Annotated in this window: 50 protein-coding genes (2 of these 50 only partly in view); 26 read left to right on the forward strand and 24 right to left on the reverse strand. The window is 71.8% G+C overall.

Annotation, left to right across the window (positions count from 1 at the left end):
- The 5 genes from leuA to IQ210_RS03025 all read left to right on the forward strand — a co-directional run.
- Nucleotides 1–683: the end of a 2-isopropylmalate synthase gene (gene leuA, locus IQ210_RS03005; RefSeq protein WP_194076579.1), read on the forward strand. It extends 1,039 nt beyond the left edge of the window; only the last 683 of its 1,722 coding nucleotides appear in the window; the start codon falls outside the window, past its left edge; its stop codon occupies nt 681–683.
- A 264-nt stretch (nt 684–947) separates the two neighbouring features.
- On the forward strand, nt 948–1,643 hold the full coding sequence (locus IQ210_RS03010; protein ID WP_194076581.1) for a TerB family tellurite resistance protein: 696 nt from the start codon (nt 948–950) through the stop codon (nt 1,641–1,643).
- Between the two features lie 146 nt (nt 1,644–1,789).
- Nucleotides 1,790–3,877 (forward strand): MMPL family transporter, encoded by a 2,088-nt coding sequence (locus tag IQ210_RS03015; protein WP_194076585.1) that lies wholly within the window; start codon nt 1,790–1,792, stop codon nt 3,875–3,877.
- 62 nt (nt 3,878–3,939) lie between these two features.
- Nucleotides 3,940–5,181: a sensor histidine kinase gene (locus tag IQ210_RS03020; RefSeq protein ID WP_194076587.1), complete on the forward strand. Its 1,242-nt coding sequence runs from the start codon at nt 3,940–3,942 to the stop codon at nt 5,179–5,181.
- Complete coding sequence (locus IQ210_RS03025; protein WP_194076589.1) at nt 5,178–5,846, forward strand: response regulator; 669 nt, start codon at nt 5,178–5,180, stop codon at nt 5,844–5,846. The genes IQ210_RS03020 and IQ210_RS03025 overlap by 4 nt, the downstream gene beginning before the upstream one ends.
- Before the next feature lie 25 nt (nt 5,847–5,871).
- Here IQ210_RS03025 and IQ210_RS03030 read toward each other — a convergent pair whose 3' ends face one another.
- Nucleotides 5,872–6,807 carry a dihydrodipicolinate synthase family protein gene (locus IQ210_RS03030; RefSeq protein WP_194076591.1) on the reverse strand — a complete coding sequence of 312 codons (936 nt, stop codon included), beginning with the start codon at nt 6,805–6,807 and terminating at the stop codon, nt 5,872–5,874.
- Nucleotides 6,808–6,964: 157 nt separating this feature from the next.
- Between IQ210_RS03030 and IQ210_RS03035 the strand changes: the two genes are divergently transcribed.
- Nucleotides 6,965–7,408 (forward strand): protein-tyrosine phosphatase family protein, encoded by a 444-nt coding sequence (locus IQ210_RS03035; RefSeq protein WP_194076593.1) that lies wholly within the window; start codon nt 6,965–6,967, stop codon nt 7,406–7,408.
- Here the strand turns inward: IQ210_RS03035 and bla are convergent.
- Nucleotides 7,392–8,213, reverse strand: a complete 822-nt coding sequence (gene bla, locus IQ210_RS03040) for a class A beta-lactamase (protein ID WP_194076596.1) — start codon at nt 8,211–8,213, stop codon at nt 7,392–7,394. The genes IQ210_RS03035 and bla overlap by 17 nt on opposite strands.
- A gap of 192 nt (nt 8,214–8,405) precedes the next feature.
- On the opposite strand from bla, the gene IQ210_RS03045 reads away from it, so the two are divergent.
- Nucleotides 8,406–9,554 (forward strand): abortive phage infection protein, encoded by a 1,149-nt coding sequence (locus tag IQ210_RS03045; protein ID WP_228046959.1) that lies wholly within the window; start codon nt 8,406–8,408, stop codon nt 9,552–9,554.
- Here the strand turns inward: IQ210_RS03045 and IQ210_RS03050 are convergent.
- Nucleotides 9,542–11,014 (reverse strand): alpha/beta hydrolase, encoded by a 1,473-nt coding sequence (locus IQ210_RS03050; protein WP_194076600.1) that lies wholly within the window; start codon nt 11,012–11,014, stop codon nt 9,542–9,544. The two genes, IQ210_RS03045 and IQ210_RS03050, sit on opposite strands and share 13 nt — an antisense overlap.
- 204 nt (nt 11,015–11,218) lie before the next feature.
- On the opposite strand from IQ210_RS03050, the gene IQ210_RS03055 reads away from it, so the two are divergent.
- From IQ210_RS03055 to IQ210_RS03080, 6 genes are read left to right on the forward strand one after another with little or no spacing between them, the layout of a single operon-like run.
- Nucleotides 11,219–11,434: a hypothetical protein gene (locus tag IQ210_RS03055; RefSeq protein ID WP_194076602.1), complete on the forward strand. Its 216-nt coding sequence runs from the start codon at nt 11,219–11,221 to the stop codon at nt 11,432–11,434.
- Nucleotides 11,435–11,460: 26 nt separating this feature from the next.
- Nucleotides 11,461–12,084: a DUF1266 domain-containing protein gene (locus IQ210_RS03060; RefSeq protein ID WP_194076604.1), complete on the forward strand. Its 624-nt coding sequence runs from the start codon at nt 11,461–11,463 to the stop codon at nt 12,082–12,084.
- 27 nt (nt 12,085–12,111) lie between these two features.
- Nucleotides 12,112–12,858 carry a DNA repair protein RecO gene (gene recO, locus IQ210_RS03065; protein ID WP_059191671.1) on the forward strand — a complete coding sequence of 249 codons (747 nt, stop codon included), beginning with the start codon at nt 12,112–12,114 and terminating at the stop codon, nt 12,856–12,858.
- 23 nt (nt 12,859–12,881) lie between these two features.
- Nucleotides 12,882–13,721 (forward strand): isoprenyl transferase, encoded by an 840-nt coding sequence (locus IQ210_RS03070; RefSeq protein ID WP_194076606.1) that lies wholly within the window; start codon nt 12,882–12,884, stop codon nt 13,719–13,721.
- 60 nt (nt 13,722–13,781) lie between these two features.
- The gene (locus IQ210_RS03075) at nt 13,782–15,125 is read left to right on the forward strand and encodes a histidine-type phosphatase (RefSeq protein ID WP_194076609.1); all 1,344 of its coding nucleotides are present in this window, start codon (nt 13,782–13,784) and stop codon (nt 15,123–15,125) included.
- Nucleotides 15,126–15,149: 24 nt separating this feature from the next.
- The gene (locus tag IQ210_RS03080) at nt 15,150–15,683 is read left to right on the forward strand and encodes a YcxB family protein (RefSeq protein WP_194076611.1); all 534 of its coding nucleotides are present in this window, start codon (nt 15,150–15,152) and stop codon (nt 15,681–15,683) included.
- Between the two features lie 4 nt (nt 15,684–15,687).
- On the opposite strand, the gene IQ210_RS03085 is transcribed toward IQ210_RS03080, so the two are convergent.
- From IQ210_RS03085 to IQ210_RS03100, 4 genes are all read right to left on the reverse strand, one after another.
- Nucleotides 15,688–16,107 carry a Fur family transcriptional regulator gene (locus IQ210_RS03085; RefSeq protein WP_194076613.1) on the reverse strand — a complete coding sequence of 140 codons (420 nt, stop codon included), beginning with the start codon at nt 16,105–16,107 and terminating at the stop codon, nt 15,688–15,690.
- Between the two features lie 62 nt (nt 16,108–16,169).
- Nucleotides 16,170–17,072 carry a metal ABC transporter permease gene (locus IQ210_RS03090; RefSeq protein WP_194076616.1) on the reverse strand — a complete coding sequence of 301 codons (903 nt, stop codon included), beginning with the start codon at nt 17,070–17,072 and terminating at the stop codon, nt 16,170–16,172.
- A complete protein-coding gene (locus tag IQ210_RS03095; protein WP_194076618.1) occupies nt 17,072–17,845 on the reverse strand; it encodes a metal ABC transporter ATP-binding protein in 774 nt (257 codons plus the stop codon). The genes IQ210_RS03090 and IQ210_RS03095 overlap by 1 nt, the downstream gene beginning before the upstream one ends.
- A complete protein-coding gene (locus IQ210_RS03100) occupies nt 17,842–18,801 on the reverse strand; it encodes a metal ABC transporter substrate-binding protein (RefSeq protein WP_194076620.1) in 960 nt (319 codons plus the stop codon). Before IQ210_RS03100 ends, IQ210_RS03095 begins: the two co-directional genes overlap by 4 nt.
- Nucleotides 18,802–18,956: 155 nt before the next feature.
- Here IQ210_RS03100 and IQ210_RS03105 point away from each other — a divergent pair, with 155 nt between their 5' ends.
- From IQ210_RS03105 to IQ210_RS03120, 4 genes are all read left to right on the forward strand, one after another.
- The gene (locus IQ210_RS03105; protein WP_194076622.1) at nt 18,957–20,339 is read left to right on the forward strand and encodes a glycine--tRNA ligase; all 1,383 of its coding nucleotides are present in this window, start codon (nt 18,957–18,959) and stop codon (nt 20,337–20,339) included.
- An 82-nt stretch (nt 20,340–20,421) separates the two neighbouring features.
- The gene (locus tag IQ210_RS03110; protein WP_194076625.1) at nt 20,422–21,036 is read left to right on the forward strand and encodes a LysE family translocator; all 615 of its coding nucleotides are present in this window, start codon (nt 20,422–20,424) and stop codon (nt 21,034–21,036) included.
- A gap of 73 nt (nt 21,037–21,109) precedes the next feature.
- Entirely contained in the window at nt 21,110–22,123 is a 1,014-nt protein-coding gene (locus tag IQ210_RS03115) for an aldo/keto reductase (protein ID WP_194076627.1), read from the forward strand.
- 26 nt (nt 22,124–22,149) lie between these two features.
- A complete protein-coding gene (locus IQ210_RS03120) occupies nt 22,150–22,737 on the forward strand; it encodes a TetR family transcriptional regulator (protein ID WP_194076629.1) in 588 nt (195 codons plus the stop codon).
- A gap of 4 nt (nt 22,738–22,741) precedes the next feature.
- On the opposite strand, the gene IQ210_RS03125 is transcribed toward IQ210_RS03120, so the two are convergent.
- Both IQ210_RS03125 and IQ210_RS03130 read right to left on the reverse strand, forming a co-directional pair.
- The gene (locus IQ210_RS03125; protein WP_194076630.1) at nt 22,742–22,948 is read right to left on the reverse strand and encodes a hypothetical protein; all 207 of its coding nucleotides are present in this window, start codon (nt 22,946–22,948) and stop codon (nt 22,742–22,744) included.
- 89 nt (nt 22,949–23,037) lie between these two features.
- Nucleotides 23,038–24,468: an MFS transporter gene (locus IQ210_RS03130; protein ID WP_194076631.1), complete on the reverse strand. Its 1,431-nt coding sequence runs from the start codon at nt 24,466–24,468 to the stop codon at nt 23,038–23,040.
- Nucleotides 24,469–24,569: 101 nt separating this feature from the next.
- On the opposite strand from IQ210_RS03130, the gene IQ210_RS03135 reads away from it, so the two are divergent.
- Entirely contained in the window at nt 24,570–25,487 is a 918-nt protein-coding gene (locus IQ210_RS03135) for a helix-turn-helix transcriptional regulator (RefSeq protein ID WP_194076632.1), read from the forward strand.
- A gap of 110 nt (nt 25,488–25,597) precedes the next feature.
- Here IQ210_RS03135 and IQ210_RS48425 read toward each other — a convergent pair whose 3' ends face one another.
- Nucleotides 25,598–26,506, reverse strand: a complete 909-nt coding sequence (locus IQ210_RS48425) for a hypothetical protein (RefSeq protein ID WP_194076633.1) — start codon at nt 26,504–26,506, stop codon at nt 25,598–25,600.
- A 62-nt stretch (nt 26,507–26,568) separates the two neighbouring features.
- On the opposite strand from IQ210_RS48425, the gene IQ210_RS03145 reads away from it, so the two are divergent.
- Complete coding sequence (locus IQ210_RS03145) at nt 26,569–30,933, forward strand: cation-translocating P-type ATPase (protein ID WP_194076634.1); 4,365 nt, start codon at nt 26,569–26,571, stop codon at nt 30,931–30,933.
- Here IQ210_RS03145 and IQ210_RS03150 read toward each other — a convergent pair.
- The gene (locus IQ210_RS03150; protein WP_194076635.1) at nt 30,930–32,375 is read right to left on the reverse strand and encodes an MFS transporter; all 1,446 of its coding nucleotides are present in this window, start codon (nt 32,373–32,375) and stop codon (nt 30,930–30,932) included. The genes IQ210_RS03145 and IQ210_RS03150 overlap by 4 nt on opposite strands.
- 151 nt (nt 32,376–32,526) lie before the next feature.
- Between IQ210_RS03150 and dusB the strand changes: the two genes are divergently transcribed.
- Entirely contained in the window at nt 32,527–33,669 is a 1,143-nt protein-coding gene (dusB, locus tag IQ210_RS03155) for a tRNA dihydrouridine synthase DusB (protein WP_194076636.1), read from the forward strand.
- Between the two features lie 263 nt (nt 33,670–33,932).
- Here the strand turns inward: dusB and IQ210_RS03160 are convergent, their stop codons facing one another.
- The 3 genes from IQ210_RS03160 to IQ210_RS03170 form a co-directional block, all read right to left on the reverse strand.
- Complete coding sequence (locus tag IQ210_RS03160) at nt 33,933–35,627, reverse strand: alkaline phosphatase family protein (RefSeq protein ID WP_322656303.1); 1,695 nt, start codon at nt 35,625–35,627, stop codon at nt 33,933–33,935.
- A gap of 228 nt (nt 35,628–35,855) precedes the next feature.
- The gene (locus IQ210_RS03165; RefSeq protein ID WP_194076638.1) at nt 35,856–37,799 is read right to left on the reverse strand and encodes an amylo-alpha-1,6-glucosidase; all 1,944 of its coding nucleotides are present in this window, start codon (nt 37,797–37,799) and stop codon (nt 35,856–35,858) included.
- Nucleotides 37,796–39,193 (reverse strand): MGH1-like glycoside hydrolase domain-containing protein, encoded by a 1,398-nt coding sequence (locus IQ210_RS03170; RefSeq protein WP_194076640.1) that lies wholly within the window; start codon nt 39,191–39,193, stop codon nt 37,796–37,798. The genes IQ210_RS03165 and IQ210_RS03170 overlap by 4 nt, the downstream gene beginning before the upstream one ends.
- A 120-nt stretch (nt 39,194–39,313) precedes the next feature.
- Here IQ210_RS03170 and IQ210_RS03175 point away from each other — a divergent pair, with 120 nt between their 5' ends.
- Both IQ210_RS03175 and ppdK read left to right on the forward strand, forming a co-directional pair.
- On the forward strand, nt 39,314–40,510 hold the full coding sequence (locus IQ210_RS03175; protein ID WP_194076641.1) for an ROK family protein: 1,197 nt from the start codon (nt 39,314–39,316) through the stop codon (nt 40,508–40,510).
- Nucleotides 40,511–40,892: 382 nt separating this feature from the next.
- Nucleotides 40,893–43,613 carry a pyruvate, phosphate dikinase gene (ppdK, locus tag IQ210_RS03180; RefSeq protein WP_194076642.1) on the forward strand — a complete coding sequence of 907 codons (2,721 nt, stop codon included), beginning with the start codon at nt 40,893–40,895 and terminating at the stop codon, nt 43,611–43,613.
- A gap of 202 nt (nt 43,614–43,815) precedes the next feature.
- On the opposite strand, the gene IQ210_RS03185 is transcribed toward ppdK, so the two are convergent.
- The 3 genes from IQ210_RS03185 to IQ210_RS03195 form a co-directional block, all read right to left on the reverse strand.
- Nucleotides 43,816–44,238: an excalibur calcium-binding domain-containing protein gene (locus IQ210_RS03185; protein WP_194076643.1), complete on the reverse strand. Its 423-nt coding sequence runs from the start codon at nt 44,236–44,238 to the stop codon at nt 43,816–43,818.
- 174 nt (nt 44,239–44,412) lie between these two features.
- Nucleotides 44,413–44,865, reverse strand: a complete 453-nt coding sequence (locus IQ210_RS03190) for an excalibur calcium-binding domain-containing protein (protein WP_194076644.1) — start codon at nt 44,863–44,865, stop codon at nt 44,413–44,415.
- 93 nt (nt 44,866–44,958) lie between these two features.
- Entirely contained in the window at nt 44,959–46,119 is a 1,161-nt protein-coding gene (locus IQ210_RS03195; RefSeq protein WP_194076645.1) for an alkaline phosphatase PhoX, read from the reverse strand.
- Between the two features lie 186 nt (nt 46,120–46,305).
- Between IQ210_RS03195 and IQ210_RS03200 the strand changes: the two genes are divergently transcribed.
- Nucleotides 46,306–47,235, forward strand: a complete 930-nt coding sequence (locus IQ210_RS03200; protein WP_194076646.1) for an oxidoreductase — start codon at nt 46,306–46,308, stop codon at nt 47,233–47,235.
- A gap of 4 nt (nt 47,236–47,239) precedes the next feature.
- On the opposite strand, the gene IQ210_RS03205 is transcribed toward IQ210_RS03200, so the two are convergent.
- Genes IQ210_RS03205 through IQ210_RS03225 form a run of 5 tightly spaced genes read right to left on the reverse strand, consistent with a single transcriptional unit; the run spans nt 47,240 to nt 52,877 of the window.
- Entirely contained in the window at nt 47,240–48,004 is a 765-nt protein-coding gene (locus tag IQ210_RS03205; RefSeq protein ID WP_194076647.1) for an SDR family NAD(P)-dependent oxidoreductase, read from the reverse strand.
- Nucleotides 48,005–48,064: 60 nt separating this feature from the next.
- Complete coding sequence (locus IQ210_RS03210) at nt 48,065–48,646, reverse strand: TetR/AcrR family transcriptional regulator (RefSeq protein ID WP_194076648.1); 582 nt, start codon at nt 48,644–48,646, stop codon at nt 48,065–48,067.
- A 54-nt stretch (nt 48,647–48,700) separates the two neighbouring features.
- Entirely contained in the window at nt 48,701–49,051 is a 351-nt protein-coding gene (nirD, locus tag IQ210_RS03215; RefSeq protein ID WP_194076650.1) for a nitrite reductase small subunit NirD, read from the reverse strand.
- Nucleotides 49,048–51,663, reverse strand: a complete 2,616-nt coding sequence (gene nirB, locus IQ210_RS03220; RefSeq protein ID WP_194076652.1) for a nitrite reductase large subunit NirB — start codon at nt 51,661–51,663, stop codon at nt 49,048–49,050. Before nirB ends, nirD begins: the two co-directional genes overlap by 4 nt.
- Nucleotides 51,663–52,877, reverse strand: coding sequence for an NAD(P)/FAD-dependent oxidoreductase (locus tag IQ210_RS03225; protein WP_194076654.1), 1,215 nt, complete (start codon nt 52,875–52,877; stop codon nt 51,663–51,665). Before IQ210_RS03225 ends, nirB begins: the two co-directional genes overlap by 1 nt.
- A gap of 220 nt (nt 52,878–53,097) precedes the next feature.
- On the opposite strand from IQ210_RS03225, the gene IQ210_RS03230 reads away from it, so the two are divergent.
- A complete protein-coding gene (locus tag IQ210_RS03230) occupies nt 53,098–53,880 on the forward strand; it encodes a sulfite exporter TauE/SafE family protein (protein WP_194076656.1) in 783 nt (260 codons plus the stop codon).
- A 46-nt stretch (nt 53,881–53,926) separates the two neighbouring features.
- Nucleotides 53,927–54,460, forward strand: a complete 534-nt coding sequence (cpt, locus tag IQ210_RS03235; RefSeq protein ID WP_194076659.1) for a chloramphenicol phosphotransferase CPT — start codon at nt 53,927–53,929, stop codon at nt 54,458–54,460.
- Here cpt and IQ210_RS03240 read toward each other — a convergent pair.
- Together IQ210_RS03240 and IQ210_RS03245 are read right to left on the reverse strand one after the other, a co-directional pair.
- A complete protein-coding gene (locus IQ210_RS03240; protein WP_194076661.1) occupies nt 54,444–55,079 on the reverse strand; it encodes a class F sortase in 636 nt (211 codons plus the stop codon). The two genes, cpt and IQ210_RS03240, sit on opposite strands and share 17 nt — an antisense overlap.
- Before the next feature lie 108 nt (nt 55,080–55,187).
- Nucleotides 55,188–55,709, reverse strand: coding sequence for a hypothetical protein (locus IQ210_RS03245; RefSeq protein ID WP_194076664.1), 522 nt, complete (start codon nt 55,707–55,709; stop codon nt 55,188–55,190).
- A 277-nt stretch (nt 55,710–55,986) separates the two neighbouring features.
- Between IQ210_RS03245 and IQ210_RS03250 the strand changes: the two genes are divergently transcribed.
- A protein-coding gene (locus IQ210_RS03250; protein WP_194076666.1) for an NADPH-dependent FMN reductase crosses the window boundary here: on the forward strand, nt 55,987–56,409 show its 5' portion. Its footprint extends 177 nt past the window's final position; only the first 423 of its 600 coding nucleotides appear in the window; the start codon lies at nt 55,987–55,989; the stop codon falls past the right edge of the window.

The raw sequence follows: 56,409 nt of genomic DNA on the forward strand, positions 1-56,409 counted from the left end.
ACCAGGACGCCATCAAGAAGGGCTTCGACGCGATGGAGGCCGACGCGGCGGCCAAGGGTGTCACGGTGGATGACATCGAGTGGGCGGTGCCCTACCTGCCGATCGACCCGAAGGACGTGGGTCGTTCGTACGAGGCGGTCATCCGCGTCAACTCGCAGTCCGGCAAGGGCGGTATCGCGTACGTCCTGAAGAACGACCACAAGCTGGACCTGCCGCGCCGGATGCAGATCGAGTTCTCGAAGATCATCCAGGCCAAGACGGACGCCGAGGGCGGCGAGGTCACCGGGTCCGACATCTGGGCCGTCTTCCAGGACGAGTACCTGCCGAACCCCGAGAACCCGTGGGGCCGTATCCAGGTCAAGAACGGGCAGTCGACCACCGACACGGACGGCGTGGACACGCTGAAGGTGGAGGCGACGGTGGATGGTGTCGACACCGTTCTGACCGGTACCGGCAACGGTCCTATCTCGGCCTTCTTCGACGCGCTGGCCAAGGTCGACATCGATGCGCGGCTCCTGGACTACCAGGAGCACACGATGAGTGAGGGTGCGTCCGCGCAGGCCGCGTCGTACATCGAATGTGCGATCGACGGCAAGGTTCTGTGGGGGATCGGGATCGATGCGAACACGACACGTGCGTCGCTGAAGGCGGTTGTGTCGGCTGTTAACAGGGCTGCGCGCTAAGAGGGTGCCGCGCGGGGTTGGGTGCCGGGTGCGGCGCCGTTGTGGCTGGTCGCGCAGTTCCCCGCGCCCCTGAGGGCATCATCCCCACCCGCGTTTTCCAGGTCCCGTCCGCTGTTCTTCTGCGGGCGGGACCCGGTCGTTTCCGGCCATCTCGCTGTGCAGGTCACGGAAAGGTCTCGTCCTGGGTGCTGACTGGGGGTCTCCGATGTGGCTAACATCACGCCAGCGCGGCGATGTTGCCGTGCGGTTACGCGGAGGTGTGACGTGCTGCCAGGACGGGGACGAAACGACCGTGCCGCCAGGCCTGCGCGCATGCTGGGCACGCGTACCGCATGGACGCCCGTGGGCGACGGGGAGTTCTTCTGCCCGGGATGTGGCGGGGACCGCAACTACCAGCGCTTGACCGGGCGCCGCCGCTTCACCCTCCTCGGCGTCCCCGTGATGCCCCGTGGCGAGACCGGGCCGGTCGTCGAATGCGCCGCCTGTCGCCGCCACTTCGGCACCGACGTCCTCGACCACCCCACCACCGTCCGCTTCTCCGCGATGCTCCGCGACGCCGTCCACACCGTCGCCCTCGCGGTCCTCGCCGCGGGCGGCACCTGTTCGCGTACGGCGCTGGAGGCGGCCGCGGTCACCGTTCGTGCCGCCGGGTTCGACGACTGTACGGAGGACCAGCTCGGTGCGCTGGTGGAGGCGCTGGCCGCCGACACCGGGCGGGTCTTCGGCGAGCCCTGCGGGGCGGGGCTGGCGATCGAGCTGCACGAGGCGCTCGACCCGCTGGCGCCGCATCTGGCACCGGCCGGGCGGGAGTCGATCCTGCTCCAGGGGGCGCGGATCGCCCTCGCCGACGGCCCCTACACCCCCGCCGAGCGCGACGCACTGGCCACGGTCGGCGCCGCCCTCACCATCTGCGCCGACGACGTCACGCGGCTGCTGGCCGCGGCGCGGACACCGTCGTAGGTCCCTCGTTACTCCCCAGGGAGTAATCCGGGCCCTGTACCGCCCTCCGTAGTAACCCCCAACTCGCCCTTCCGCCCGACGAATCCGCCCCCGCCCGCCGGGAGTCTGGACACGACCCAGACATCCGACCGGAGGGAGGCCCGTCGATGGGGGCCGCAAGGACATCCGCACGACGACGGCGTGCCGTGCCCTGGGTGATGCTCGGGCTGTGGATCGCCGTGCTGGCGATCGCCTCGCCGTTCGCCTCGAAGCTCGCCGACGTCCAGCACGACCGGGCCGTCGACTATCTGCCCGCGAGCGCCGACTCGACGCAGGTCGCCAAGATCCAGGACCGGCTGCCCGGCGGCGAGGCCACCGAGATGGTCGTCGTCTACCACCGCGACAGCGGCCTGACCGCCGCCGACAAGGCGACCGCCGCCGCGCAGATCGACCGGATCGCGGGCGCGCACCAGCTCACCGGCCGACCGCAGGGCGTCCCGTCCAAGGACGGCACCACCCTGATGTACCCGGTGGCGAGCACCGAGCCCGGCACCGACGAGAAGGCACGCGACGAGCTCGTCAACGACGTACGGGACATCGCGCACAGCGAGGGCGGGCTGAGCGTCGACGTGGGCGGCACGGGAGCCCTCCAGACCGACGCGGCCGAGGTCTACAACTCGCTCGGCGGGCCGCTGCTCTACACCACCGCCGGGGTCGTGGCCCTGCTGCTGATCCTGATCTACCGCAGCCCGGTCCTGTGGCTGGTGCCGCTCGCCGTCGCCGGCCTCGCCGACTACCTGTCGATGGGCGTGGCGTACGGCCTCAACCAGGCGTTCGGCACCGCCGTGACGGGCGCCAGCTCCGGCATCATGACGATCCTCGTGTTCGGCGCGGGCACCGACTACGCGCTGCTGCTCGTCTCCCGGTACCGCGAGGAGCTGCGGCGCTTCGAGCGGCCGTACGACGCGATGGTCGCCGCGCTCAAGGGCTGCGGCCCGGCGGTGCTGGCCTCGTCCGGCACGGTCGCCGCAGGCCTGCTCTGCCTGCTCGCCGCCGACCTCAACTCCAGCCGCGGCATGGGCCCGCTCGGCACGGTCGGCATCCTGTGCGCGCTGGCCGCCATGCTGACCCTGCTGCCCGCGGTCCTCGTCCTGCTCGGCCGCCGCGTCTTCTGGCCCCTCGTGCCGCGCTACGGCAGCACCCCCAAGGCCCGCCGCTCCCTGTTCGCGGCGATGGGCAGCTCGGCCGAGCGGCGGCCCCTGGCCGTGCTCGCCTCCGGCGCGGTCCTGCTGGGCGCGCTGGCCCTCGGGGCGCTGAACCTGCCCGGCGCCCTCAAGCAGGAGGACTCCTTCACCACCAAGCCCGACGCGGTCGCCGCCATGGAAACCCTGGCCAAGGCCTATCCCGAGCAGGGCACCCAGCCGCTCACCGTCCTCGCCCCCACCGACAAGGCCGACACCGTGCTCGGCGAGGTCCGGGACACCCGGGGCGTCGCCGCCGCGGAGCGCGGGCGCAGCGGGGACGGCTGGACGGAGATCACGGTCGCCACGACCTCCGCCCCCCAGTCGGCGGGCGAGACGGCGACCATCGAGGCCCTGCGCGACCGCCTCGACGACTCGCTGGTCGGCGGGGCCAGTGCCCAGCAGCTCGACCTCGCGGACACCAACGCCCGCGACCGCATGATCGTCGTACCGCTCGTCCTCGTCTCCGTCCTGCTGATCCTGATCGCGCTGCTGCGGTCGGTGGTCGCGCCGCTGATCCTGGTCGGCGCCGTGGTCGCGGTGTGGGGTGCGGCGCTCGGTATCGGCGGGCTGGTCTTCGGGCCGGTGTTCGGCTTCGAGGGCACGGACCCGGGGCTCGGCCTGCTGTCCTTCGTCTTCCTGGTGGCGCTCGGCGTCGACTACGGCATCTTCCTGATGCACCGGATGCGGGAGGAGTCGCTGAAGGGCACCGAACCGGTGGCGGCGGCGCTGACCGCGCTGCGGACGACCGGTGGCGTCATCGCCTCCGCCGGCATGGTCCTCGCCGCGACCTTCGCGGTGCTCACCAACATGCCGCTGGTCAGCCTCGTCGAGCTCGGCTTCGTCATCGCGGTCGGCGTCCTGCTCGACACCTTCCTGGTCCGCACCTACCTGGTGACCAGCGCCGCCGTCGCGCTGCGCCGCAAGGTGTGGTGGCCGGGCGCCCTGTCCCGCGAGCCCGAGCCACCGACCCCGCCGAAGGAGCCGGAGCCCGTGGCGGCGGTGACGCACTGAACGGAACCGACCGGCGCCCCTCCTCTCCCGGAGGGGCGCCGTCCCGTCGGAGGATGACCCTCATGCACCTCACCACGACCCCGGTGCGGCCACGCCTCGGCGAACGCGTCACGGCGACGCTCACCCGCGACCCCAGGACCGCGCCGCACGCCACCCGCAACGACGCGGTGCTGGCGGCCGTGCTCGCCGCCCTCGCCGCGGTCCTCGCGGCCTTCACCGACACGCTCCGCCACCCCGACGCTCTGGGCTGGACGCTGCTGATCGCCGCCCATGTGCCGCTGGTGTGGCGCAGGCGGCGGCCGCTGCTGGTGCTCGCCGCGGTGGTGGTGCTCGTCATCCCGTACCACGCCCTCGACAACAACCACGGCGCGCCCGTCCCCGCCTCGCTCGTCGCGCTCTACACGGTCACCGTCACCCAGCGCCCCGCCCGCTCGATCCTGGTCGGCGCCGCGGGCCTCGCCCTCTCCGTGACCGTGATGTTCACCTTCGGCGACCACAAACAGGTCCCCGACCTGGTGCGCACCTACGGCTGGGTGCTCGCCGTCCTCTTCATCGGCATCGACGTCCGCTACTACCGCCAGTACGTCGCCTCCCTCGTCGAACGCGCCGAACGGGCCGAACGCACCCGAGAGGAGGAGGCGCGGCGCCGGGTCGCCGAGGAACGTCTGCGGATCGCCCGCGACCTGCACGACCTCCTCGCCCACACCATCACCCTCATCGGCGTCCAGACCTCGGTGGCCGCGCACGTCCTGGCCGCCGACCCCGAACGCCTGGACCGGGAGACGATCGCCAAGGCCCTCAACGACATCGCCGACACCTGCCGCACGGCCCGCGGCGAGCTGCGTACGACGCTGGAGGTGCTGCGCGAACAGGGCGCCGCCGCCGGGGAGGCCCGCGGCCCGCTGCCCGGCCTCGACGGCGTCCCCGACCTGGTGGAGGCGGCACGGCTGGCGGGGGCCAGGGTCCTGGAGACCGTACGGGTCGGCGAGGCGCCGCCGCCCGCCGTGGGGGCCGCGGCCTACCGGATCGTGCAGGAGGCGCTGACGAACGCGGTACGCCATGCCGGGCCGGAGCCCGCGGTGCGGGTCTCGCTGTACGAGGAGCAGGGCGCCCTGCGGGTGTCGGTGAGCGACGACGGCAAGACGGTCGGAGTCGGCTCGGCGGGCGCCGGCTTCGGGCTGGTCGGGATGCGGGAGAGGGCGCGCAGCGTGGGTGGCACACTCGACGCGGGGCCGCGGGCGGGGGGCGGCTTCGAGGTGACGGCGGTGCTGCCGCTCAGGGGTGCTCTGGAGGGGGCCGGATGACGATCCGCGTACTGCTTGCGGACGACCAGACGCTCGTACGGGCCGCGTTCGCGATGCTCGTCGAGTCGGCGGGGGACATGGAGGTCGTGGGCGAGGCGGGCACCGGCCGGGAGGCGGTGGAACTGGCCCGGGGCGCGCGTGCCGACCTGATCGTGATGGACATCCGGATGCCGGACCTCGACGGCATCGAGGCGACCCGGCTGATCGCGGCGGACCCCGACCTGGCCGGGGTGAAGGTGCTGGTCCTCACGACGTACGACACGGACGAGAACATCGTGGAGGCGCTCAGGGCGGGGGCGTCCGGGTTCCTGGTGAAGGACACGAGACCGGCGGAGATGCTGGAGGCGATCCGGACGGTGGCGGCGGGGGAGTCGCTCCTGTCCCCGGGGCCGACGGCGCGGTTGATCGCCCGCCTGTTGAGCAGTCCGACGGCGACAACTCCGGTGGCGGGCGGGCCGGAGTGTCTGTCCGAGCGGGAGCGGGAGGTGCTGACGCTGGTGGGGCGGGGGCTCAACAACGCGGAGATCGGGGAGGCGTTGGGGCTGAGCCCGTTGACCGCGAAGACCCATGTCAGCCGGATCATGGGGAAGTTGGGGGCGCGGGACCGGGCGCAGCTGGTGATCGTGGCGTACGAGTCCGGGATGGTCACCCCCGGGGGCGTGTAGCCGTGGGCGATCGGCCGACCCACCCCTACAACAGCCCCGCCTCCGCCAAGAACCTCCCCACCTCCGCAACCTCCCCCTCCGACAAGCCCACTTGAGGCTCAGCCGTCACCGGGCACGCGATGACCCCCCGCAGATACAGCGCCGCCTTGAACGCCCCCAGCGCCGCCGACGATCCCCCCATCCGCCCGGGGTCCCCGACCTTCACCATCCCGAACAGCCCGCACAGCCGCTCCTGTTCGGCGCGGGCCGCGGTCCAGTCGCCCGCCTGGCACAGCTGGTAGAGGCGGACGTAACCCTCGGGGTCGACGTTCGCCAACCCCGGCACCGCGCCCTGTGCCCCCGCCGCCAGTGCCGAGTCGACGAACAGCTCGGAACCCGTCAACGCCGAGAACCCGGCGAGGTCGGGGTGGGCCCGTAGGCCCCGCAGGACGTCACGGAACGCCGCCAGGTCGCCGCTGGAGTCCTTCAGACCCGCCAGGACGCCGTCCGCCGCCAGCTCCAGCACCACTTCCGCCGGGAGTTTCGTGTGGACGCCGCTCGGGAGGTCGTACGCGATGACCGGCACCTCGGCCGTCGCCGCGAGGAGGCGGTAGTGGCGGGTGATCTCCGCCGGGTGGGTGCGGGTGTAGAACGGTGCCGTCGCCACCACCGCGTCCGCGCCCGCCGCCGTCACCGCCCGGACATGCTCCCGCACTCTCGGCGTCGTCATGTCGATGACGCCGGCCAGAACCGGCAGCCGCCCGCCCACGTGACCCGTCACCGCCCGCACCACCAACTCCCGCTGCCCGTCGGTGAGATACGCCGCCTCCGACGACGTACCGAGCACGAACAGCCCGTGCACCCCCGCCTCCAGCAAGTGGTCGACCAGGCGGAGCAGCGAGGGGACGTCCACCTCGCCGTCCGGCGTCAGCGGGGTGCAGACGGGGGGTACGACGCCGGTCAGCGGGGCGGGGATGGTCATGGAGGCTCCCTGTCGTCGTGGAAGAGGAGAGGAGAGGAGATTCTTACGAGGGGCGCATGTCGTTCGCGAACCCAGCGCCGCCCGGGCGGTGGATGTGATGCCCTGGGCGGTGGGTGCGCCGCTTCGGGTGGCGCCGCGAGCGGTGGAGGCGGCGGGCATGGCAAGGGCTGAGTGGGGCGACGGCGCGGACGGTGTGCTGCGGCTGCCGTCGGGGAGGCTGGTGCGTGGCCGGGGGCTGCGGCACCCCCTCCCGCCGGGGGCGCCGACCCCGTCGTACGGCCTCTATCTCCTCGGTCACCGGCCACCGGCCGTCCCCTGGGAGTCGCGCTGGCTGCGCTGGCCCGACTTCCGGCTGCCCGCCGATCGCGCGGACGCCCGCGACGCGCTCACCGAAGTGTGGGAGCGGGCCGCGGGCGAGCGCGTCGAGGTCGCCTGCGGGGGCGGACGCGGGCGTACGGGGACGGCGCTGGCGTGTCTGGCCGTACTGGACGGCGTACCGCCCGGCGAGGCCGTCGCGTACGTCCGCGCGCACTACCACCGGGGTGCGGTGGAGACGCCATGGCAGCGGCGCTATGTGCGGCGGTTCAGGCCGGACCGGTGAGGGTGTCCGCCAGCAGGGCCGCCGTGTCGCGGATCAGTACGTCGTCCCGTACGGCGTCCTGCGCGGGCATGGTCGTCAGGACGGCCAGCAGGAGCGGCGTGCCGTCCTCGGTCCAGGCGATGCCGACGTTGTTGTTGGTGCCGTAGGAACCGCCGCCCGTCTTGTCGGCGACCGTCCACGTCGTCGGCAGACCGGCGCGCAGGCGGGTGCCGCTCGTGGTGTTGCTGCGGAGCCAGTGGGTGAGCAGTGCGCGGTCCGGGCCGTCGAGGGCGTCGCCGAGGACCAGTCGGCCGTATGTCCGGCCGATCGCGTACGGGCTCGTCGTGTCCGTGATCCGCCATGGCTCGGCCGAGTTGAGCTCCGTCTCCCAGCGGTCCAGGCGGGTCACCCGGTCGCCCAGGGAGCGGGCGAAGCGGGTGATGGCGGTGGGGCCGCCGAGTTCGCGCAGGAGGAGGTTGCCGGCGCCGTTGTCGCTGAACGTGATGGCCACCTCGGCGAGTTCGGCGACCGTCATGCCGTCGGCGAGGTGCTCCCGCGTCTTGTCGGAGCCCTCCTTCGGCAGGTCGGCGTCCGTGTAGTGGATGCGGCGGGACAGGAACTCGCCGTCGCGGTCGAGGTCGCGCAGCACGGCGGCGGACGCGAGGGTCTTGAAGAGCGAGCACATCGGGAAGAGTTCGTCGGCGCGGTGGCGGACGGTCCGGCCGGTGGCGAGGTTGCGGGCGAACACGCCCAGGCGGGCCCCGTGTCGAGCCTCCAGCTCGCGCAGGCCCTTGGCGGTGGAGGCGTGTGCGGGTGCGCTCGTCATGAGGGCGGCGGCGGTGGCTGTGGCGGCGGTGAGAAGGGTTCGGCGGGCTAAGATCGGGCTCTCCTTCGGTCGGCGGGTGTCAACGATCTCTGCAGTGATCGACGCCGTACGTCATTCCTTGGTTGCGGGGGCGTAGACCTTCGGGGGACGGCGGTGCGGGCGCGGGGTCGCCACAGTGGCCGTATGGACCACATGGACCGTACGGAGAACAGCAAGGGGATCAGCAGGGCGCGGTTCCTGGCGGGGGCGGCGGCGATCGGCGTGGCGGGGGCGGTGCTCCCTGCGGGGTCCGTGGCCGCGACCGGGAAGCACCCGGCCGGCAAGGGGCTGACTCGTCGAGGTGTCGTCTACACCGTCGGTGCGGGGGAGACGCCGGCCACCGCCTGGAGCACCGCCCGGATGCGGCGCGACCTCCGCGCCGTCCGCGACGACCTGCACGCCAACACCGTGGACGTCACCGGCGACGGCGTCGAACGCCTCACCTCGACCGCCGCCGAGGCCGCCGAGCTCGGTCTGCACGTCTGGCTCCAGCCGACCCTCGGTGACGTCCCGGAGCGGGACATCCTCGAACACCTCGCGGAGACGGGCCGGTTCGCGGAGCGGCTGCGGCGGCAGGGGGCGAGCGTCGAGTTCAGCGTGGGCTGCGAGTTCTGGCTGTTCGTGCCCGGGATCATCCCCGGGGACGACGTGTTCGAGCGCATCGCCCACCTCCAGAGCGGGAACCTCGACTGGGCCGCGATGCAGCGCAGGCTGGCCCGCTTCACCGCGAAGGCCGCGCGACTCGGCCGCAGCGTCTTCCACGGCCGCCTCAGCTACGCCTCCGCCCCGGAGATCGACCAGGTCGACTGGGACCTCTTCGACATCGTGGGCGTCGACTACTACTCGTACTTCCCCCGACGCTCCGACTACGTACGGGAGTTGAGGCAGTATCTGCGCCACGGCAAGCCCCTCGCCATCACCGAGTTCGGCACCTGCGCCTACCGTGGCGCCCCGGAGGCGGGCGGCATGGGCTGGGACATCGTCGACCACGGCAAGACGCCGGAGGAGATCAAGGACCCGGTCCCGGTCCGCAGCGAGCGCACCCAAGCCGCCTATCTCACCGACCTGTTGGACGTCTTCGCGTCGATGAACCTCTACGCGGCGATGGTCTTCGAGTTCCTCACCGCGGACGCCCCGCACCGCCCCGGCGACCCGCGCCACGACCTCGACCTGGCGAGCTACGGCATCGCCAAGGCGATCCAGGACCGCCCCGGCGACCCGGACTCGCCCTGGCACTGGGAGCCGAAGGCGGCGTTCCACGCGGTGGCGCGGGCGTACCGCGGGGCGTGTCAGCGGCAGTAGAGGTCGGCGGCGGGGCGCTTGCCCGTGGCCAGGAAGCGGGTCACCGCCGCGTCCCCGCAGGCGTTGCCGTTGTCGAGGTAGGCGTCATGGCCCGTGGAGTTCACGGTCACCATGACCGCCCGCCGCCCGAGCGCCTCACGGAGCTTCAGGGCGCCGCCCACGGGGGTGGCGACGTCCCGTTCGTTCTGCACGAGGAGGACGGTGGAGGGGCCGCGGTCGGTGATCACCGTCGGCGGCTCCTGCGGCGGGTAGGGCCAGGCGGCGCAGACCATCGCGTTGCGGGGCATGCCGGCGGTGAGCGGATACTTGGCCCGGCTCTCCTCGACTCCCTTGCGGTACACGGCCGTTGAGCTCGGCCAGGCCACGTCGTTGCAGAGCGTCCCGGCACCCACGGCGGAGACGTTCTGGAGGACGGCGTCGGGCGGCGACGCCGGCGCGGGCGGCACCGTGCCCTTCTCGGCGGCCAGCATCAGCTGCGCGAGCGCCGGGAAGTCGTCGGGGTCGTAAAGGCTGCTCAGCATGGCCTGGCGCAGCATGTTGCCGTTCAGCTCGGCCGGGTTGGCGCCCGGCCAGGGGAGCGGCTCGCGGTCCAGGCGCGCGGCCAACTCCAGGAACTCGGGGCGCACTTCGGCGGCCGTCTCGGCGACGCGGTACGGGTTGCCGGGCGCGGAAGCCCACTTGGCGAACTCGGGGAAGGTGTCCTCGACGCCCTGCTCGTGCCCGGCGAGCCAGGCGCGGGCGACCCGGGTGGGATCGGGGTCGTCATTGCTGTCCAGCACGAACCGGTCGGTGCGGCCCCGGAACATCTCGGCGTAGACGGCGCCCACGTACGTCCCGTACGACACTCCCCACGCGGAGATCCTCCGCTCGCCCAGCGCGGCCCGCAGCCGGTCCAGGTCGCGGGCCTCGTTACGGGTGCTGAGGTGCTGGAGCAGCTCACCGCCGTTGCGCTCACAGGCGTCGGCCATCCGGTGGGCGGTGGACATGTTCGCGTCCACGGAGCCGTCCGCGGCGGGCCAGGGCCGTGATGCGGTGAGCGCGAGGTCGCGGCGCTCGAGTCCGCAGTCGACGGAGGTGGAGGGCGCGAGCCCGCGCGGCGCGAACCCGATCAGGTCGTAGGCGTCCCGCACCTCCTGCGGCAGCTTCTGCCCTTTCCCGGAAGGGTCGTTGAGACTCGACCCACCGGGCCCGCCCGGGATCAGGAACAGGGCCCCGCGCCGGGCGGCGGGCTTCTCGCTCACGATCCGCGAGACGGCGATCTCGATACTCGGACCACCGGGATCGGCGTAGTCCATGGGCACGTGGAGGGTGGCGCACTGCTGGCGCGGGTCGAGACCGGTGCCCGCGCACTTCTCCCACTCGAGGGCGGGCGCGGCAGACGCGGTGAGGGGCGTGAGAGCCCCGAAGATGATCCCGGAGGCGACGGCGATCTGGACGAGACTCCTGGTCAGCTGCTTCATGCCGACGAGCTTCGCGGATCTTCCCGCCCGCCCCCATCCGGCCAACTGCCTTGTCAGCAGGGGGGTTTACCCCACCGGGTCCCCCAGGGGCCGGTGCCGCGCACAGGTCTCTTCTGTGACGGGAGCAACCGGCGAGTCTAGACGCAACACCCCGCCCGGCAGGCGTGAAGAGTGAAATCCGCGGGTGCGGGGGAGCCACACGATGTGAAGACCCCCGTCGGCAGCCACGTCGTGGACACCCGTACCGGACGGCTCGGCATCGTCATGGGGCACGAAGGCCCCTACCTCCAGCTCAGACCCTACGGCGGCGGCAAGGAGTGGGACGTCGCCCCCGACGCCGTGCGGTACGCGACGCCCGCCGAGCGGCTCAGCGCGGAGACCGCGTACGCCGACGCCCGCAGCCGGGGTGAGGTGCCCTGACGGCACTGTCGTAGGGTGCGGGTCCCATGGGTCTGTGGAGCATACGGAGATGGACGAAGCCGCGGGCGACGAGCCGGTACCGCGTCCCGCTCACCGCGCACCAGCTGTGGATGGTGTCGCTGAGCGCGCCCGTGAGCCGGGACCGGGACGCCTCGCGCGGCACGCTGTACCCGTTCACGCGGATCGACGACGAGCGGGCCCGTGACTGGCTCGCCGAGCAGTGGGGCATCACCACCCGCGACCAGCTGGCCGCCCGCCTCGACGAGCTGCACCGCGCCGGCTACCGGGCCCGCGCCGCCCAGCTCCACGGCGTCTCGCCGCTCGCCTGGGACGCCGCCCTCTACGTCGACATCTCCCGGCGCGGCTTCGGCTGCGGGCTGATCACCGAGGCCGAGGCGTGGACCGCGCTGAAGAACATCGTGCCGTCGGTGGTGTCGACGTACGGCTCCTGGCGTGAGTACGCCGACCACTATCTGCTGGGCCGGCAGGTGTGGCGCGACGACCTCAGGGCCGGCGGCGGCACCGACCTGCCCGCCCCGCAGGCCACCGCCGACGCCCACCTCCGCGCCCTCCTCGACCCCGCCAACCGCGCCAGCCCGTGGAACCAGGCCCCCTGGACCACCATCAGCCATCCCGACCGGGCCCGCTGACCCCTCGACGTACGGGACAATGAACCCATGAGCCTTTTCCGGGACGACGGCATCGTCCTGCGGACGCAGAAGCTCGGAGAAGCGGACCGCATCATCACCCTCCTCACCCGGGGCCACGGGCGCGTGCGGGCCGTCGCGCGCGGGGTGCGGCGGACCAAGTCCAAGTTCGGGGCGCGGCTCGAACCCTTCTCCCATGTCGACGTGCAGTTCTTCGCGCGCGGCAGCGAGCTGATCGGGCGCGGGCTGCCGCTGTGCACGCAGAGCGAGACCATCGCCGCCTACGGCAGCGGGATCGTCTCCGACTACGCCCGCTACACCGCCGGCACCGCGATGCTGGAGACCGCCGAGCGGTTCACGGACCACGAGGGCGAGCCCGCCGTACAGCAGTACCTGCTGCTCGTCGGCGCCCTGCGGACCCTCGCCAACGGGGAGCACGCCCCGCACCTCGTCCTCGACGCCTTCCTGCTGCGCTCCCTCGCCGTCAACGGCTACGCCCCCAGCTTCGGCGACTGTGCCAAATGCGGCCTTCCCGGGCCGAACCGGTTCTTCTCGGTCGGCGCCGGCGGCTCCGTCTGCGTGGACTGCCGGGTGCCCGGCAGCGTCGTACCCTCTCCGCAGACCCTGGAACTCCTCGGCGCGCTGCTTACGGGAGACTGGGGAACAGCGGACGCGTGCGAGCCGCGGTACGTCCGGGAGGGCAGCGGACTGGTCTCCGCCTACCTGCACTGGCATCTGGAACGCGGGCTGCGCTCGCTGCGTTACGTAGAGAAGTAAGCCGGAGAGGAACGAGAAGCAACATGGTCGTACGTGGGATCCTGGGGCGCCAGCGCCGCGATTACAGGACGCCCGAGCCGCACCCCTCCGGCGCCCGCCCGCCGAAGCTCCCCGGCGAGCTCGTCCCGAACCACGTGGCGATCGTCATGGACGGCAACGGCCGCTGGGCGAAGGAGCGCGGGCTGCCCCGCACCGAGGGCCACAAGGTCGGCGCCGAGCGCGTCCTCGACGTCCTCCAGGGCGCCATCGAGATGGGCGTCGGCGCCATCTCGCTGTACGCCTTCTCGACCGAGAACTGGAAGCGCTCGCCCGACGAGGTCCGCTTCCTCATGAACTTCAACCGCGACTTCATCCGCAAGACCCGCGACCAGCTCGACGAGCTCGGCATCCGGGTCCGCTGGGTGGGCCGGATGCCCAAGCTGTGGAAGTCGGTCGCCAAGGAGCTCCAGGTCGCCCAGGAGCAGACCAAGGGCAACGACAAGCTGACGCTGTACTTCTGCATGAACTACGGCGGGCGGGCCGAGATCGCGGACGCCGCGCAGGCCCTCGCGGAGGACGTGAAGGCGGGCCGCCTCGACCCGTCGAAGGTCAATGAGAAGACCCTCGCCAAGTACCTGTACTACCCGGACATGCCGGACGTCGACCTGTTCCTGCGGCCCAGCGGCGAGCAGCGCACCTCCAACTACCTGATCTGGCAGAGCGCGTACGCCGAGATGGTCTTCCAGGACGTCCTGTGGCCCGACTTCGACCGCCGCGACCTGTGGCGGGCCTGCGTCGAGTACGCCTCCCGGGACCGCCGCTTCGGTGGCGCCCTGCCCAACGAGGAGCTGCTCGCGATGGAGGGCAGGCAGGGCACCTCGTAAGCGGCGACATGGCCATTTCGCGGCTACCCCGCGTTCACGGGGGTGGCGCACGATCCGGCCATGAAGGTCACGCACCGCGCCATCCCCGCGTCCCTCGCCCTGGGGACCCTGCTGGTCGCGGCCCTGCCCGCGCAGGCCGCGCACCAGCCCGCCCACGCCACGAGCTACGGCACCAAGGCCACGTACAGCCCGCGGCAGAGCGCGCACACCTACCAGCGCCCGCCCGCCGGCTTCACCCCGGTCTTCACGGAGAACGTCTCCCGGCACGGCTCCCGTGCCGCCTCCGACAGCGAGGACGGCGACCTGATCCTCGCCCTGTGGGACAGGGCCGAGGCCGCGGGCCAACTCACCGGCAAGGGGCGGGAGTTCGGCCCCAAGGTGCGCGCCCTCCAGGCCGCCATGGCGAAGGTCGGCTACGGCAACCTCAGCGGTCGCGGCAAGCAGGAGATGCGGGACACCGCCGCGCGCATGCAGCAGCGGCTGCCCTCCCTCTTCGCGCGGATCGCCGCCGACGGCGAGAAGATCGACGTCGTCAGCTCCGGGCAGGGGCGCGCCATCGACAGTGCGAACGAGTACGCCGGTGAGCTCGCCGCGACCGACCCGGCCCTGAAGCCGCTGATCGGCGCGACCCGCACCGACAAGGACCTGCTCTACTTCCACAAGGCCGCCGGGGGCGCCGCCTACCGCGACTACATCGACAACGACCAGCGGCTCGCCGCCACCCTGACGTCGATCACCGACCAGCCCCGCACCCACGAGGCCGCCCGCAGCGTCCTGCGCCGGCTCTTCACGGCCGCCTTCGTCGAGCAGCTGAGCGCCGCCGACCAGATCGCCGCCGCCGAGGCCGTCTACAACCTCTACGCCATCGCCCCCGCGATGAGCGAGGAGAGCCCGGACGGCAAGGGCTGGGGGATGCAGCGGTACCTCTCCACCACCGACGCCGCCTGGTTCGGCTACCTCTCCGACGCCGAGGACTTCTACGAGAAGGGCCCCGGCTTCGCGGACAGCGACATCACGTACAAGATGGCCGACGTCCTCCTCGACGACTTCTTCAAGCAGGTCGAGGCGAAGAAGGCGGGCACCAGCACGCTCGGTGCCGAACTCCGCTTCTCCCACGCCGAGGAGATCATCCCGCTGGCCGCGCTGATGGGCCTGCCGGGCAGCACGGAGCCGGTCACCGAGCAGGAGCCGTACACGTACGCCACCAACCCGTGGCGGGGCGCCTCGGTCTCGCCGCTCGGCGCGAACATCCAGTGGGACGTCTTCCGCAAGGGCGACCGCTGGCTGGTGCGGATGCTCTACAACGAGAAGGAGACCGCGTTCAAGGCGGGGTGTGAGCCCATCGCGAAGGGCAGCAAGTTCTACGACCTGGACGAGCTGGAGAGGTGCTTCGGCCGTTCGTAGGCCGTGGGCGTACGATCCCGCCTCATGGTCATGAACATGGGGCGGGACGCCGAACAGGGCGTGGTCGAGCTGGCGTACCAGCCGGTCGTCGCGGACTACGCGGCGGCGCTGCGCGAGCGCAGGAGCTTCAACCGGGCGGGGCGGCTCCAGAAGGTGGCGCTCGTACTGATCGCGCTCGCCTGGGCGCTGGACCTCGGGCTCGCCGTGGGCGGCGGGGACACCAACATGTTCCTGCTGATCTGGATGCCCCTGATGGTGGCGCTGCTGTGGTTCCAGCCCTGGTTGACGGCCCGCCAGGTCCTCAAGGCCGCCGCCCGCAACGGCGTCTTCCGGGTGACGGTGTCGGACGCGGGGCTGACGGTGGTCACCGAGCACAGCTCGACCTCGGTGGGCTTCGCGGCCCAGCCGCGCTACCGGGAGACCAAGGAGCTGTTCGTCCTGTACAGCGACGACAAGAACGCCACCTGCTTCACGGTGCTGCCCAAGCGGGGCGTCGCGCACCCCGCGGAGGTGGACCGGCTGCGGGAGATCCTGGACCGGAACCTCACCCGCGTCTGAGCCGTCAGCCGGCGGCCGCCGCCGCGCAGTCGGCGCACGTGCCGAAGATCTCCACCGTGTGCGCCACGTTGACGTAGCCGTGCTCCGCCGCGATGGCCTCGGCCCACTTCTCCACCGCCGGGCCCTCGACCTCCACGGCCTTGCCGCAGACGCGGCAGACGAGGTGGTGGTGATGGTCGCCGGTGGAGCAGCGGCGGTAGACGGACTCGCCGTCCGAGGTGCGCAGGACGTCGACCTCACCGGCGTCGGCGAGGGACTGCAGGGTGCGGTAGACCGTGGTCAGACCGACCGAGTCGCCCTTGTGCTTGAGCATGTCGTGGAGTTCCTGCGCGCTGCGGAACTCGTCGACCTCGTCCAGGGCCGCCGCCACGGCAGCCCGCTGCCGGGTCGAACGGCCCTTCACGGGCGGTCCAGCGGTCGTCACCGGTTGCCTCCTCACACCTACTGCGTCTGCCGGGCCATTGTGCCAGCCCCGACTGTGCGCAGTCAGACGCCGACCTTCCCCTCGCCTGCCCGGCTGGCCGGAATCACACACTCCGCCGGGTCTCCCGCGGCCTGTGCGGCGGCTGCCGCGCGGGCCCTGCGGCGGGCCAGCGGGGTGGCGAGGGCCGTGGTCAGGATGAACGCCGCGATGGTCAGCAGGACGATCGTCGCGCCGGGCGGGACGTCCTGGTAGTACGACGTGACGGTGCCGCTGATGGTGACCGTGACGCCGATGGCGACCGCGATCGCGAAGGTCGCCGCGAAACTGCGGCTGAGCTGCTGCGCCGCCGCCACCGGGACGACCATCAGGGCCGAGACCAGCAGCAGGCCGACCACCCGCATGGCGACCGTGACGGTCACGGCCGCCGTGACCGCGGTGAGCAGGTTCAGGGCGCGCACCGGCAGACCCGTGACCCGCGCGAACTCCTCGTCCTGGCTGACCGCGAAGAGCTGGCGGCGCAGGCCCAGGGTGACCAACACCACGAAGGCCGCCAGCAGACAGATCGCCGTCACGTCCGACTGCGACACCGTCGACAGCGAGCCGAAGAGGTACGAGGTGAGGTTGGCGTTGGAGCCGGTGGGCGCGAGGTTGATGAACATCACGCCGCCGGCCATGCCGCCGTAGAAGAGCATCGCGAGGGCGATGTCGCCGCGGGTCTTGCCGTACCAGCGGATCAGCTCCATGAGCACCGCGCCGAGGACGGAGACGAGGGTCGCCATCCACACCGGGGAGGTGTTCAGCAGGAAGCCGAGGCCGACGCCGGTCATCGCCACGTGGCCGATGCCGTCGCCCATGAGGGCCTGGCGGCGCTGGACGAGGTAGATGCCCACGGCCGGGGCGGTGATGCCGACCAGGACGGCGGCGAGCAGGGCCCGCTGCATGAAGGCGTAGTCGAGGATCTCCATCAGCTCAGCAGTCCCGTGTGGATCGGCTCGTGGGGGTGGACGTGGTCGTGGCCGGGGAGCGCGTGCTGGCCGACCGCCTTCGGGGGCGGTCCGTCGTGCAGGACGCAGCCGTCGCGCAGGACGACCGCCCGGTCGATCAGGGGCTCCAGGGGGCCCAGTTCGTGCAGGACCAGCAGGACGGTCGTGCCGGCCGCGACCTGTTCCTCCAGGGTGTGCGCGAGCACCTCCTGGCTGGCCAGGTCGACGCCCGCCATCGGCTCGTCCATGATCAGCAGTTCGGGTTCGGCGGCGAGCGCGCGGGCGATCAGCACACGCTGGTGCTGGCCGCCGGACAGGGCGTCCACCGAGTCCTTCGCGCGGTCCGCCATGCCGACCAGCTCCAGGGCCCGGCGCACGGCCTCGCGGTCCGCCTTGCGGAGCACGCCGAAGCGGGCGCGGGACAGGCGGCCCGAGGAGACGACCTCGGTGACCGTCGCCGGGACACCGCCCGCGGCCGTCGTGCGCTGCGGGACGTAGCCGACGCGCGCCCAGTCCCGGAACGCCTTGCGGGGCGTGCCGAACAGGCGTATCTCGCCCTCGGCGAGCGGTACTTGGCCGATGATGCTGCGCACGGCCGTCGACTTGCCGGAGCCGTTGGCGCCGAGCAGCGCGACGACCTCACCGCGGTTCACGGTGAGGTCGATGCCGCGCAGCACGGGCCGCGAGCCCAGGTCGGCGCGGACGCCGCGCAGGGAGATGACGGGCTCGGACACGAACTCCTCCGGGTGGGTCATTTGGCGCCTAGCGCGCTCTGCAGCGCCTTGAGGTTGGACTCCATGACCTGGAAGTAGTCGTCGCCCTTGGACTTGGACGTGATGCCCTCGATCGGGTCGAGGACGTCCGTCTTCAGGTTCGCGTCGGAGGCGATGGTCTTCGCGGTCTTGTCGCTGACGAGCGTCTCGTAGAACACGGTGGTGACGCCGTCGGCCTTGGCCATCTTCTCAAGGTCCTTCACCCGGGCCGCGCTCGGCTCCGACTCGGGGTCGAGGCCGTTGATGGCCTCCTCGGTCAGGCCGTAGCGCTCGGCGAGGTAGCCGAAGGCGGCGTGGGTGGTGATGAACACCTTGGTCCTGGTGTTCTTCAGCCCGTCCTCGAACTGGGTGTTGAGGCCGTCGAGCTTCTTCACCAGGGCCGCGGTGTTCTTCTTGTAGTCGGCCGCGTGGTCGGGGTCGGCCTTCTCGAAGGCCTTGCTGACGCCCTCGGCGACCTGGGCGTAGCGCACCGGGTCGAGCCAGATGTGCGGGTCGAGGCCGGACATCTCCTCGTCCTCGTGGTCGTCGTGCTCGGCCGCGTGGCCGCCGACCTCGTTGCCGTGCTTCTCCAGCGTGGTGAGGGAGGCGGCGTCGATCTTGGTCTTGACCTCGGACTGGGCCACCGCGTCGTCGACGGAGGGCTGGAGGTTCTTGAGGTAGAGCACCGCGTCGGACTCCTGGAGCTGCGCGGTCTGCTTGGCGCTGATCTCCAGGTCGTGCGGCTCCTGGCCGGGCTCGGTGAGGCTGGTGACGTTCACGTGGTCCCCGCCGATCTGCTCGGCGAGGTAGGCCATCGGGTAGAACGAGGCGACGACGTCGAACTTGTCCGAGTTGCCGGCGGCCGCGCTGTCACTGGAGCAGGCGGAGAGGGTTCCGAGACCGAGGGCGGTGACGGCCGCGATCGTGATCCCGGATATGTGCTGTCGTCGTACGTTCATGACAGTCATTTTCAACAAATATGGAAACCGTTGTCAACAAACCTGGGTGAGAGGCCGGTGACAGTGGTTGCGGCCCGAACCGATTTGATACCGGGGGTGTCGGCACCAGTAACCTGAGTCATTCGCTGCCGTCCATTCGTCATGAAGAGAGCACCGTGGCCGCCGACAAGATCGACACCATCGTCAGCCTGAGCAAGCGCCGTGGCTTCGTTTTCCCCTGTAGTGAGATCTACGGCGGTCAGCGCGCCGCCTGGGACTACGGACACCTGGGTGTCGAGCTCAAGGAGAACATCAAGCGCCAGTGGTGGCGCTACATGGTGACGTCGCGCGAGGAGGTCGTCGGTATCGACTCGTCCGTGATCCTGGCGCCCGAGGTCTGGGTGGCCTCCGGTCACGTCGCCACCTTCTCGGACCCGCTGACCGAGTGCACCTCCTGCCACAAGCGCTACCGCGCGGACCACCTGGAGGAGGCGTACGAGGAGAAGAAGGGCCGCCTCCCCGAGAACGGCCTCGCCGACATCAACTGCCCGAACTGCGGCACCAAGGGCCAGTTCACCGAGCCCAAGCAGTTCTCGGGTCTGCTCTCCACGCACCTCGGCCCGACCCAGGACTCCGGCTCCGTCGCCTACCTGCGCCCGGAGACCGCCCAGGGCATCTTCATCAACTTCGCCCTGACGCAGACCGCCGCGCGCAAGAAGCCGCCGTTCGGCATCGCGCAGATGGGCAAGTCCTTCCGCAACGAGATCACGCCCGGCAACTTCATCTTCCGCACCCGCGAGTTCGAGCAGATGGAGATGGAGTTCTTCGTCAAGCCGGGCGAGGACGAGAAGTGGCAGGAGTACTGGATGCAGGAGCGGTGGAACTGGTACACCGGCCTGGGTCTGCGTGAAGAGAACATGCGGTGGTACGAGCACCCGCAGGAGAAGCTCTCCCACTACTCCAAGCGCACCGCCGACATCGAGTACCGCTTCCAGTTCGGCGGCAGCGAGTGGGGCGAGCTCGAGGGCGTCGCCAACCGCACCGACTACGACCTCACCGCGCACTCCAAGGCCTCCGGTCAGGACCTCCAGTTCTTCGACCAGGAGGCCGGCGAGCGCTACACCCCGTACGTCATCGAGCCCGCCGCCGGTGTCGGCCGCACCCTGCTGGCGTTCCTGCTCGACGCCTACGTCGAGGACGAGGCGCCCAACGCCAAGGGCAAGCTGGAGAAGCGCACGGTGCTGCGCCTGGACCACCGCATCGCCCCGGTGAAGGTCGCGGTGCTCCCGCTCTCCCGCAACCCCGAGCTGTCCCCGAAGGCCAAGGGGCTCGCCCAGGCGCTGCGGCAGAACTGGAACATCGAGTTCGACGACGCCGGCGCCATCGGCCGCCGCTACCGCCGCCAGGACGAGATCGGTACGCCGTACTGCGTGACGGTCGACTTCGACACGCTGGACGACAACGCCGTGACCGTCCGCGAGCGCGACTCGATGAAGCAGGAGCGCGTCTCCCTCGACCAGATCGAGGGCTACCTGGCCGCCCGCCTCGTCGGCTGCTAGGACGCAAGGCGCCGCATTGGCCCTTGATGCGGGTCCCGTAGTGGACCTGTATCAGGGGCCATTGTGCTTTCAGGGTGGGGACATGAGCCTCGCCTTCCTCCTCACCACCCTCGTCGTGGTCGCCACCCCCGGTACCGGCGTCGTCTACACCCTCGCCGCCGGGCTCTCCCGCGGCCGCCGCGCGAGTGTCGTCGCCGCCTTCGCCTGCACGCTCGGGATCGTGCCGCACGTCCTCGCCACCGTCACCGGCCTCGCCGCGCTGCTCAATGCCAGCGCCGCCGCCTTCCAGGTCCTCAAGTACGCCGGTGTCGCCTATCTGTTGTGGATGGCGTGGGCGAGCCTGCGGGACCGGGACGCGATCACCGTCGAGCGGGATGCCACCGCGCCGTCCTCCGCGGGCCGGGTGATCGTCCGCGGGGTGCTGATCAATCTCCTCAACCCGAAGCTGACGATCTTCTTCTTCGCGTTCCTGCCGCAGTTCGTGAGCGCGGGGGAGCCGCACGCGCTGCCGCGGATGCTGGCGCTGAGCGGCGTCTTCATGCTGGCGACCTTCGTGGTCTTCGCCGCGTACGGGGTACTCGCGGCCTCGGTCCGCCGGCATGTGATCTCCCGGCCGCGGGTGATGGCGTGGCTGCGGCGGAGTTTCGCGGGGTCGTTCGTGCTGCTCGGGGCGAAGCTGGCGACGGCCGAGAGGTGACGGGCGGCGACGGCTGACAAGTGACAGCTGACAGATATTGAAATCTGTCAGCTGTCATGTCAGGCTGGACGGCATGACGACACAGACCCCCCGCACCCTCGGAACCACCGGCCCCCAGGTCTCCCCCCTCGGCCTCGGCTGCATGGGTATGTCCGCGCTGTACGGCCACGCCGACCGCGCCGAGTCGATCGCCACCATCCACGCCGCCCTCGAAGCGGGCGTGACCCTGCTCGACACCGGCGACTTCTACGGCATGGGCCACAACGAGATGCTGATCGGCGAGGCCCTGCGCAGCGCCCCCGCCGCCCGCCGCGAACAGGCGCTGACCAGCGTGAAGTTCGGCGCGCTGCGCGGCCCTGACGGCTCCTGGATCGGCTACGACGGCCGCCCCGCCGCCGTAAAGAACTTCGCCGCCTACTCGCTCCAGCGCCTCGGCGTCGACCACATCGACGTCTACCGGATCGCCCGCCTCGACCCGGACGTCCCCATCGAGGAGACGGTCGGCGCGATCTCCGAACTGATCGAGCAGGGCTACGTCCGTCACGTCGGCCTCAGCGAGGTCGGCGCCGAGACGATCCGCCGGGCCGCCGCCGTCGCGCCGATCGCCGACCTCCAGATCGAGTACTCGCTGATCTCCCGCGGCATCGAGGAGTCGATCCTGCCGACCACCCGTGAGCTGGGCATCTCCGTCACGGCGTACGGCGTGCTGTCCCGCGGGCTGATCTCCGGGCACCTCGGCCGGGACCGGCAGTTCGCCGCCGACGACTTCCGGCAGCACTCGCCCCGCTTCCAGGGCGACAACCTCCGGCACAACCTGGACCTGGTGGAGGCGCTGCGGAAGATCGCCGAGCAGAAGGGCGTCAGCGTCGCGCAGCTCGCCATCGCCTGGGTGCTGTCGCGGGGCGACGACATCGTGCCGCTGATCGGCGCCCGCAGCCGGGAGCGGCTCGCGGAGTCGCTGGGCGCGCTGGACGTCGTCCTGGACGCGGCCGACCTCGCGGTGATCGAGGAGGCCGTGCCGGCGGGCGCCGCGGCGGGCGAGCGCTATGCGGCGGCGCAGATGGCCCACCTCGACAGCGAGCGCTGATACCCGCTCCGGGTACGGTCTCCTCCATGGCCCCGACCAGCGAAACCCTGACCGCCGAGCGCATCCTCGAAGCCACCGAGGAGGTGTTGCGCCGCCACGGCCCCGCGAAGGCGACCGTGGTCGACGTGGCGCGGGCGCTCGGCGTCAGCCACGGCAGCGTCTACCGGCACTTCCGCACCAAGGCGGTGCTGCGGGAGGCGGTGACCAAGCGCTGGCTGGACCGGACGACGGCCGCCCTGTCCGGCGTCGTCACCGAGGACGCCGACCCGGAGGCCCGGCTGCGGGACTGGCTCGCCGCGCTGTTCGCGGCCAAGCGCCGCAAGGCCGGTGACGATCCCGAGCTGTTCGCGACCTACCAGGTCCTGACCGTGGAGAACGGCGAGGCGGTGAGCGCCCATCTCGCGGACCTCACCGGCCAGTTGGCCCGCATCATCGAGGACGGCGTCGACGCCGGCGTCTTCACCGCCCCCGACCCCGAGGCCACGGCCCGCGCCGTCTTCCACGCCACCGGCCGCTTCCACGACCCCGGTTACGCCGCCGCCTGGCAACGCCACGACATCCAGGCCGAGTTCGAGGCGGTCGTGGAGCTGCTGGTGCGAGGCCTGCGGGCCTGAGGGGTCAGTCGTCCTTGGGGTTCACCGTCGCCTGGTGGGCCTCCGCCAGATGTTCCTCCGCCTTCAGCCAGGGCAGGAACTGCGCGGCCTTTTTCCAGCCGCAGGTGTCGCATCTGATCGTGCGCTGGGGGCCTTTGCGCAGCACCTGGACGACGTGCTCCCGCCCGTGCTGGTCCCAGCGGCTCACCTTGCTCGTGTTGGTCTGCAGCATCAGGCATCGCCTCCGGTGAGGCAGTGTGCAGCAAGAACAACATCAACAGGGGTTTCTTCACGGTGAGTTCGCTGAACCGTGAACAGTCCTCACCCGATGGTCCGCGGCAGACGCAGGCTCAGCAGGCCGGTCAGGGCCACGCCCGCCAGCTGGGCGAGGAGCGTGGTGATCAGGGCGTCGCGCATGCCCAGGGTGGGGATCAGGGAGAGGAACAGGGTGCCCAGGGTGGCCACGCCCAGGGCCAGCGAGGACTGCTGGGTGGTGATCATCACGCCGCTGCCCACGCCAGCCCGGGCCTGCGGCACCTCCGAGAGGACGATGCGGAAGATCACGGGGAGTTGGAGGGCCTGGCCCGCGCCCGCGATCGCCGCGCCCGGCAGCAGTTCGACGAGGCCGAGGTCCGGCCAGGAGCGCCAGGCCGCGAGGGCCATCAGGGCCACCCCCACCGCCTGGACCGCCGCACCGGCGGTGACGACCCGCGTGCCGTACTTCGCGACCAGCCGCGGACCCGCGAGCGAGACGAAGAAGAACACCACCGCCATGGGCGCGAGCGCGAGCCCGGCCTTCACCGGCCCCAGCCCGGCGCCGCGCTGCAACGCCACCGCGATCACGAACATGAAGCCGCTGAACCCGATCGAGAACGGCACGATCATCACGAGCCCGCGCCGCAGCGACACCAGCCGGAACAGGCTCGGCGGGACCAGGGGCGTACGGCCGCGCCGGTCCGCCCCGCGCTCCACCGCCCAGAACGCCGCCGCCGCGAACGGGAACGCCGCCAGCGACAGCCACGTCCACAGCGGCCAGCCCGCCGCCCGGCCCTCGGTCAGCGGGGCCAGCAGGGTGAGCAGGGAGACCCCCAGCAGGACCGTGCCGGGGCCGTCCACCGGCTCCGGGTGCGGGGAGCGGGTCTCCGGTACGGCACGGGCGGCGAGGACCAGGCCGAGGACGACGACCGGGACGTTGACGAGGAAGACCGAGCGCCAGCCGGTGCCCGCGATGTCCGCGGCGACCAGGACCCCGCCGAGGATCTGGCCCGCCACCATGGACAGGCCCGCCGTGGCGCCGTACAGCCCCATCGCCTTCGCGCGGCGCTGGCCGCTCGTCGCCGCCTGGATGGTGGCCAGCACCTGCGGCAGCATCGCGGCCGACGCGGCGCCCTGCGCGACCCGGGCCGCGACCAGCGTCCACGCGGTCGGTGCGAGCCCGCAGGCCAGCGAGGTCAGGCCGAAGGCCGCCATGCCGCCGAGGAAGAGCCGGCGCCGGCCGAAGAGATCGCCGAGCCGGCCGCCCAGGACGAGCAGCACGGCGTACGCCAACCCGTAACCGGACACGACGAGTTCGAGGACCGACTCGCTCGCCGACAGGTCCCGGCCGATCGTGGGCAGGGCGACGTTGACGATGAAGAAGTCGATGAGGGGCAGTGCCGCGCCGAGCAGCACCGTGAAGAGACCGAGGCCGCCGAGCACGGGTGGTGCGTCGGAGGTTCGCAGGTGACGTGGGGTGATGGTTTCGGTGGTCACGTACTCCAGCGTCCGCCGCGCCTCAGACTGGTACCAGAGTGTCTTTATCCTGGTAGAAGGAGTATCTGGAAACAGGGTCCGCCCGGCGGCAGGCTGGAGGCATGACGACGATGGCCGAGGTGACGACGACGGCCCCCGCGAGCTCCGGTGCGACGTGTGCCGCGGAGGTGCGGCGGCATGAGCTCGCCGCGTTCCTGCGGCACCGGCGTGAGCACATCAGCCCCGAGCAGGTCGGCCTGCCCCGGGGGCGCCGGCGCCGCACGCCAGGCCTGCGGCGCGAGGAGGTCGCGCATCTCTCCGCGGTCGGCGTCACCTGGTACACGTGGCTGGAGCAGGCGCGGGACATCCAGGTCTCGGTGCAGGTCCTGGACGCGCTGGCCCGCACGCTGCTGCTGGACCCCAGCGAGCGCGGCCACCTCTTCCAGCTGGCCGGGGCGGTCGACCCGACGCCGGCGACCACGTGCCCGTCCATCACCCCCGCGATCCAACGCGTCCTGGAGCAGCTGGAGCCCATCCCGGCGTGCGTACAGAACAGCCGGTACGACATCCTCGCCTACAACCGCACGTACGGGCTGCTGCTCTGCGACCTCGACGCGGTGCCGGCGGAGGACCGCAACTGCCTGATCCTCTCCTACACGCACGAGCCGTGGCGGTCCTCGATCGTGCACCTGGAGCAGACCCAGCGCCTCATGGCCGCCCGCTTCCGCGCCACGATGGCCGGGCACCTCGGTGAGCCGGCCTGGAAGATGCTCCTCCAGCGCCTGCGCACCGAGTCCCCGGAGTTTTGCGAGGCCTGGGACCGGCATGAGGTGGGCGCCCATCGAGGCAAGCGCAAGGAGTTCCTGAACCGGTACGTGGGGCGGGTCGCGGTCGATCACACCGACATGTGGCTGGGGCCGGAGGCGGGGCCGCGGATGGTGACGTACGTGCCGGCGGACGAGGAGTCCAAGGAGCGGCTGGAACGGCTGCACGCGATCGCCCTGGAACGGACACCGGTGAACCACGCTCCGCGGGGATGACCTGCCGTGGGGCGGGAACCCGGATGATCCGGAACGAACCCCCACAGGCGAAGGTCGGCGGAACGGCGATGGCTGAGCAGAACACGACGAACACGACGACTCCGGCAGATTCAACGGGCTCGACGCTGGGTGTCCCACAGCCACTGAGGACGGCGGCGTCCGCGCTGGGGAGGGTGCCTGGGGCCGGGTTGGTGGGCCGGGCGGCTGGTGAAGTGCGGGATGGCGTGCGGGGTGGCGCCGGGGTGGTCGGCCGGGCTGCCGGTGAGGGTGCCGATGCGGCGAGCCGGGCGGTCGGCGGCGGTGCCGGCGTGGTGGGCCGGGCGGCCGGTGGGATACGGGAAGGTGTCGGGGTGGTCGGCCGGGCTGCCGGTGAGGGTGCCGATGCGGCGAGCCGGGCGGTCGGCGGCGGTGCCGGCGTGGTGGGCCGGGCGGCCGGTGGGATACGGGAAGGTGTCGGGGTGGTGGGCCGGACGGCCGGTGATGGTGCCGGTGCGGTGGGCCGGGCGGCTGACGGGGTGCGGGATGGCGTGCGGGGTGGCATCGGGGCGGTCGGCCGGGCCGCCGGTGGGGTGCGGGAAGGCGTCGCCGTGGTCGGCCGGGCTGCCGGTGGGGTGCTGGACCGGGTCGGGGCTGTGTCGCCGCGTGGGCGGCGGATCGCCGTTTACACCGGGGCCGGGGTGCTCGGCGTCGCGGGGGTCGTGGAGTGGCCGGTCGCGATCACGGGCGCGGCGGTGGCGTGGCTGACGCAGCCGCGGTCGCCGGAGCGGGTGGAAGAGGCCGAGCAGACCCCGCAGACCGCGCAGGCCGAGCAGGCCCCGCAGACCGCGCAGGCCTGGCAGGCCCCGCAGACCGCGCAGACCGCGCAGACCGCGCAGACCGCGCAGGCCCCGCAGAGCGCGCAGGCCGAGTCCGTCGACACGGGTGGCCGTGGAGTCGGTGACGTCCCCACCCCGAAGGTGATGGCGTCGACCGGCGGGGCCGCTCGCGCCGACACTCCCTCCGCCAAGCTCCCCACCCACCGGACGACTTCACCCGGACGTGCGGGCACGGCGTCCCGCGCCACCGACTGAGGGCCTGTGCAATGCCTGGCACTCCTCTGACGACCCCCGCGGCAGCCGCCGCCCGCCTTCTCCTGACCGGACCCCGCCTCGTCGCCCGCGGCACCCCCACCGCCGTGGGCGCCGCCGCCGGCGCGCTGGCCGGCACGGCCCGGGCCGGAGTACGCGCGGCGGACTTCACCACCCGAGCGGCCAGAACCGCCCGCGCGGCCCTCCCGGGCGCCCCGCACGACTGGCGAGCGGGCCCACGGGCCCATGTCACGCTACGCGAGGCAGAGCCACACCCGGCGCCTACCGAGGAGCCGAGGCCCACCGTCGAACCGCCCCCCACCACCCCCCGCCCCCCACACCACCCCACCGAACACCGCGCCCATCGCCTCGCTGCCGCCCTCCTGGAGCACCCCGACGTTGCCCTCGCCTACTGGGACCGTGGGCTCGGGCGGCTCGTGGTGACCGCTGCTGAGGGGGTGGCGGGGGACGTGGTCGTCGAGCGGGTGGGGGCGATGGCCGGGCGGTACGGGCTGGTGCCCGGTGACGGGGACGTGGAGGAGTTCGCGCATCCGGGGGATCCGGGGGCCGTGCGGACCGCCGCCGTCGCGCTCGGGGCCGATGTGGTGGGGGTCGTGGCCGCTGTCGGCGGGTCCCTGCTGCGGTTGCCGGCCTCGCCTCGGATCGTCACCGCCGGGGTCACGCTGGTCCGGGAGAACCCTCGGGTCCGGGCGTGGCTGCGTGGTCGGCTCGGCAGCGGTCGGATGGAGGTCGTCCTCGCCGCGGCGAACGCCCTCGCGCACGGTGCCGGACACAGCCCGGCCTCCCTGGTCCTCGACGGAGCCCTGCGCGTCTGCCAGTTGAGCGAGGCCATCGCGCGGACGGCCCAGTTCGAGACCGTGCACGACCGGCTCTGCGTCCCGGAACGGGACAGCGTGCCCGCGGACCCGGCCGCCCGCCCCCCGCTGCGCACCTCGCCCGCCCAGGAGTACGCCGCCCACGCCTCCCTCGGCAGCGTCACCGGCGCCCTCGCCGCGCTGCTCGTCAAGCACGACATCACCGAGGCCGCCGAGGCGGTCCTCGCGGGCTCGCCCAAGGCCGCCCGCTACGGCCCCGCCGCCTTCCACGCCGTCCTCGGCACCGCACTGGCCCGCACCGGCGTGCTCGTGCGCGCCCCCGAGCGGCTGCGGCAACTGGAGACCGCCGGCACGATCGTCCTGCACCCCAGCGCCCTCAAGACTCCCGACGCGGGCGCCGACCCCTGGGCGGAGGCCGTCCTGGACGCGGCACGGCGGGCCGGCCTGCGGGTCGTCGTCGTGGACGACCCCGCCCTCGCCGAGTTCACCGGCCTCGCCGACCGGGTCGTACCCGCCGACCGGTCCCTGAGCGAGGTCGTGCGCGAGCTCAGCGGCGACGACGAGGACGACGAGGACGGCGGCGGTGTCGTGACCGTGGCCCGGCCGCAGGACGAGGACACCGTCGCCGGGCTGCTCGCCGGGGACGTCGCCGTCGCCCTCGCCGACGGCGACGGCTGTGTCGCCTGGGGCGCCGACGTCCTCGCCCCGCACGGCCTGCCCGACGTCTGGCGGCTGCTGACCGCCGTACCCCCGGCCCGCGCGGTCGGCCGCCGCGCCCAGACCCTGGCCCGGTCCGGCGCCGCCCTGTCCGGACTGCTCGTCGCCGTCGGCGAGTCGGGCCGGGGCCGCCGCCGTACGGCGCTGCCCGGACTGCGGCACGCGCCCGTCGACGCCGCCGCGGCCGCCGCCCTGCTGTCCGGCGCCCGCGCCGCCCTCGGCGTCGCCGCCGCCCGCCCCCCGCACCCCCGGCCCCGGGTGCCCTGGCACGCCCTCGGCCCGGACGCCGTACAGGACCGGCTGGAGCGGGAGGCACCACCCGAGCCGACCCTCGCCGAGCAGACGTCCACCGCCGTCCGCACGGCCGCCGACACCGTCGTACGACTGCCCCCGCTGGCCCCTGCCCGGTGGTCGTTGCAGCTCGCGCGTGCCGTGCGCGGTGAGCTGGACGACCCGCTCACGCCCGTGCTCGCGGTCGGGTCGGCCGCGTCGGCGATCCTCGGGTCCGCCGTGGACGCGCTGCTCGTCGTCGGCGCGCTCGACCTCAACGCCCTCGTCGGCGGCGTCCAGCGGCTGCGGGCCGAGCGCGCGCTGTCCGGGCTGCTCGCCCAGCAGAAGCAGAAGGCCCGGGTGACCGGCGACCGCAAGCCCCATGTCGTCGACGCCGCCCGGCTGGACCCCGGTGACGTCATCGAGCTCAAGGTGGACGACGTCGTCCCCGCCGACGCCCGCCTGCTGTGGGAGGACGGTCTGGAGGTCGACGAGTCCGCGCTGACCGGCGAGTCCCTGCCGGTGGACAAGTGCACCGACCCGACCCCACGCGCCCCCGTCGCCGAACGGCACTGCATGGTCTTCGAGGGCACGACCGTCGTCGCCGGACAGGCCCGCGCGGTCGTCGTGGACACCGGCGACCGCACCGAGGCCGCCCGGGCCGTCGCCCTCGCCGCCCGCACCCCGCCCGCCGCCGGCGTCCAGGCCCGGCTCCAGGAACTCACCCGCAAGGCACTGCCGTTGACCATGGCGGGCGGCGCCGCGGTCACCGGCCTCGCCCTCCTGCGCGGCACACCGCTGAAGCAGGCGGTGAGCGGCGGCGTCGCGGTCGCCGTCGCCGCCGTACCCGAGGGGCTGCCGCTCGTCGCCACCGTCGCCCAGCTGGCCGCCGCCCGCCGCCTCAGCGCGCACGGCGTCCTCGTCCGCGCCCCGCGCACCCTGGAGGCGGTGGGCCGCATGGACACCGTCTGCTTCGACAAGACCGGCACCCTCACCGAGAACCGGCTGCGGCTCGTCCGCGTCACCGCCCCCGACGGCACCGTCCGCCGCCCCGACGAACCGGACGCGGCCCCTGTCCTGCGCACCGCCGCCCGCGCCTGCCCCGGCACGAACGGCGAGCACGCCACCGACGACGCGATCCTGGACGCGGCGGGACCCGACCCCGACTGGACCCAGACCGAGGGCCTCGCCTTCGAGGCCGCCCGCGGCTATGCCGCCGCGGTGGGGCACGCCGGCGACGGCTCGCAGGTCCTGGTGGTCAAGGGTGCCCCCGAGACGGTGCTGCCCGTCTGCACCGGGCCGGCGGACCCCGGGGAAACGGCCCAGTCCCTCGCCCGGGACGGGCTCCGCGTGCTGGCGGTGGCCTCGCGCCCGCTGCACGAGGGCGAGGAACCGGCGGACCTACTCGAACAGCCCCTCGACAGCCTGGAAGACCTTGAGTTCACGGGACTCCTGGGCCTGGCCGACGTACCCCGCGCGACCTCTCCCGCCCTCGTCCACGGATTGCGAGAGGCAGGTGTACGACCCGTCGTGCTGACCGGCGACCACCCGCAGACCGCCCGCGCGATCGCCACCGAGCTGGGCTGGCCGGACGACGCCACCGTGGTCACCGGCGACGAACTCGCCGCCGCCGACCGCTCCCGCCGGTCCCGGATGCTGCGCGACGCCGACATCGTCGCCCGCGTCGCGCCTGAGCAGAAACTCCAGGTCGTCGAGGCCCTCCGGGATGCCGGCCGGGTCGTCGGCATGGTCGGCGACGGCGCCAACGACGCCGCCGCGATCCGCGCCGCCGACGTCGGCGTCGGCATCAACGCCCGCGGCTCCGCCGCCGCCCGCAACGCCGCCGACCTCGTGGTGACCGGCGACGACCTCTCCGTCCTCACCGAGGCCGTCCGCGAGGGCCGCGCCCTGTGGCACGGCGTCGCCGACGCCATCGCCATCCTCATCGGCGGCAACGCGGGCGAGGTGAGCTTCGGCATCCTCGGCACGCTCCTCTCCGGCGCCGCGCCCCTGTCCACCCGCCAGATGCTGCTGGTGAACCTCTTCACCGACCTGTTCCCGGCGATGGCGGTGGCGGTGACCCCGGTGGAGGCGACTGACGACGGCCCCCTGGGCACGGCGATGCTGGGCGCCCCCCTCACCCACCAGATCCGCCGCCGCGCCGCGACCACCTGCCTCGGCGCCACCGCGGCCTGGCTCTTCGGCCGCTTCACCCCGGGCACGGCCCGACGCTCGACGACGATGGCCCTGTGCGCGGTGGTGGGCACACAACTGGCCCAGACCCTGGCGGACCGCAGGGGCAACACCCTGGTGAGGGTGACGTCCCTGGGTTCGTTCCTGGTCCTGGCAGCAGTCGTGGAGACACCGGGCGTGAGCCAGCTCTTCGGCTGCACACCGCTGGGCCCGGTGGCATGGGCGGGGGTGGGGGCGGCGATAGGACTGGCGTTGGTTGTTCAGGGTGCGTCGGGGTCACGCCCCTCAGGGGCGCGGGGAACTGCGCGATCAACCACGCACGACCAGCACCCGCAAACCGATCCGCACCCCAACGGCGCCTAGGCGGAAACCCCCACAGCCTCCCGCACCTCAGCAGAAGCCAACCGCTCAGCCACCCGCTCCGCACTACGCCGAGCCCGCACCCCACTGCTCAACGCCCCCAGCACCAGCACCGCGAACCCACACCCGGCAAGAATCCACCACCCCGGCCCGGCGGCAGCCACGAACGCGTCCTGGTACGACGACGACCCCACGCCGGCGGCAAGCACCGCACCGATCACCGCGACCCCCAGCGTCTGCCCCAACTGCCGGCTCGTCGAAGCGACCGCCGCCGCCACCCCCGCCTGCGCACGCGGCATCCCGGACACCGCCGTGTTGGTGATCGGCGCGTTCACGAACCCGAAGCCGACGCCGAACAGGACGTATCCGATGAACAGCGTGACGTTCGAGGTCTCCGCGTCGAACGCCGCGAACATCACCCCGCTCGCCGTCATCGCGAACCCGGCGATCAGCAGCGGCACGCGGGGCCCCCGGGTGCCGACCAGCCGCCCGGACAGCGGCGCGCACAGGAACGTCGGCACCGCCATCGGCAGCATCCACAGCCCGGCGTGCAGCGCGTCCAGCCCCCGGACGTTCTGCAGATACAGCGTCGACAGGAACAGGAACCCGCCCAGCGCCGCGAACGCGCTGATCGCGATCACCGTCGCCCCGCTGAACGGCACCGACCGGAAGAACCGCAGATCGATGAGGGGCTCCTCGCGCCGCGGCTCGTACCAGAGGATGCCGAGCAGCGCGGCCAGCGCCAGCGCGGCGTACGGCAGCGTCGAGGTGAACCCGGCGTTCGGGGCCTCGATGATCGCGTACGTCAGCGAGCCGAACAGCACGATCACCAGGAACTGGCCGAGCGGGTCGGGGCGCTTGGCCTTGGGGGCGCGGGACTCGGGGACGTAGCGGAGGGTGAGGAGGAGGGCGGCGAGGCCGACCGGGAGGTTGATCCAGAAGATCGAGCGCCAGCCGACGGAGTCCACAAGCAGGCCGCCGACCAGCGGCCCCGCGGCCATCGAGATGCCCACCACCGCGCCCCACGCGCCGATCGCGCGGGCGCGCTCGCGCGGGTCCGTGAAGGTGTTGGTGATGATCGACATCGCGACCGGGTTGAGCATCGAGCCGCCGACCGCCTGCACCATGCGGAAGGCGACGAGCGCCTCCAGGTTCGGGGCGAGGGAGCACAGCACCGAGCCGACCGTGAACACGACCAGGCCCGCCATGAAGACCCGCTTGCGGCCGATCCGGTCGGCGGTCGACCCGGCCAGCATCAGCATCGCGGCCAGGACGAGCGTGTAGGCGTCGATCGTCCACTGCAGGCCCGACGTGGTGGCGTCGAGGTCGTGCTGCATGGACGGCAGGGCGACGTTCAGAACCGTGTTGTCGAGGCTCACGATCAGCAGGCTCATGCAGCAGATCGCGAGGACGAGGAGGCGCCGGCGATGGCTGAGCTCGGGCATGCGGTCCAGCGTACGCCGATTTCGATAGTGCGTCTAACTAATGGTCGTTACATGATCGAGTGAGGCTCTGGTGGGGCGCGAGTGGGGATCGAGTCGGGTGCGAGCGGGAATCGAGCGGAGGGCACTTGTCGTCGTACGCGACAATGGGGGAATGTCCACGACCGCCGCGCCCCTCCAGATCGGGCCGCACACCGTTCAGCCGCCCGTCGTCCTGGCCCCCATGGCCGGGATCACCAACGCGCCGTTCCGCACCCTGTGCCGGGAGTTCAGCGGGGGCAAGGGGCTGTTCGTGAGCGAGATGATCACGACGAGGGCGCTGGTCGAGCGCAACGAGAAGACCATGCAGCTGATCCACTTCGACGAGAGTGAGAAGCCGCGCTCGATCCAGCTGTACGGCGTCGACCCCGCGACCGTCGGCAAGGCCGTCCGCATGATCGCGGAGGAGGGGCTCGCCGATCACATCGACCTCAACTTCGGGTGCCCGGTGCCGAAGGTGACGCGCAAGGGCGGCGGGTCGGCGCTGCCGTACAAGCGGCCGCTCCTGCGGGCGATCCTGCGCGAGGCGGTGACGGGGGCGGGCGATCTGCCGGTCACGATGAAGATGCGCAAGGGCATCGACGACGACCACATCACGTATCTCGACGCCGGGCGGATCGCGGTCGAGGAGGGTGTGACGGCGATCGCGCTGCACGGGCGTACGGCGGCGCAGCACTACGGCGGTACGGCCGACTGGGACGCCATCGCGCGTCTGAAGGAACACGTGCCGGAGATCCCGGTGCTGGGGAACGGCGACATCTGGTCGGCGGAGGACGCGCTGCGGATGGTGCGCGAGACCGGCTGCGACGGTGTGGTCGTGGGCCGTGGGTGCCTGGGGCGGCCGTGGCTGTTCGCGGACCTGGTGGCGGCGTTCGAGGGGCGTACGGAGGACATCGCGCGTCCGTCGCTGCGCGAGGTCGCCGACATCATGGTCCGCCACGCGCGGTTGCTGGGGGAGTGGATCGGCGACGAGGCCAAGGGTGTTGTCGACTTCCGCAAGCATGTCGCCTGGTATCTGAAGGGCTTCGCGGTCGGCAGCGAGATGCGCAAGCGGCTGGCGATCACGTCGTCGCTGGAGGAACTGCGGGCCGGGCTGGACGAGTTGGACCTGGAGCAGGCGTGGCCGGTGGGGGCCGATGGTCCTCGGGGGCGTACGTCGGGGAACAACCGGGTCGTCCTGCCGGACGGTTGGCTGAAGGACCCGTACGACTGCGCGGGCGTGAGCGAGGACGCGGAGCTGGATACCTCCGGCGGCTGAGTGGCTGGGTGCCGGGTCGTGTCGTGCGCGGTTCGGTTGGGTGGGGGTCGGGGCCGCGCCGGGGGGTGTCCGTCCTCGGAACGGCGCGGAATCGGTCACCTATAAAGGGGCGCCCGTGTTGACGCGCCAACCGCTGCGGGCGGACACCCCCCGACACGTCCCCTTCCCGCCGTTGCGCACTGCGGGTGCGTGGGGGTCAACGTCCCCAGGGGCGCGGGGAACTGCGCGACCAGCCACGACGTCGCCGCAGCCGGTCGGCGTGCTCAGCCTGTGGACGGGTGCGGTGTCGAGCCGTATGCCTTCAGGAAGCGGTCGCGGAACGCGCTCATCTTCCAGACCGGGGCGTTGTGGGCCGGCTTCAGGCCCTCCGTCCAGTTCCAGTCCGTGATCTTGGCCAGGACCTTGGGGTCCTTGGCCACTATGGAGATCGGGACGTCTCGGCTGGCGTGGTTGCCGCTGACCCGGGCTATGGGCTGGTGGTCGCCCAGGAAGACCAGGACGGTGTTCTTGGTGCCGTAGCGTTCCAGCCACTGGGTGAGGGCCGTCACCGAGTACTGGATCGACTTGCCGTACTCCTCACGGGACTTGGTGGGGTCGGTGATGATGTCCGAGGGTTTCTTGCCGGCCTTCTGGATGGCGTCGAAGAGCTTGCCGTCGCCGAGGTCGTTCCAGTCGACCATCTTCGGGATCGGCGCCCAGGGCTGGTGGCTGGAGGTCAGGATGATCTCCGACATCAGGGGCTTGTCCCGCTTCTTGCCGTGGACCTGGCGCTGGAAGGCCTCCAGGGCGTACTGGTCGGGCATCGTCGACCAGCTGAACTTCGGGCCCTGGTAGCCGAGTTGGAAGGCGTTGTAGACCTTGTCCAGGCCGTAGTAGCGCTGCTCGGGCCAGCCCTTCTGGATGCCCGGCATGACGCCCACGGTGTCCCAGGCGCCCGTCTTCTGGAACGCCTTGGTGAGGCTGAGGTGGTCGCTGGCCATGACCGTGCGGTAGCGCTGCTGGTTGTCGATCCACAGGCCGGACATGGTGGTGGAGTGGCCGAGCCAACTGCTGCCGCCGTACGTCGCCGACGTCAGCCAGCCGCTGCGTGCGCTGTAGCCCGCCTTCTTGAGGGCCTCGGTGCTGGTGGTGAGCGTCCGGTCCACGCCCGGCGCCATGACCGGGTCCTCGATCGCACTGCGGCCGTAGCTCTCGATGAAGGTGAAGATGACGTCCTTGCCCCGGAGGTCGGGGAGGAGCTGGCTGCCGGGCGTTGCCCCGAACGTGTCCGCCTTGGCCTCCCGCGCGAACGCCGCCTCGTCGCGGATCGTGTCCGTCACCCGCGTCGCCTGGATCTTCAGCGCCGCCGCGGCCCGGTCGGCGGCGATCGGCATACCGCCGAGCTGGAGGCCCAGCGCGTAACAGGTGATCCATGCCATGGCCGCGATCAGGGTGCCGCGGGTCGCCTTCGCCCGGTTCGCCACGAGTACGTTGCTCAGCCGCACCATCGCCAGGGCCGTCAAGGACAGGAGAAGCAGGACGAGGAGGACGGACCCGATCACGGCGAGCACGGCGACCGTTCCGCCCATCGAGTCCTTGACGTACGACTGCGCGTCGTCCAGCAACTCCCAGTCCAGGATCATGTTGAAGCCCCGGCCCAGGTAGTCCCGGAACCCCATGTCCAGCAGGTTCAGGATCGTCAGGACGCCCAGGCCCACGCCGGACACCGCCGCCACGATGACCCTGGGCCGCCTCGGCAGCCACAGCGCCACCGCCGCCCCGATGATCGCCTCGACCGGAATGCGCGTGAACCGGTTGACCTTGAGGGCGGGCAGCGCGTTGGGAAGCAGCAGCGCGGTGAGAACGAGCAGGGCGGCGAGGGTGGTCACCGTCCAGCGGAGGAGGGGTGGGCGGTGGCGTTCGGGGGCGTCGAGGACGACGTCCTCGGTCGGCGGGGGCGTGCTGGTGGAGACGGACACCCGAAGGACCTTCCGTGCGGGACCCGATGGCGTGGTGGCGGGCCCGACATGGGGTCTCGGACCCGCCACAACGGGGTACGGGAGGCCGGGGATGGCTGTTCAGGGGTGCCGGGCAAACACCAAGCAAACGGTTGTCCAACGCCCTGCTTTTGTCTTTAGGGGCGCGGGGAACTGCGCGACAAGCCACGACGGACCCGCACCCGCCACACGACCGGTCCTCACGAGCTACTAGGCGCCCCCAACCGCCGTCAGCAACGCAAGAGGCGCCGCAGCCGACCGAGCCTCCCGCACACACGCGTGCGGATACGGCACCGGCTCCCGATGCGTGTCCCTGCCGTACCCGGCGATGACTTCCGGAAGTCGATGCCCGGCAGCGGTCGCCGCGTCCACCAACCCGTGTGCCACCGACCGCGCCTCGTCATGCAGCCCGTACCGCGCCAGCCCCAGCGTGATCAGCGCGTTGTCGTGCGGCCACACCGAACCCCGGTGATACGACAGCGGGTGGTACGCCGCCTGCCCGGCTGCCAGCGTCCGCACGCCCCACCCCGAGAAGAAGTCCGGTTCCAGCAGCCGCCGGCCCACCACCTCCCCGTACTCCTTGTCCAGCAGCCCCGACCACAGCAGATGCCCGGCGTCGGAGGCCAGCGCGTCGAGTTGGCGGCCGTCGCCGTCCAGGGCAAGGGCGGGGAAGGCGCGGTCCCGCATCCAGAAGTCCCGCTGGAAGCGGTCGCGGAGGTCGCCGGCGGCCTGTTCGAGGAGGGCCGCGTACGTCTCGTCGGCCCATACCGTCCGCGCCAGCCACGCCGTGCGCCGCAGCGCGTCGTACGCGTAGCCCTGCGCGCCCGCCGCCATCACCGCGCCGGAGGCGCGTGTGCCGTCGGAGGAGCAGATCGAGCCGGGGGAGTCCTTCCAGTTCTGGTTGGCGAGGCCGCCCTGGTCGGCGCGGTAGACGAGGTAGCCGCGGGAGGTCAGGCCGCCGTGGTCCAGCATCCAGCCGATCGCCGCGCGGGCGTGGGGTTCCAGGCGGCGGGCGAGGGTCAGGTCGCCGGTCTGTTCGACGTACGCGCCCAGGAGGACCAGGAAGAGGGGGGTCGCGTCCACCGAGCCGTAGTAGCGGCCGTAGGGGACCTGGCCGAAGTGCGCCAGCTCGCCGTGGCGTACCTCGTGCACGATCTTGCCCGGCTGGGCCACCGCGTCCGTGCCGGTCTCCGTCGCCTGTGCCGCGGCGAGGGCGGGGAGGGTGGCGGCGGCCAGCTGGGGGCGGTAGGGGAGGGCGAAGAGCGAGGTCAGCAGGGCGTCCCGGCCCAGGAGGGTCAGGAACCACGGGGCGCCCGCCGCCGGGACGTGCAGGGTCTCGCCGTCCGGGCCCGTCGCCGGGACCTGGAGCGAGGCCAGGTCGGCGAGGCCGCGGGCGCAGGCGGCGGCCAGTTCGGGCCAGCCGGTCGGGAAGGCCACGCCCTCCACGAACTCGCCCTCCAGGGCGATGAGTTCGGAGTTCAGGGACGTGGGGGACTTGGGGACGCGGAGGGCGCGTTTGTCGCCGTGCGGGCGGGCCATGACCCGCAGGGTCAGCTCGGCCGTGCCGTGCGGGTCCAGGTCCAGCGTCCAGACCAGGCGGCGGGCGCCGGTGCCGGTCTCCTCCACGGCGTCCGGGGCGGGCTCGGCCGTCACCGTCGTACAGGAACGCCATTCGCCGCGCTGGTAGGTGAACTCCACGCCGGAGTCGAGTACTTCACGGGAGCGGGTGGCGCCGATCTTGGCGTAGGTGCGGTAGTCGGAGCGGAGTTCGAACTGGTCGGTGAAGTCGGCGTCCGCGGTGACCGCCAGGCGGACCGTGGTGGGGACCGGGCGGTTGCTCGTCACCTTCAGGGATTCCACGAACGAGCCGTCGCCGACCGCCTGTTCGCGGAAGATCGTGTACGCCGGGGGCTCGTTGCGGCCGCCCCGGGGGACCAGGACGCAGCGGGCCGTGTCGCCGTCGGCCACCGGGGTGAGGGCCTCGGGGACGGCGCCGTCCACCGTGAGCTGCCAGCGGCTCAGGTGGCGGGCGTCGCGTACGAACAACCCTTCAGGAGAGGGGGAGTTGCCGCCCCGGACTCCGCTGATGTCCCCGCCGTCGCCCACGGCCGCGAACGTCCCGCCGCGCACGAGCAGATGATGCCGGTCCGTCATTCCCGGTCCCCTCCCTTGGATCCCGTGTGGGTGGTGGCGCTGTGGAGCAGGTCGAGCGCGAGCGCGGCGGTCCAGCCGAAGCCGGTCGCCCCGCAGGCCTCGCCGGTGTACGGGTCGACGTACTCGGCGAAGTCGGAGGTGTCGGCGAGGTGCAGGACCGCTCTGCGCAGGGCGGCGGCACGGCCCCGTTCGCCGTGGGTGCGCAGGCCGCGCTCCAGCAGCCAGTTGGTGTTGAACCAGGCCGGGCCGCGCCAGTAGCGGTGCGGGTCGAAGGCCTCGCCGAGCAGGTCGTAGCTGGGGACCAGGCGGGTGCTGCCGCCGAGTCCGAAGTGCTTGGAGGCCGTGGTGCGAACCAGGGCCGTGACGATGTCCCGGGGGAGTGTGGGTAGGAGCAGGGGGATCAGGCCGGAGACGCTGCGCTCCGGGATCAGTGCCCCCGTCCGGACGTCGCGGCAGAAGAACATGCCCTCCGCCGGGTCCCACAGACGGTCGATCAGGGTCGCGGTCAGGCGCTCGGCCCGGGTGTGGCGGGCCGTGCCCGGGGCGCCCAACTCCTGGGCGATACGGGCCAGTGCGTGCTCGGAGGCGATGAGCAGGGCGTTGAAGGACGGGTCCTCGACCGCGAACTCGCCTGTCCCGTCGGCGTATTCGCCGTCCCGGTAGTCCGTCGCCAGGCGGACGTAGCGGCCGTAGTCCAGGTCCGTGGGGCGGTCCTCCGGGGAGCCGTGGTCCAGGTCGGCGCGGCGGAAGGAGCGGGCCGGAGCCGGGGTGATCCGGCTCAACGGGGCGTCCCAGCAAGGGCTGTTGTCCATGCCCTGCTCCCACGGGTGGACCACCGACGCCAGGCCGGCGCCGCCCAGGTCCCTGCGGTGCAGCAGATAGCGGTGCCAGGCGGCCAGGTGGGGATAGACCCGGGTGAGGAAGCCGCGGGCCCGGGACAGGCCCGGGTCGGCCTGGTGCACCAGCCAGGCGGCCAGCGCGTGCACCGGTGGCTGCACGATGCCGGACGTCTGTACGGTGCGCGGGGCGCCCGCAGCGCGCCCCGCGGTCGAGGAGCGCCAGAAGTCGGGGCTCGGGAAGTATGCGTCGAGCGGCACGGAGGGGTTGAAGACGATGTGCGGGATGCGCCCGTCACCCCATTGGGCGTCGAGCAGTGTCTCCAGTTCCGTCTGTGCCCGTAATGGGGACAGGTGCCGCAGGCCGATCGCGATGAACGCCGAGTCCCAGGACCACTGGTGCGGGTACAGGCTGCGGGAGGGGACCGTCGAGGTGCCCGTCCAGTTGGCCTCCAGTACCCGGGCCGCCCTGACGTGCAGAGAATGTGTCGTGACGTCCGGTTCGTATACGAAGGGACGGGTCCGGGCGTACGAGGTCAGCTGGGCGGTGCGATCCACTCGGGGCTCCCCGAAGACGTTCGGCCCGACCGGTTCGGTCGAGGCCACCGTAGAGTTACGTCTATTTAACACGCAAAACTCAATATGTAATGCAAGCTTGAGAAACACAAGGGGGTGCGCATGAGTGGTCGTGCTCAGGCGAGCGCCGGCGAACTGCTCGAACTGGTGCGAAGCGGACGAGCGACGACTCGTGGTGCCCTGCAACAGGTGACCGGGCTGTCCCGGGCCACCGTCGGCCAGCGCCTCGACCGGCTGTTCCGGGCCGGCTGGCTGCGCGAAGGGGCCGGGGGCCCGGTGGACTCCCCGCTCGGTGGACGGCCCTCCATCACCCTGGAGTTCGACGACTCCCACGCCGTCGTCCTCGCCGCCGACCTCGACACCCGGCACGCCCGCGCCGCCGTCCTCTCCCTGACCGGCGAGATCCTCGCCGAGCACAGCGGGACCCTCGTCATCGAGGACGGTCCGGACGCGGTGCTGGGTGAGCTGGGCCGCTGGTTCGCCGAGCTGCTGGAGAAGGCGGGGCACCGGGCCGGCGAGGTGTGCGGCATCGGCCTCGCCGTGCCGGGACCGGTCGACAGCGAGACCGGCCGGGTCGTCCAGCCGCCGATCATGCCGGGCTGGGACGGCTACGACATAAGGGAGCGCCTGGCGAGAGCCTTCAGCGAGCACACGGGCGCCGGACGGGTGCCGGTGCTCGTCGACAACGACGCCAACCTCATGGCGTACGGCGAACAGCGCACCGGACACCCGGACTGCTCGGCCTTCGTGCTGGTCAAGGTGTCCACCGGTATCGGCGCGGGTGTCGTGGTCGACGGGTCGATCTATCGCGGCATCGACGGGGGTGCCGGGGACATCGGGCACATCCGGGTCGGCGCCGAGGCGCTGTGCCGGTGCGGGTCGTACGGCTGTCTAGCCGCCGTCGCGAGCGGCGGTGCCGTGGCGCGGCGGCTGGCCGAGCAGGGCGTACCCGCGGCCTCGGGCTCGGATGTGCGGGACCTGCTGACCGCCGGGCACGTGGAGGCCGCCGCGCTCGCCCGGGAGGCCGGGCGGCAGGTCGGGGACGTACTGGCGACCGTCGTGACGCTGTTGAACCCCGGGGTGCTGATGATCGCCGGGGATCTGGCCGGAACTCCCTTCCTCACCGGGGTGCGCGAGCTGCTGTACCAGCGGGCGCTGCCGCGTTCCACCGCCCATCTGGACGTCGTCACCTCACGGCTCGGGGAGCGGGCCGGGCTGGTGGGGGCGGGGGCCCTGGTGGTGGAGCATCTGTACGCGCCCGGGCGGGTGGAGGAACGGCTGCTGGCGCTGGGTGTGTGACGTCCGCATGGTGGTACCCGGCCGCCTGTGGCGGCGTGATTCTCGCCACCTCTGATCGGGGTGACGCTCAGATGAGCGGATCTTGAGCGACTGCACTTCTCCAAGGGGTGGCACCCAGTGCCACCCCTTGATCGTTCATCGATCGAAATCAGACGTGTTGAAAGCCGCTCACATGAGCGTTCTGGGGGGCCTTCGGGGTGGTGCGCGTTCAAGAAGTGAACACATGATCACCCGATTGCTTGCCAAGCTTTGACTTTCGATCCGCTGGCAGAGGGCTGGTTACGAGCACATGACGCGCAAGTGGACGTACCCATGAGCCTTCGATCTGGGTATGTTCCCCGTCGTCAGGGCAGCCACCGCGTCCTCGAGGGAGTCGAGAACCGTGTCGGAAAACAAAGAACCCCACGTAGCGAAGTTCGTCTACGACTTCACCGAGGGAAACAAGGACCTCAAGGACCTCCTCGGCGGCAAGGGCGCGAACCTCGCCGAGATGACCAACCTGGGACTCCCCGTTCCCCCCGGCTTCACCATCACGACCGAAGCCTGCAAGGTCTACCTGGAGAGCGGCGCGGAGCCGGTGGCACTGCGTGACGAGGTGAGTGCGCACCTCGACGCCCTCGAGACCCGGATGGGCAAGAAGCTCGGCCAGGCCGACAACCCGCTGCTCGTCTCGGTCCGCTCCGGCGCCAAGTTCTCCATGCCCGGCATGATGGACACGGTCCTGAACATCGGCCTCTCCGACAAGTCGGTGAAGGGCCTCGCCGAGCAGGCGGGCGACGAGCGGTTCGCGTGGGACTCGTACCGCCGCCTCATCCAGATGTTCGGCAAGACGGTTCTCGGCGTCGACGGCGAGCTCTTCGAGGAGGCCCTCGAGGCCGCCAAGGCGGCCAAGAAGGTCGTGGTCGACACCGACCTGGAGGCGGCCGACCTCAAGAAGCTCGTCACCAAGTTCAAGAAGATCGTCAAGACCGAGGCCGGCCGGGACTTCCCGCAGGACCCGCGCGAGCAGATGGACCTCGCCATCGAGGCGGTCTTCAACTCCTGGAACACCGACCGCGCCAAGCTCTACCGCCGCCAGGAGCGCATCCCCGGCGACCTGGGCACGGCCGTCAACGTCTGTTCCATGGTCTTCGGCAACCTCGGCCCCGACTCCGGCACCGGCGTCGCCTTCACCCGCGACCCCGCCTCCGGGCACCAGGGCGTCTACGGCGACTACCTCCAGAACGCCCAGGGCGAGGACGTCGTCGCCGGCATCCGCAACACCGTGCCGCTCGCGGAGCTGGAGCAGATCGACAAGAAGTCGTACGACCAGCTGATGCAGATCATGGAGACGCTGGAGAACCACTACAAGGACCTCTGCGACATCGAGTTCACGATCGAGCGCGGTCAGCTGTGGATGCTCCAGACCCGCGTCGGCAAGCGGACGGCGGGTGCGGCCTTCCGTATCGCCACCCAGCTCGTGGACCAGGGCCTGATCGACGAGGCCGAGGCGCTCCAGCGGGTCACCGGCGCCCAGCTCGCCCAGCTGATGTTCCCCAAGTTCGACGAGGACGCCAAGGTCGAGCAGATCGGCCGGGGCATCGCGGCCTCGCCGGGTGCCGCGGTCGGCAAGGCGGTCTTCGACTCGTACACCGCCGTGAAGTGGTCGCGCTCGGGCGAGAAGGTCATCCTGGTCCGCCGGGAGACCAACCCCGACGACCTCGACGGCATGATCGCGGCCGAGGGCATCCTGACCTCGCGCGGCGGTAAGACCTCCCACGCGGCCGTCGTCGCGCGCGGCATGGGCAAGACCTGTGTCTGCGGCGCCGAGGAGCTGGAGGTCGACACCAAGCGGCGCCGGATGACGGTCCCGGGCGGGCACGTCGTCGAGGAAGGCGACGTGATCTCCATCGACGGCTCCAGCGGCAAGGTCTACCTGGGCGAGGTCCCGGTGGTCCCCTCCCCGGTCGTGGAGTACTTCGAGGGCCGTATGCACGCGGGTGCTCAGGACGCCGACGAGCTGGTCGAGGCCGTGCACCGGATCATGGCGTTCGCCGACCGCAAGCGCCGGCTGCGCGTCCGGGCGAACGCGGACAACGCCGAGGACGCGCTGCGTGCCCGTCGCTTCGGCGCGCAGGGCATCGGGCTGTGCCGTACCGAGCACATGTTCCTCGGTGAGCGCCGCGAGATGGTCGAGAAGCTGATCCTCGCCGACACGCAGGAGGAGCGGGAGTCCGCGCTGGCGGAGCTGCTGCCGTTGCAGAAGAAGGACTTCGTCGAGCTGTTCTCGGCGATGGACGGTCTCCCGGTGACGGTCCGTCTCCTGGACCCGCCGCTGCACGAGTTCCTGCCGGACATCACCGAGCTGTCGGTCCGTGTGGCCCTCGCCGAGTCCCGTCAGGAGCCGCACGAGAACGAGCTGCGGTTGCTCCAGGCGGTCCACCGCCTGCATGAGCAGAACCCGATGCTGGGCCTGCGGGGTGTGCGTCTGGGGCTGGTCATCCCCGGCCTGTTCACCATGCAGGTACGGGCCATCGCCGAGGCCGCCGCCGAGCGCAGGAACGCCAAGGGTGACCCGCGCGCCGAGATCATGATCCCGCTCGTCGGCACGGTCCAGGAGCTGGAGATCGTCCGCGAGGAGGCCGACGCGGTGATCGCGGAGGTCGAGGCCGCGACCGGGACGTCGCTCAAGCTGTCGATCGGCACGATGATCGAGCTGCCGCGCGCCGCGCTCACCGCCGGTCAGATCGCCGAGGCGGCGGAGTTCTTCTCCTTCGGCACGAACGACCTCACCCAGACGGTGTGGGGCTTCAGCCGGGACGACGTGGAGGCGAGCTTCTTCACGGCCTACCTGGAGAAGGGCATCTTCGGGGTGTCGCCGTTCGAGACGATCGACAAGGACGGCGTGGGGTCCCTGGTGAAGCTGGCCGCCGAGGCCGGCCGCGCCACCCGCCCCGACCTCAAGCTCGGCGTCTGCGGCGAGCACGGCGGCGACCCGGAGTCGGTCCACTTCTTCCACGAGGTCGGCCTGGACTACGTCTCCTGCTCCCCGTTCCGCATCCCGGTGGCCCGCCTGGAAGCGGGCCGCGCGGCCTCCGAGTCCGTGGGCAGCGACCACCGCTAGGCGCTCCGCCGGAAGTGCCGCAATGTGCCGTCAGGTGTCTGCGGCGCCGTCGTGGCTGGTCGCGCAGTTCCCCGCGCCCCTTTGGGGCGCCCACTGATGCCGGAGTCGTCGTCCGTCCCCGACCCTCAACACCGATGGGCGGCGACTCCGGATCACCAAGAAGGAGCGGCACCCTGTGCGGGGGTGCCGCTCCTTCGGCCTTCTACGGGCGGTCCGCCGGAGCCCGGCGCCTGCGTGCCGCCAGGAGGACGCCGCTGCCCGCGACCAGGGCGACCACGCTGCCGGCCGCGAGGTACGGGGTGGTGTCGTCGCCGCCGGTCTCGGCGAGGTCGTCGGAGGCGGTCTGCTTCCCGTCGGTCTTCTGCTCCGTCTCCGTCCCGGCCGCCTTGTCGTCGGCGGCGACGAAGTCCGCGGGCGGCTGGTCGCAGCCGATGCCGTCGCCGTCGCGGTCCAGGTGGGTGCCGTAATGCTCGTCGCCCTTTTCGATGTTCGCGTATCCGGCGGCGTAGGCGTCGGTGCAGTTGTCGAACGGGTGGTCGCCGTCGTGGGCCGAGGCGGCCGACGGGAGTACGGCCAGGGCCAGCGCGGCGACGACGAGGGCGCCGGGCTTGCGGAGCAGCTTCACTGCGGGTCCTTCCGGGGTCGTGCGGATATCCGGACGCGTGATCAAGAAGTGACGATCGGTCAGATATGAGGTGACGAACCTATTGAGGGACCGCTCTTGTGGAGGCGGTATGAAGGACCCGTGATGAGAACGTGACGTGACCGGACGGTAGCTCTCCGCAAGCCTGACGCCGGATCAACTGTCGCAGGCGACCCCGTCGTTGTCCCGGTCCAGGTGAGAGGCGTAACCGGGCTCACCGCGATAGATGGGAGCGGCGCCGGCGGCACGGGCTTCACTGCAATTGGCGTAGTAGACGCTCCCGGCGTCGCCACCGGAGTCGGAGTCGGAACCGGTGTCCGCCTCGGCCCGCGCCGTGACCGTCTTCGTGACCTTCACGGTCTCCGTCGCGGTCACGGTGGCCGCCGGTTCCGGCTCGGCGGTCTCGATCGCCGTGGCCGTGGCCGTCACGGTGACCGTCGGTGCCGGCTTGGCCGCCGCGGGCTTCGCGTCGTCCGTCGTGTCCCCGCCGCCGGCGCCTATGCCGGCGCCGACGAAGAGGGCGAGCGCGAGGGCGGGCAGCACGTACCGCTTCCGGGCCCACTTGGGGGCGGGGCCGGAAGCGGACGGCGTGGTGTACGGGTTGGTCATGGGGTCCCCCCAGAGGCGTTGCGTGAGGGGATGACCGTATGAGCGCACCTTCGCTTGTGAAGGTGAAGTGTTCGATCCGTGACCGATGTGCGGTTACGCCCGGAACGGGCCCGTCACTTCGTACGTGATGCCGCCCGACGAGCTTCCCGTCGTCCCCCGCTGGCTGGAGAAGTACAGGCGGGTGCCGTCCGGGGAGAAGGCCGGGCCCGTGATCTCCGAGGACGACTGGCCGTCGATGCGGAGGAAGGGGGCGACCACGTCGTCCGGGGTGATGAGGCAGATCTCCATGTTGCCGCCGTCCTCGGCGACGTAGAGGTCGCCGGAGGAGGAGCCGGTGACGTTGTCGACGCCGGTGAGCGGGGCCGTGCCGGAGGTGACCAGGGAGTCGTCGTACGCCAACTCGTAGGTGCTGGAGGTCAGGTTGAGCTGCCAGACGCGGTTGTCGCCCTTCGTCGTGAACCACACCTTGTCGTCGGCGTAGTGGCAACCCTCGCCGCCGTTGAAGGACTTGGAGCCCGAGACCTGGGTGCGGGTGGTCGTGGGGGAGCCGTCGGGGTCGGGGATCGTCGTCCAGGTGTAGGAGCCGGAGGTCGCCGTGCCCGCCACCAGCACCTGGAGCGTGCCGGACGACAGATCGCCCCAAGTGGTCGGCACGAAACGGTAGAAGCGGCCGTTCGTCTCGTCCTCGGTCAGATAGATCACCTTGCGCACCGGGTCCGCGGCCGCCGCCTCGTGCTTGAAGCGGCCCATCGCCGGCCGCTGCACCGCCGCGTTCACCCCCCACGGGTCCGTCTCGTAGACGAAGCCGCGGTCCACCTCCTCGCAGGACAGCCAGGTGTTCCACGGCGTCCTGCCGCCCGCGCAGTTCTGCCGGGTGCCGGACAGGATGCGGTACGCGCCCGTGATGGCGCCGGCCGACGAGAACTTCACCGCGCTCGCCCCGCCGCTCGGGTTGATCTCCGAGTTGGAGACGTAGATCCAGCCCGTGCCGTCCGCGTAGCAGGCGCCGCCGTCGGGGGCGCTGTGCCAGGCGTACGACGTCCCGCTCACCGTCTGTCCCGAGCGGGCGATGACGCGGCTGCTGAACCCGGCGGGCAGCCGGATGCCGTTGGCGTCCGGCGAACCGAGCGCCCCGTAGGGGCCGGTGCCGGGCTGGGCGGGGGCGGCGTATGCGGCACCGTGCCACAGGGAGCCGCCGAAGGCGGCGGAGGCCCCGCCGACGACGGTCGCACGGAGGAAGGTACGACGTTCCACGCTCACTCCATAGGGGTGTCGTGACAGCCCCGCCGCCGGTCGGCGGCGGGGTCGCGCGGTGACGGACCCTAGGGTCATGGGATTGACGTGTCATGGACAAGGCGTGAATCGGGCGTACGGCTCACATGACCAGCAGCGGCCCCGCTCGTAGGCTGAGCCCAAGTCATCGGTGGAGGGAGGCCGGCCATGTCCGGCTGGAGCGAGAAGGACATCCCCGACCAGAGCGGGCGCACGGCCGTGGTCACCGGCGCCAACAGCGGACTCGGGTACGTCACCGCGCGGGAGCTGGCCCGCCGGGGCGCCCGGGTGGTGCTGGCCTGCCGCAGCGAGGCGCGCGGCACCGAGGCCGGGGACCGGCTCGTCACCGAAGTGCCGGGCGCCGACGTGGAGTTCACCCGGCTCGACCTCGGGGACCTCGCCTCGGTACGGGACTTCGCGCGGAGCTTCCCGTACGACCGCCTCGACCTGCTCGTCAACAACGCGGGCGTGATGGCGCTGCCGTACGGCACCACAGTGGACGGGTTCGAGACGCAGTTCGGCGTCAACCACCTCGGGCACTTCGCCCTCACCGGGCTGCTGTTGCCCATGCTCCTCGACACTCCCGGCGCCCGGGTGGTGACGGTCTCCAGTGGCGCGCACGCGATGGCCAACATCGACCTCGGCGACCTCAACAGCGAGCGCCGCTACCGGCGTTGGGTGGCCTACGCCCGTTCCAAGACCGCCAACCTGCTCTTCACCCACGAGCTGGCCCGCCGGCTCGCTGGGCACGGCGCGGACGTGGTGGCCGCCGCGGCGCATCCGGGGTACGCGGCGACCAACCTCCAGGAGACCGGGCCGCGGATGGCGGGGCGGCGGTTCGTCGAGCGGTTCATGGCGGTCGGCAACAGGTTCTTCGCCCAGTCTGCGGAGGCCGGCGCCCTGCCCACGCTGTACGCGGCCACCGCCCCGGACGTCCCGCCCGACTCCTTCACCGGCCCCTCCCTCGCGGGCTGGCGCGGCGCCCCCGGACCGTCCTGGCGGGCACCCTGGACGGTGAACGACCGTGCGGGGGAGCTGCTGTGGGCCGCTTCCGAGGAGCTCACCGGGGTGACGTACGACGTCCTCAAGGCGGTCTGACGTCTCAGGCAGCCGCCCCGCTGTCCACCACCAGATCCGTGCCCACCACCGACGACGCGTCGTCCGAGGCCAGGTAGAGGACCGCCGCCGCGATCTCCTCCGTGGTGGAGATGCGGCCCAACGGCAGGGTGTCGGCGGCGCGTTCGGTGCGTTCCGTCTCCGTCTCGCCCGGGCGCAGCGACATCGGGGTCTCCACCGCGCCGGGGCTGACCGCGTTGATCCGGACGCCGTCGCGGATGTGGTCCAGGGCCGCGCCCCGGGTCAGGACGGACACGGCGGCCTTGGTGGCGGCGTAGGCGGCGGCGCCGGGGTGGCGGGCGTGGACGCCGAAGATCGAGGCGATGTTGACGATCGCGCCGCCCGAGGGCTGGGTGCGCATCTGGCGGACCTCCGCCTGGAGGGCGAGGAAGACGCCGGTGACGTTGGCGCCGAGCTGCTCGTGCCAGTCGGCCTCCGGCAACTCGGCGAGCGGCTGTCCGCCGCGGAAGACGCCCGCGTTGTTGACGGCCACGTCCAGCGAGCCGAACCGGTCCACCGCCGCGTCGACGAGGGCCTGGACGTCGGCGGCGTCGGTGACGTCCGCGGTGACCGCGAGGGCCTTGCCGCCGGCCTCCTCGATCAGCCGTACGGTCTCCTCCAGCGGCTCCCGACGGCGTCCGGCCACGACGACCTGCGCCCCCTCCGCGGCCAGCGCCGAGGCGATCGCGAGGCCGATACCCGAGCCCGCGCCGGTGACGAGAGCGGTCCTGTCGTGGAAGCGGCTGGTCATGATCTCCCCTTGTTCTTGACCGATCGGTTCAATATGGCGTCAAATAAAAAGCGGCGGCTCTCAGTCCAGCAGGGCCAGCGCCTGTTCCGCCGCGTCCCGCACCCGGGCGGGGTCGGGCGAGGCCTTGCCCACCACCTTGAGGCCCTGGAGCAGCACCAGCAGCATGCGCGCGAGGGTCAACGGGTCGCGGTCCTCGGGCAGTTCGCCCTGCGCCCGGGCGCGGACCAGGCCCGAGTGCAGCACCGTCTCCAGGTGGTCCCAGTTCCGCTCGACCTGACGGGCCGCGGCCGGGTCGTGCGGGGCCAGCTCTGCCGCCGTGTTGGTGATGAAGCAGCCGTTCAGGCGCAGGTTCTCGGCGGTGGCCTCGTCCGCGTACCGGCGGACGAGCGCGCGGACGGCCGGCAGCACCGGACCCGGCTGGGACAACTCCCCGAGCAGGTCCGGCAGTCGCTCCTGATAGCGCTCCAGCGCCTTCAGATACAGCTCGTGCTTGTTGCCGAAGGTCGCGTAGATGCTGGCGCGGCCGATGCCGAGGTGGTCGACGAGGTCGGCCATCGACGTCGCCTCGTAGCCGCGCCGCCAGAACAGCTCCAGAGCTGCCTGCAGCGCGGCCTCGGGGTCGAACTCCTTGGTCCTGGCCATGGGGAGCAGCCTAGGACGTTCGAGAACGGTCGGTCAAGAAATCTCGCGGCGGGGCTACGCGGCCCGCACCTCGTACGTCGCGATCCGCACGGTCTCGTCGTCCAAACACTCCCCGGTCTCCAGGTCGAACCGCTGCTTCAGCAGGGGCGAGGCCACGAAGGGCCGTCCCTGGAGCGAGCCGGTCAGGCCGCGGGAGAGGACCGCCGCGCCGCCGAACGGGTCGCGGTTGTCGATGGCGTACAGCTTGCCCGCGCGGTCGCGGAACAGGGCCACCTGGCGGCCGTCGGGCAGCAGGGCCGCGACCCCGCGGCCCGGCAGCAGGACGTTCAGGTCGCAGACCGTGAACCAGCTGTCGTCGAGCTGCAACTGGACCTTCAGGTCGGTGGTCTCGGGTGCCAGGGTCATCGCTGGGCGGTTCCTTCCAGGACGTCTTCAGCAGGGCGGATGCCGATGGACAGCAGCGGCAGGTCGGGCTTGATCTGGTCGCGCTCGGGGACGAAGCCGACGACCGGGTCGGGGGTGTCGGGGGCGTTCACGAAGGACACGAACCGGGCGAGCTTCTCGGGGTCGTTGATGGTGTCGGCCCACTCGTCGCGGTAGTGCGAGACGTGGTTGGCCATCAGGCTCTCCAGCTCCTCGCAGATACCGAGGGAGTCCTCGACGACCACGTCACGGACGTGGTCCAGGCCGCCCGGGATGCGCTCCAGCCAGGTCGAGGTGCGCTCCAGGCGGTCGGCGGTGCGGATGTAGAACATCAGGAACCGGTCGATGAGCTTGATGAGTTCGGCGTCGGAGAGGTCCTGCGCGAGGAGGTCGGCGTGGCGCGGGGTGGCGCCGCCGTTGCCGCCGACGTACAGGTTCCAGCCGCCGGAGGTCGCGATGACGCCGAAGTCCTTCGACTGGGCCTCCGCGCACTCGCGGGCGCAGCCCGAGACCGCCGACTTCAACTTGTGCGGCGACCTGAGTCCCCGGTAGCGCAGCTCCAGGTCGATCGCCATGCGGACCGAGTCCTGGACGCCGTACCGGCACCAGGTCTGGCCGACGCAGGACTTCACCGTGCGCAGCGACTTGCCGTAGGCGTGGCCGGACTCGAAGCCGGCGTCCACCAACCTCGTCCAGATCAGCGGGAGTTGTTCGACGCGGGCGCCGAACATGTCGATCCGCTGGCCGCCGGTGATCTTCGTGTAGAGGCCGAAGTCGCGGGCGATCTCGCCGATGACGATCAGGCCCTCCGGGGTGATCTCACCGCCGGGGATGCGCGGGACGACCGAGTAGGAGCCGTTCTTCTGGAGGTTGGCCAGGAAGTGGTCGTTGCTGTCCTGGAGGGCGGCCTGCTCGCCGTCGAGGACGTAGACGTCGGCGCCGATCGTCGGGGCGAGGGAGGCGATGATCGAGGCGACCGCCGGCTTGCAGATCTCGCAGCCGTCGCCGCCCCTGGCCTCGTCGCGGCCGTACCGGTCGAGGAGGTCCTGGTAGGTGTTGATGCGCAGGGCGAGGACGATCTCGTACAGCTCCTCGCGGGTCTGCCCGAAGCAGCCGCACAGGCCCTTGTCGACCTCGACGCCGGACGCCTCCAGCTCGGCGTTGACCAGCTGGCCGAGGACCTTGACGCAACTGCCGCACGTCGTACCGGCCTTGGTGCACTTCTTCACCTCGGGCACCGTGGTGCACTGGTGGTCGGTGACCGCGGCGCGGATGGTGCCCTTGCGGACGTTGTTGCAGGAGCAGATGATCGCGTCGTCCGGCAGGGCGGACGGGCCGAGCTGGACGGACTCACCGGCACCGGCGGGCAGCACCAGCGACTCCGGCGAGACCGGCGGGACCGAGCCGGTGAACGCCTTCAGCGTGCCGTACGCCTCCGCGTCGCCGACCAGGATGCCGCCGAGCAGCGTGCCGTCGCGGCCGATGACCAGCTTCTTGTACAGGCCGGCGCGGGAGTCGGAGTAGACGACGTCCAGGCAGTCCTCGGTCGCGCCGTGCGCGTCACCGAAGGAGGCGACGTCGACGCCGAGCAGCTTCAGCTTGGTGGAGAGGTCGGCGCCGGTGAAGGCGGCTTCGTCGGCGGCGATGGTCGCGGCGGCCGTCTCGGCCTGCTCGTAACCGGGGGCGACCAGGCCGTACACCCGGCCGTCGGCGGCCAGCGCGCACTCGCCGATGGCGAAGACGCTCGGGTCGCTGACCGTGCGGCACTGCTCGTCGACGGTGATGCCGCCGCGCTCGCCGACCGTGAGACCGCAGTCGCGGGCCAGCTGGTCGCGGGGGCGGACACCGGCGCTGAACACCACGAGGTCGGTGGCGAGTTCGGAGCCGTCGGACAGCTTCATGCCGGTGACCGCGCCGGACTCGTCGACCACGATCTCCTGCGTGCCGACCCCGGTGTGGACGCTCAGACCCATCTCCTCGATGGTGCGCAGGAGGGCCGCGCCACCACCTTCGTCCACCTGCACCGGCATCAGGCGCGGCGCGAACTCCACGATGTGGGAGGTCAGTCCGAGCCCCTTCAGGGCGCCGGCCGCCTCAAGTCCCAGCAGACCGCCGCCGACCACGGCACCCGTCGTCGAGTTCTTGGCGTACTCCTCGATCGCGAGGAGGTCCTCGATCGTGCGGTAGACGAAACAGCCGGTGGCGTCCTTGTTCGGGACCGGCGGGACGAACGGGAAGGAGCCGGTGGCGAGAACGAGGACGTCGTAGTCGAAGACCTGACCGGACTTCGCGGTGACCTTCTTCGCCTCGCGGTCGACGGTCTCAGCCGGGTCGCCGACGTACAGCTCGATGCCGTGCGCCTGGATGAACTCCATGTCCGTCATGGACAGGTCCTCGGGCGTCTTGCCCGAGAAGTACGACGTGAGGGCGACGCGGTCATACGCCGGGCGCGGCTCCTCGCACAGCACGACCACGCGGTGCGTGGCGGTCAGGCCGCGCTCGGCGAGCGCCTCCAGGAAGCGCTGGCCGACCATGCCGTGGCCGACGAGGACGATCGTGGGGGTGGCCTCCGTGGCCTCCGGGCTGGCGGTCATCAGGAGCCTCCATCGTTGGTGAGCAGGTGGAGCAGGGGGCCGTCGTCGGGGAGCGGCTCTGCTCCCTCCCAGGCGCGGGCGAGCGCGCCGACGGTGCCGAGTTCGCCGACGAGAACCCCGCCGACCAGGCGGTCGTCGCGGACGACGACCTTGCGGTAGGTGCCGCGGGTGGCGTCCGTGAGCTGGACGACGTCGTCCCCGGGCCGCGGCTCGGTCTCGCCGAACGCGGCGAGGTCGAAGGGGGAGTTCGCACCGGCCAGGGTGAGCCGGGTCAGCGAACGGGTGCCGGTGTACCGGGCGTTCGCCCGACCGGCCAGCAACTCGGCAAGCACGTCGGCCTGTTCGAGGGCCGGAGTGGCCAGCCCGTACAGCACTCCGTCGTGCTGGGCGCAGTCGCCGATGGCGTGGATGTGCGGGTCGGAGGTGCGCAGTTCGTCGTCGACGACGATGCCCTTGCGGATCTCCAGACCGGCGTTCCAGGCCAGGCCCGCGCGCGGGTGGACGCCGCAGGCCAGGACAACTAGGTCGGCGTCGAGGGCGTATCCGTCGGCCATCTCGACCGAGCGGACCGCGCCGCCGACGACACGGACGTCCCGCACCCGGCACTCGGTGTGGATCTCCACGCCGAGGTCCTTCAGGTGCCGCTGGACCAGCTTCGAGGCGCTCGGGTCGAGCTGGCGCTCCATGAGCCGCTCGCCCTGCTGGGCGAGGACCACCTGGGCGCCGCGCTGGGCGAGCGCCCGGGCGGCGGAGACGCCGAGCAGCCCGCCGCCGATCACGACCGCCTTCACGCCCGGCCGCACCTGCTTGGACAGGCCCAGGCAGTCGTCCATGGTGCGGAAGGCGTGGACGCCCTCCGGCAGGACGTGGTCCGGGTTGAAGAGTCCGCGCAGTGGCGGCAGCACCGGGTTGGAGCCGGTCGCGAGGACCAACGTGTCGTATGCGATCTTCGAGCCGTCCGCGCACTCGACGGTCCGGGCCTCGCGGTCGATGCCGGTGACCCGGGCGCGGGTGAGCTCCGCCGGCGCGGGCAGCGCTATCACGTCGGGGCTGTAGCGCCCGGCCAGCACTTCGGCGAGGAGCACCCGGTTGTACGGGCGGTGCTCCTCCTCGCCGATCAGCGTCACGGGCGTGCCGAGCTCGCCGAGCCGCCGGGCGAGACGGACGCCCGCGAGGCCGGCGCCGATCACCACCACACGCGTATTCGAGGTCATGTCTAGGAGCGTGCGGTGCCGGTGTTACCCGACCGCATCGCATCTGTTTCCCGCGAGGAACGCTGCCCTCCCCACCGCCGGGGTGCGGATGTGAGGGTTCGGGACGGGCGTCGGGGGCGCGCTGTGAGGAGGGTGTCGTGGGCCACAGCGGGCCGGCCGGAGCCCGGTTGCGTCCCGGGTGATTGGACGCTGCACGTATCCCATCCATAAGGTCGCGCTCATGCCCGACATACCCCTGACCACCGTCGTCGTCCTGTGCCTGGCCGCCCTGGCGGCCGGCTGGATCGACGCCGTGGTCGGCGGCGGAGGCCTGCTCCTGCTCCCGGCCCTCCTCCTCGGCCTCCCGCCCGGCACCCCGGCCGCCCACGCCCTCGGCACCAACAAGGCGGTCGCCATCGTGGGCACGTCGGGCGCGGCGGTGACGTACGCCCGCAAGGCCCCCGTCGACGTGGGCCTCGCCGTCCGTATCGGCCTGGCCGCCCTCGCGGGCTCCTCGGCGGGAGCCTTCTTCGCGGCCGGGATGAGCACGGAGGTGCTCAAGCCGGTGATCATGGTGGTACTGGTCGGGGTGGGGACCTTCGTCATCCTCCGCCCCGCGTTCGGTACGGCGCCCGCGACCGGCCCGGCCACCCGCCGCCAGGTCCTCGCCGCGATCGGCCTCGCGGGCCTCGGCATCGGCTTCTACGACGGGCTGGTCGGCCCCGGCACCGGCACCTTCCTGGTCCTCGCCCTCACCGCGGTCCTCCACCTCGACCTCGTCACCGCCTCGGCCACCGCGAAGATCGTCAACTGCTGTACGAACGCCGGCGCGCTGGCCATGTTCGCCTGGCAGGGCGCGGTGCTCTGGCAGCTGGCCGCGCTCATGGCCGTGTTCAACCTGGCGGGCGGGACGCTGGGGGCGCACACCGCGCTGAAGAAGGGCAGCGGGTTCGTCCGGGTCGTGCTGTTGACCGTGGTGTTCGCGCTGGTGGCGAAAATGGCGTGGGAGCAGTGGGTGGCCTGAGGAAAACGAGTGGGATGGCCTCGCGCGCTTCCTCTACGGTGACGTGATGGCGACCCAGGTGATCGTGCTCAACGGCGGCTCCAGCTCCGGCAAGTCCGGGATCGCGCGGTGTCTTCAGGCGGTGCTGCCGGACCCGTGGCTGACCTTCGGCGTCGACTCGCTGATCGAGGCGATGCCCGGCCAGGGGGTCGGCATCGAGTTCGCCGCCGACGGCGGGGTGGAGGTCGGCCCGGAGTTCATGGCGATGGAAGCGGCCTGGGCCCGCGGGATCGCCGCGATGGCACACTCCGGCGCCCGGCTGATCATCGACGACGTGTTCCTCGGCGGCGCGGCGACACAGGAGAGATGGCGCCGGGTCCTCGACGGCCTCGACGTCCTCTGGGTCGGCGTCCGCTGCGAGGCGACGGTGGCCGCGGGCCGCGAGATCGCCCGCGGCGACCGGGTACGGGGGATGGCGGAGCGGCAGGCGGAACTGGTCCACCAGGGCGTGGTCTACGACGTCGAGGTCGACACCGGGCACACCGAGTCACTGGAGTGCGCCCGCACCATCGCCAAGGCCGTGGTCAGCGGCTCCCCGTGAGGTGCGCGAAGACGACCACGTTTCCCTGGTAGCCGGTCGAGCGTGAGTAGCCGCCGCCGCAGGTGATCACCCGCAGCTCGGGGCGGCGGGCCGCTCCGTACACCTTCTGGTCGGGGAAGTCCTCGGTGTCGTAGACCTCGACGGCGTCGACGGAGAACACCGCCGTGGTGCCGTCGCGGCGTTCCGTCTCGATGGTGCTGCCCTTCTTCAGGGCGCCGAGGTCGTAGAAGACAGCGGGGCCGTCGGCGTTGTCGACGTGCCCGGCGATGATCGCGGTGCCGGTCTCACCGGGGGTCGTGCCGGCCTCGTACCAGCCGGCGAGGTTCTTCTTCGCGGACGGCGGGACGTCGAGGCTGCCGGTCGGGGTGAGCCCGAGGCCCATCAGGGGCGCGTCCACCCGGATCGAGGGGATGCGGATGCGGTCGGGCGGGGAGGGCGGCAGCGCGGGGGCCGAGCGCGGGTCGGCGTGACCGGCGCGGGCCTCGGACGCGGCCGGCTGCGGCGGTGCGTGCGTCTCGGCGCCGCTGCGCAGCAGCCACGCGCCTGTGCACAGGGCGACCAGGGTGACGGCCGCTATGACGAGGTTGCCGGCCCGGCCGGCCCTGCTGAAGCTGCGCACAACGAGCCTCCTGGACGGTGGACCCGCCCCCCTCCGGGCCGCGAGGGGCGTCGGACCCGGAGGGGGAGGGACATGCGGTACCGGCGGACGGACAGCGGAGGGTGTCCGTCAGATCCCGTCGCCTCTCGCCCGGCGATGCAGGAGCCAGGTACCGCCCGCGGCGGCGACGGCAAGAGCCGCCACGCCGGCCGCGGTCTGCACGGGGTCGGGGCCCAGAGCGCCACCGACCCCCGTCTTCACACTTCCTCGTGGATACACCTGCTGCCGCGTCGACGTCATCGTCACCACGAGGTCGCCGGTGACCCGTTTCCCGCCCTCCGCGCAGGTCGCGACGATCTCGTACGTCCCCGGCTGCGCGCTCTCCGGCACCGCGAACTGCCCGATCGCGTCCTGCTCGTGCGTGCTCGGCGCGAGCGTGAACCGCCCGGCACCGACCGCACTCGCGTCGCCCTCCGCCGTACCGTCGTCGCCACAGGCCGCCGTGTTGACCGTGACCTGCCCGCCCGGCGCCACCGAGGAGGGGTACACCTCCAGGGTCCCGCCGTCGGCGGCGTACACCGGCGCTGTTGCCAGCCCAGCGGCCGCGACGGCGAGCGCGGTGCCGGTGAGCAGACGGGCGGTACGGCGCATCGGTGCTCCTTCGAGCGATTCGGTGTCCCCTGCCCTTCCGAGGTAAGTGGCAGCGGGCCGAGCGCGCTTCCTGAGGGAGTGTCAGAAATACGGTGAATGGGTGTCAGATCGGCGTAAAGGGGGCCCTGTCGTCCGGAGTTTCAGCAGGTCACCGCCGTACGGCAAGGGGACCGCGGAAGAGAACCCGAAGGGCGCAGAGCGCGCGTGCGACCGGGTGACCCGCCTCTCGGGACGAGGACTTGACCTCGACCAAACTTGAGGTATCAGCCTGTACCGCATGCCCATCACAGACACGCTCCTCTCCGACGCCCCACTCCATGTCACCCTCGTCGTCGGCAGCAACCGGCACGGCCGTTTCGGCCCCGTCGTCGCCGACTGGCTCCTCGACCGGATGCGCGACCGGGACGACCTGATCCCGGAGGTCGTCGACGTGGCCGACGTCCACCTCCCCACGAGCCTGACCCCGACCCCCGAGGCGACCGCCGCCCTCGCCGACGTCACCCCGAAGCTGGAGGGCGCCGACGCCTTCGTCGTCCTCACCCCCGAGTACAACCACTCCTTCCCGGCCGCCCTGAAGAACCTCGTCGACTGGCACTACACGGAGTGGCAGACCAAGCCGGTCGGCCTCGTCTCGTACGGCGGCATGGCGGGCGGCCTGCGCGCGGCCGAACACCTGAGGCAGGTCTTCGCGGAACTGCAC

Source organism: Streptomyces justiciae (assembly GCF_015163075.1).
Lineage (GTDB): Bacteria > Actinomycetota > Actinomycetes > Streptomycetales > Streptomycetaceae > Streptomyces > Streptomyces justiciae.

Excerpts from the sequence above, each read along its gene's own strand:
- IQ210_RS03015 (WP_194076585.1), top strand. The coding sequence starts at position 1,790 with ATGGGGGCCGCAAGGACATCCGCACGACGACGGCGTGCCGTGCCCTGG.
- IQ210_RS03020 (WP_194076587.1), top strand. The coding sequence starts at position 3,940 with ATGCACCTCACCACGACCCCGGTGCGGCCACGCCTCGGCGAACGCGTC.
- IQ210_RS03025 (WP_194076589.1), top strand. The coding sequence starts at position 5,178 with ATGACGATCCGCGTACTGCTTGCGGACGACCAGACGCTCGTACGGGCC.
- IQ210_RS03030 (WP_194076591.1), bottom strand. The coding sequence starts at position 6,807 with ATGACCATCCCCGCCCCGCTGACCGGCGTCGTACCCCCCGTCTGCACC.
- IQ210_RS03035 (WP_194076593.1), top strand. The coding sequence starts at position 6,965 with ATGGCAAGGGCTGAGTGGGGCGACGGCGCGGACGGTGTGCTGCGGCTG.
- bla (WP_194076596.1), bottom strand. The coding sequence starts at position 8,213 with ATGACGAGCGCACCCGCACACGCCTCCACCGCCAAGGGCCTGCGCGAG.
- IQ210_RS03045 (WP_228046959.1), top strand. The coding sequence starts at position 8,406 with ATGGACCGTACGGAGAACAGCAAGGGGATCAGCAGGGCGCGGTTCCTG.
- IQ210_RS03050 (WP_194076600.1), bottom strand. The coding sequence starts at position 11,014 with ATGAAGCAGCTGACCAGGAGTCTCGTCCAGATCGCCGTCGCCTCCGGG.
- IQ210_RS03060 (WP_194076604.1), top strand. The coding sequence starts at position 11,461 with ATGGGTCTGTGGAGCATACGGAGATGGACGAAGCCGCGGGCGACGAGC.
- recO (WP_059191671.1), top strand. The coding sequence starts at position 12,112 with ATGAGCCTTTTCCGGGACGACGGCATCGTCCTGCGGACGCAGAAGCTC.
- IQ210_RS03070 (WP_194076606.1), top strand. The coding sequence starts at position 12,882 with ATGGTCGTACGTGGGATCCTGGGGCGCCAGCGCCGCGATTACAGGACG.
- IQ210_RS03075 (WP_194076609.1), top strand. The coding sequence starts at position 13,782 with ATGAAGGTCACGCACCGCGCCATCCCCGCGTCCCTCGCCCTGGGGACC.
- IQ210_RS03080 (WP_194076611.1), top strand. The coding sequence starts at position 15,150 with ATGGTCATGAACATGGGGCGGGACGCCGAACAGGGCGTGGTCGAGCTG.
- IQ210_RS03090 (WP_194076616.1), bottom strand. The coding sequence starts at position 17,072 with ATGGAGATCCTCGACTACGCCTTCATGCAGCGGGCCCTGCTCGCCGCC.
- IQ210_RS03095 (WP_194076618.1), bottom strand. The coding sequence starts at position 17,845 with ATGACCCACCCGGAGGAGTTCGTGTCCGAGCCCGTCATCTCCCTGCGC.
- IQ210_RS03100 (WP_194076620.1), bottom strand. The coding sequence starts at position 18,801 with ATGAACGTACGACGACAGCACATATCCGGGATCACGATCGCGGCCGTC.
- IQ210_RS03110 (WP_194076625.1), top strand. The coding sequence starts at position 20,422 with ATGAGCCTCGCCTTCCTCCTCACCACCCTCGTCGTGGTCGCCACCCCC.
- IQ210_RS03115 (WP_194076627.1), top strand. The coding sequence starts at position 21,110 with ATGACGACACAGACCCCCCGCACCCTCGGAACCACCGGCCCCCAGGTC.
- IQ210_RS03120 (WP_194076629.1), top strand. The coding sequence starts at position 22,150 with ATGGCCCCGACCAGCGAAACCCTGACCGCCGAGCGCATCCTCGAAGCC.
- IQ210_RS03125 (WP_194076630.1), bottom strand. The coding sequence starts at position 22,948 with ATGCTGCAGACCAACACGAGCAAGGTGAGCCGCTGGGACCAGCACGGG.
- IQ210_RS03135 (WP_194076632.1), top strand. The coding sequence starts at position 24,570 with ATGACGACGATGGCCGAGGTGACGACGACGGCCCCCGCGAGCTCCGGT.
- IQ210_RS03145 (WP_194076634.1), top strand. The coding sequence starts at position 26,569 with ATGCCTGGCACTCCTCTGACGACCCCCGCGGCAGCCGCCGCCCGCCTT.
- IQ210_RS03150 (WP_194076635.1), bottom strand. The coding sequence starts at position 32,375 with ATGCCCGAGCTCAGCCATCGCCGGCGCCTCCTCGTCCTCGCGATCTGC.
- dusB (WP_194076636.1), top strand. The coding sequence starts at position 32,527 with ATGTCCACGACCGCCGCGCCCCTCCAGATCGGGCCGCACACCGTTCAG.
- IQ210_RS03165 (WP_194076638.1), bottom strand. The coding sequence starts at position 37,799 with ATGACGGACCGGCATCATCTGCTCGTGCGCGGCGGGACGTTCGCGGCC.
- IQ210_RS03175 (WP_194076641.1), top strand. The coding sequence starts at position 39,314 with ATGAGTGGTCGTGCTCAGGCGAGCGCCGGCGAACTGCTCGAACTGGTG.
- IQ210_RS03190 (WP_194076644.1), bottom strand. The coding sequence starts at position 44,865 with ATGACCAACCCGTACACCACGCCGTCCGCTTCCGGCCCCGCCCCCAAG.
- IQ210_RS03200 (WP_194076646.1), top strand. The coding sequence starts at position 46,306 with ATGTCCGGCTGGAGCGAGAAGGACATCCCCGACCAGAGCGGGCGCACG.
- IQ210_RS03205 (WP_194076647.1), bottom strand. The coding sequence starts at position 48,004 with ATGACCAGCCGCTTCCACGACAGGACCGCTCTCGTCACCGGCGCGGGC.
- IQ210_RS03210 (WP_194076648.1), bottom strand. The coding sequence starts at position 48,646 with ATGGCCAGGACCAAGGAGTTCGACCCCGAGGCCGCGCTGCAGGCAGCT.
- nirD (WP_194076650.1), bottom strand. The coding sequence starts at position 49,051 with ATGACCCTGGCACCCGAGACCACCGACCTGAAGGTCCAGTTGCAGCTC.
- nirB (WP_194076652.1), bottom strand. The coding sequence starts at position 51,663 with ATGACCGCCAGCCCGGAGGCCACGGAGGCCACCCCCACGATCGTCCTC.
- IQ210_RS03225 (WP_194076654.1), bottom strand. The coding sequence starts at position 52,877 with ATGACCTCGAATACGCGTGTGGTGGTGATCGGCGCCGGCCTCGCGGGC.
- IQ210_RS03230 (WP_194076656.1), top strand. The coding sequence starts at position 53,098 with ATGCCCGACATACCCCTGACCACCGTCGTCGTCCTGTGCCTGGCCGCC.
- cpt (WP_194076659.1), top strand. The coding sequence starts at position 53,927 with ATGGCGACCCAGGTGATCGTGCTCAACGGCGGCTCCAGCTCCGGCAAG.
- IQ210_RS03245 (WP_194076664.1), bottom strand. The coding sequence starts at position 55,709 with ATGCGCCGTACCGCCCGTCTGCTCACCGGCACCGCGCTCGCCGTCGCG.